General features: G+C 34.0%; 49 protein-coding genes (1 of these 49 running past the window's edge). 7 read left to right on the top strand and 42 right to left on the bottom strand.

What is annotated here, in order from left to right:
* Positions 1-393 carry the 3' portion of a hypothetical protein gene (locus tag ACFSR1_RS02005; RefSeq protein ID WP_378289111.1) on the top strand. Its footprint begins 291 nt before the window's first position, so only the last 393 of its 684 coding nucleotides appear in the window; its start codon lies off the left edge, out of view; it ends in the stop codon at positions 391-393.
* A gap of 553 nt (positions 394-946) precedes the next feature.
* Here the strand turns inward: ACFSR1_RS02005 and ACFSR1_RS02000 are convergent.
* The 6 genes from ACFSR1_RS02000 to ACFSR1_RS01975 all read right to left on the bottom strand — a co-directional run bounded on the left by ACFSR1_RS02000 (position 947) and on the right by ACFSR1_RS01975 (position 9,084).
* Positions 947-1,426 (bottom strand): hypothetical protein, encoded by a 480-nt coding sequence (locus ACFSR1_RS02000; protein ID WP_378289110.1) that lies wholly within the window; start codon positions 1,424-1,426, stop codon positions 947-949.
* Between the two features lie 278 nt (positions 1,427-1,704).
* Positions 1,705-2,274, bottom strand: coding sequence for a cysteine hydrolase family protein (locus ACFSR1_RS01995; RefSeq protein WP_378289108.1), 570 nt, complete (start codon positions 2,272-2,274; stop codon positions 1,705-1,707).
* Positions 2,275-2,401: 127 nt separating this feature from the next.
* Positions 2,402-3,079 (bottom strand): DUF2490 domain-containing protein, encoded by a 678-nt coding sequence (locus ACFSR1_RS01990; protein WP_378289106.1) that lies wholly within the window; start codon positions 3,077-3,079, stop codon positions 2,402-2,404.
* Positions 3,080-3,098: 19 nt separating this feature from the next.
* Positions 3,099-5,048, bottom strand: coding sequence for a S9 family peptidase (locus tag ACFSR1_RS01985; protein ID WP_378289104.1), 1,950 nt, complete (start codon positions 5,046-5,048; stop codon positions 3,099-3,101).
* A gap of 11 nt (positions 5,049-5,059) precedes the next feature.
* A complete protein-coding gene (locus ACFSR1_RS01980; RefSeq protein WP_378289102.1) occupies positions 5,060-8,293 on the bottom strand; it encodes a WD40/YVTN/BNR-like repeat-containing protein in 3,234 nt (1,077 codons plus the stop codon).
* A gap of 17 nt (positions 8,294-8,310) precedes the next feature.
* Positions 8,311-9,084: an MBL fold metallo-hydrolase gene (locus ACFSR1_RS01975; RefSeq protein WP_378289100.1), complete on the bottom strand. Its 774-nt coding sequence runs from the start codon at positions 9,082-9,084 to the stop codon at positions 8,311-8,313.
* 113 nt (positions 9,085-9,197) lie between these two features.
* Here ACFSR1_RS01975 and ACFSR1_RS01970 point away from each other — a divergent pair, with 113 nt between their 5' ends.
* Entirely contained in the window at positions 9,198-9,431 is a 234-nt protein-coding gene (locus ACFSR1_RS01970) for a hypothetical protein (RefSeq protein ID WP_378289099.1), read from the top strand.
* 10 nt (positions 9,432-9,441) lie between these two features.
* Here the strand turns inward: ACFSR1_RS01970 and ACFSR1_RS01965 are convergent, their stop codons facing one another.
* The 3 genes from ACFSR1_RS01965 to ACFSR1_RS01955 form a co-directional block, all read right to left on the bottom strand.
* Complete coding sequence (locus ACFSR1_RS01965) at positions 9,442-9,795, bottom strand: hypothetical protein (protein WP_378289097.1); 354 nt, start codon at positions 9,793-9,795, stop codon at positions 9,442-9,444.
* A 269-nt stretch (positions 9,796-10,064) separates the two neighbouring features.
* A complete protein-coding gene (locus tag ACFSR1_RS01960) occupies positions 10,065-11,210 on the bottom strand; it encodes a serine hydrolase (protein WP_378289095.1) in 1,146 nt (381 codons plus the stop codon).
* A 35-nt stretch (positions 11,211-11,245) separates the two neighbouring features.
* Complete coding sequence (locus tag ACFSR1_RS01955) at positions 11,246-12,712, bottom strand: M28 family peptidase (RefSeq protein ID WP_378289093.1); 1,467 nt, start codon at positions 12,710-12,712, stop codon at positions 11,246-11,248.
* Between the two features lie 218 nt (positions 12,713-12,930).
* Here ACFSR1_RS01955 and ACFSR1_RS01950 point away from each other — a divergent pair, with 218 nt between their 5' ends.
* A complete protein-coding gene (locus ACFSR1_RS01950) occupies positions 12,931-14,061 on the top strand; it encodes a vWA domain-containing protein (protein WP_378289091.1) in 1,131 nt (376 codons plus the stop codon).
* Between the two features lie 40 nt (positions 14,062-14,101).
* Positions 14,102-15,565: a magnesium chelatase gene (locus ACFSR1_RS01945; RefSeq protein WP_378289090.1), complete on the top strand. Its 1,464-nt coding sequence runs from the start codon at positions 14,102-14,104 to the stop codon at positions 15,563-15,565.
* A 106-nt stretch (positions 15,566-15,671) separates the two neighbouring features.
* Here ACFSR1_RS01945 and ACFSR1_RS01940 read toward each other — a convergent pair whose 3' ends face one another.
* From ACFSR1_RS01940 to ACFSR1_RS01865, 16 genes are all read right to left on the bottom strand, one after another.
* Positions 15,672-16,493 carry a DUF1853 family protein gene (locus ACFSR1_RS01940; RefSeq protein ID WP_378289088.1) on the bottom strand — a complete coding sequence of 274 codons (822 nt, stop codon included), beginning with the start codon at positions 16,491-16,493 and terminating at the stop codon, positions 15,672-15,674.
* A gap of 6 nt (positions 16,494-16,499) precedes the next feature.
* Positions 16,500-18,560 carry a response regulator gene (locus ACFSR1_RS01935; RefSeq protein WP_378289086.1) on the bottom strand — a complete coding sequence of 687 codons (2,061 nt, stop codon included), beginning with the start codon at positions 18,558-18,560 and terminating at the stop codon, positions 16,500-16,502.
* Between the two features lie 3 nt (positions 18,561-18,563).
* Complete coding sequence (locus ACFSR1_RS01930) at positions 18,564-20,579, bottom strand: response regulator (protein WP_378289084.1); 2,016 nt, start codon at positions 20,577-20,579, stop codon at positions 18,564-18,566.
* Between the two features lie 202 nt (positions 20,580-20,781).
* Complete coding sequence (locus ACFSR1_RS01925) at positions 20,782-21,798, bottom strand: pirin family protein (protein ID WP_378289082.1); 1,017 nt, start codon at positions 21,796-21,798, stop codon at positions 20,782-20,784.
* A gap of 36 nt (positions 21,799-21,834) precedes the next feature.
* Positions 21,835-23,280 carry an amidohydrolase family protein gene (locus ACFSR1_RS01920; RefSeq protein ID WP_378289081.1) on the bottom strand — a complete coding sequence of 482 codons (1,446 nt, stop codon included), beginning with the start codon at positions 23,278-23,280 and terminating at the stop codon, positions 21,835-21,837.
* The gene (locus ACFSR1_RS01915; protein WP_378289079.1) at positions 23,255-23,713 is read right to left on the bottom strand and encodes a DUF3291 domain-containing protein; all 459 of its coding nucleotides are present in this window, start codon (positions 23,711-23,713) and stop codon (positions 23,255-23,257) included. The genes ACFSR1_RS01920 and ACFSR1_RS01915 overlap by 26 nt, the downstream gene beginning before the upstream one ends.
* A gap of 50 nt (positions 23,714-23,763) precedes the next feature.
* Positions 23,764-24,231 carry a nuclear transport factor 2 family protein gene (locus tag ACFSR1_RS01910; protein ID WP_378289077.1) on the bottom strand — a complete coding sequence of 156 codons (468 nt, stop codon included), beginning with the start codon at positions 24,229-24,231 and terminating at the stop codon, positions 23,764-23,766.
* Positions 24,232-24,282: 51 nt separating this feature from the next.
* Positions 24,283-27,591: an amidohydrolase family protein gene (locus ACFSR1_RS01905; RefSeq protein ID WP_378289075.1), complete on the bottom strand. Its 3,309-nt coding sequence runs from the start codon at positions 27,589-27,591 to the stop codon at positions 24,283-24,285.
* 148 nt (positions 27,592-27,739) lie between these two features.
* Entirely contained in the window at positions 27,740-28,318 is a 579-nt protein-coding gene (locus tag ACFSR1_RS01900; protein ID WP_378289073.1) for a YdeI/OmpD-associated family protein, read from the bottom strand.
* Positions 28,315-29,022 (bottom strand): DUF2490 domain-containing protein, encoded by a 708-nt coding sequence (locus ACFSR1_RS01895; protein ID WP_378289071.1) that lies wholly within the window; start codon positions 29,020-29,022, stop codon positions 28,315-28,317. Before ACFSR1_RS01895 ends, ACFSR1_RS01900 begins: the two co-directional genes overlap by 4 nt.
* A gap of 2 nt (positions 29,023-29,024) precedes the next feature.
* Positions 29,025-29,609, bottom strand: coding sequence for a hypothetical protein (locus tag ACFSR1_RS01890; protein ID WP_378289069.1), 585 nt, complete (start codon positions 29,607-29,609; stop codon positions 29,025-29,027).
* A 167-nt stretch (positions 29,610-29,776) separates the two neighbouring features.
* Positions 29,777-30,646: a hypothetical protein gene (locus ACFSR1_RS01885; protein ID WP_378289067.1), complete on the bottom strand. Its 870-nt coding sequence runs from the start codon at positions 30,644-30,646 to the stop codon at positions 29,777-29,779.
* 335 nt (positions 30,647-30,981) lie between these two features.
* Positions 30,982-31,305 (bottom strand): hypothetical protein, encoded by a 324-nt coding sequence (locus ACFSR1_RS01880; RefSeq protein WP_378289065.1) that lies wholly within the window; start codon positions 31,303-31,305, stop codon positions 30,982-30,984.
* A 32-nt stretch (positions 31,306-31,337) separates the two neighbouring features.
* The gene (locus tag ACFSR1_RS01875; protein WP_378289063.1) at positions 31,338-31,778 is read right to left on the bottom strand and encodes a hypothetical protein; all 441 of its coding nucleotides are present in this window, start codon (positions 31,776-31,778) and stop codon (positions 31,338-31,340) included.
* A gap of 101 nt (positions 31,779-31,879) precedes the next feature.
* The gene (locus ACFSR1_RS01870; protein ID WP_378289062.1) at positions 31,880-32,527 is read right to left on the bottom strand and encodes a class I SAM-dependent methyltransferase; all 648 of its coding nucleotides are present in this window, start codon (positions 32,525-32,527) and stop codon (positions 31,880-31,882) included.
* Between the two features lie 22 nt (positions 32,528-32,549).
* Complete coding sequence (locus ACFSR1_RS01865; protein ID WP_378289060.1) at positions 32,550-33,713, bottom strand: hypothetical protein; 1,164 nt, start codon at positions 33,711-33,713, stop codon at positions 32,550-32,552.
* Between the two features lie 360 nt (positions 33,714-34,073).
* On the opposite strand from ACFSR1_RS01865, the gene ACFSR1_RS01860 reads away from it, so the two are divergent.
* On the top strand, positions 34,074-35,711 hold the full coding sequence (locus tag ACFSR1_RS01860; protein ID WP_378289058.1) for an ABC-F family ATP-binding cassette domain-containing protein: 1,638 nt from the start codon (positions 34,074-34,076) through the stop codon (positions 35,709-35,711).
* A gap of 31 nt (positions 35,712-35,742) precedes the next feature.
* Here ACFSR1_RS01860 and ACFSR1_RS01855 read toward each other — a convergent pair whose 3' ends face one another.
* The 12 genes from ACFSR1_RS01855 to ACFSR1_RS01800 all read right to left on the bottom strand — a co-directional run bounded on the left by ACFSR1_RS01855 (position 35,743) and on the right by ACFSR1_RS01800 (position 47,831).
* Entirely contained in the window at positions 35,743-36,429 is a 687-nt protein-coding gene (locus tag ACFSR1_RS01855) for an FMN-binding protein (protein ID WP_378289056.1), read from the bottom strand.
* Between the two features lie 89 nt (positions 36,430-36,518).
* Positions 36,519-37,013 carry a CIA30 family protein gene (locus ACFSR1_RS01850; protein WP_378289054.1) on the bottom strand — a complete coding sequence of 165 codons (495 nt, stop codon included), beginning with the start codon at positions 37,011-37,013 and terminating at the stop codon, positions 36,519-36,521.
* Positions 37,014-37,074: 61 nt separating this feature from the next.
* The gene (locus ACFSR1_RS01845) at positions 37,075-37,242 is read right to left on the bottom strand and encodes a Lacal_2735 family protein (RefSeq protein ID WP_378172085.1); all 168 of its coding nucleotides are present in this window, start codon (positions 37,240-37,242) and stop codon (positions 37,075-37,077) included.
* 84 nt (positions 37,243-37,326) lie between these two features.
* On the bottom strand, positions 37,327-38,052 hold the full coding sequence (locus tag ACFSR1_RS01840; protein ID WP_378289052.1) for a sulfite exporter TauE/SafE family protein: 726 nt from the start codon (positions 38,050-38,052) through the stop codon (positions 37,327-37,329).
* Positions 38,053-38,127: 75 nt separating this feature from the next.
* Complete coding sequence (locus tag ACFSR1_RS01835; RefSeq protein WP_378289051.1) at positions 38,128-38,421, bottom strand: ankyrin repeat domain-containing protein; 294 nt, start codon at positions 38,419-38,421, stop codon at positions 38,128-38,130.
* 6 nt (positions 38,422-38,427) lie between these two features.
* Entirely contained in the window at positions 38,428-39,255 is an 828-nt protein-coding gene (locus tag ACFSR1_RS01830) for an arginase family protein (RefSeq protein WP_378289049.1), read from the bottom strand.
* 11 nt (positions 39,256-39,266) lie between these two features.
* Positions 39,267-40,907 (bottom strand): M1 family metallopeptidase, encoded by a 1,641-nt coding sequence (locus tag ACFSR1_RS01825; RefSeq protein WP_378289047.1) that lies wholly within the window; start codon positions 40,905-40,907, stop codon positions 39,267-39,269.
* A 15-nt stretch (positions 40,908-40,922) separates the two neighbouring features.
* Complete coding sequence (locus ACFSR1_RS01820) at positions 40,923-41,858, bottom strand: alpha/beta hydrolase (RefSeq protein WP_378289046.1); 936 nt, start codon at positions 41,856-41,858, stop codon at positions 40,923-40,925.
* 131 nt (positions 41,859-41,989) lie between these two features.
* Positions 41,990-44,569: an Ig-like domain-containing protein gene (locus tag ACFSR1_RS01815; protein ID WP_378289044.1), complete on the bottom strand. Its 2,580-nt coding sequence runs from the start codon at positions 44,567-44,569 to the stop codon at positions 41,990-41,992.
* A 418-nt stretch (positions 44,570-44,987) separates the two neighbouring features.
* Positions 44,988-46,325 carry a M28 family peptidase gene (locus tag ACFSR1_RS01810; protein WP_378289042.1) on the bottom strand — a complete coding sequence of 446 codons (1,338 nt, stop codon included), beginning with the start codon at positions 46,323-46,325 and terminating at the stop codon, positions 44,988-44,990.
* Between the two features lie 157 nt (positions 46,326-46,482).
* Complete coding sequence (locus ACFSR1_RS01805) at positions 46,483-47,097, bottom strand: hypothetical protein (RefSeq protein WP_378289040.1); 615 nt, start codon at positions 47,095-47,097, stop codon at positions 46,483-46,485.
* 83 nt (positions 47,098-47,180) lie between these two features.
* Positions 47,181-47,831: a suppressor of fused domain protein gene (locus ACFSR1_RS01800; protein ID WP_378289039.1), complete on the bottom strand. Its 651-nt coding sequence runs from the start codon at positions 47,829-47,831 to the stop codon at positions 47,181-47,183.
* Between the two features lie 396 nt (positions 47,832-48,227).
* Between ACFSR1_RS01800 and ACFSR1_RS01795 the strand changes: the two genes are divergently transcribed.
* The gene (locus tag ACFSR1_RS01795) at positions 48,228-48,554 is read left to right on the top strand and encodes a hypothetical protein (protein WP_378289037.1); all 327 of its coding nucleotides are present in this window, start codon (positions 48,228-48,230) and stop codon (positions 48,552-48,554) included.
* A gap of 280 nt (positions 48,555-48,834) precedes the next feature.
* Here the strand turns inward: ACFSR1_RS01795 and ACFSR1_RS01790 are convergent, their stop codons facing one another.
* From ACFSR1_RS01790 to ACFSR1_RS01770, 5 genes are all read right to left on the bottom strand, one after another.
* Positions 48,835-49,269 (bottom strand): DUF1801 domain-containing protein, encoded by a 435-nt coding sequence (locus tag ACFSR1_RS01790; RefSeq protein ID WP_378289035.1) that lies wholly within the window; start codon positions 49,267-49,269, stop codon positions 48,835-48,837.
* 181 nt (positions 49,270-49,450) lie between these two features.
* Positions 49,451-51,178 carry an amidohydrolase family protein gene (locus tag ACFSR1_RS01785; RefSeq protein ID WP_378289033.1) on the bottom strand — a complete coding sequence of 576 codons (1,728 nt, stop codon included), beginning with the start codon at positions 51,176-51,178 and terminating at the stop codon, positions 49,451-49,453.
* 20 nt (positions 51,179-51,198) lie between these two features.
* Positions 51,199-52,068 (bottom strand): hypothetical protein, encoded by an 870-nt coding sequence (locus tag ACFSR1_RS01780; RefSeq protein ID WP_378289031.1) that lies wholly within the window; start codon positions 52,066-52,068, stop codon positions 51,199-51,201.
* A 219-nt stretch (positions 52,069-52,287) separates the two neighbouring features.
* Positions 52,288-53,409: an MFS transporter gene (locus tag ACFSR1_RS01775; RefSeq protein WP_378289676.1), complete on the bottom strand. Its 1,122-nt coding sequence runs from the start codon at positions 53,407-53,409 to the stop codon at positions 52,288-52,290.
* Between the two features lie 56 nt (positions 53,410-53,465).
* Positions 53,466-55,670 (bottom strand): bifunctional alpha,alpha-trehalose-phosphate synthase (UDP-forming)/trehalose-phosphatase, encoded by a 2,205-nt coding sequence (locus ACFSR1_RS01770; RefSeq protein WP_378289029.1) that lies wholly within the window; start codon positions 55,668-55,670, stop codon positions 53,466-53,468.
* A gap of 92 nt (positions 55,671-55,762) precedes the next feature.
* Here ACFSR1_RS01770 and ACFSR1_RS01765 point away from each other — a divergent pair, with 92 nt between their 5' ends.
* Positions 55,763-57,565: a glycoside hydrolase family 15 protein gene (locus tag ACFSR1_RS01765; protein ID WP_378289027.1), complete on the top strand. Its 1,803-nt coding sequence runs from the start codon at positions 55,763-55,765 to the stop codon at positions 57,563-57,565.
* Positions 57,566-57,671: the final 106 nt, after the last annotated feature.

Raw genomic sequence — 57,671 nt, 5'->3', positions numbered from 1 at the left:
GATGAAGAGGAGACGTTTATCAATTTCTTTGAAGTTTGGGAAGGCAGTGGTTTTCTAAGTAAAAAGAACTTCTATCATTTAAACACAAATGACTATTCTCTTGATCCAGTTGTTGAGACGGAATTTAAAACTATGTTAAATGATGTGAAAAAAAGGTTTAAAATAAAAGACAGTATATATACAAGAACAGGAGAGTTGTATGAGAATTATGCTTTTGATAAGTCCTGTTTTAATAAAAATGGCGAACTACCATTTAAGTTGGTTTTGTTTAATCATGATCAACCAAGCCTTAATAAAGGTTTAGAAGGTTTTAAAACTTTAAATGGAATCTATAAATTTGAAAAGGATGATAATTATATTTTAAAACCTGTATTCATAGACTTGATAGATTAAATGGTAAAAATTGTAAAATCAATATTATTGCTTAGTGCTTTAGCATTTTTATTTTACACAAAGAATAACAACGAAAGCGTTTCTGGAAATCTATGGCAAAATTCTAATAGGAAACAAAGCTTATTAACTAACCTCAATGAATATCAGGTAACTAAAAAATGTTTCAAGGATCATTATAAAATTAGTCTGGATACCATCAAGCAAAATATTCTTATACAAAAGAACGATCAAGACTTTGAAATACCTGCAACCAAGCTCCGCAAAGTCTCCCAACTTCGCGGAAAGCTTTAACTGGATAGACATTACTCAAAGTCAGGAGACTTCGCTGAGCTGGTAGCAGATAAGATTCTAAAAACACACCCAAGAGTTTCTAACATCCGCTTTTCGCGGATATTGAAACACTATCCCTTTCAAGAGGGAAGAATCAGTTATGTTTTTTTTAGGCTTACTCTGGATCTGTTTTTGTGGTTCCTGTCATTCCAGTGTATACCGGAATCTGAAATCCATTGCACGCTTTTTGTTGTGATTTTGGATTTTCGCTATACAGCAGAGTTTATAAATTATCTGATATAGCATTCTGATTTCCGAAAACAAGAATACTTACAATAGCTCCTATTGCGAACCCTACCAGTAGATATGAGTCAAAATCTAAACGCTCTAAACTAACCGAATTATCAATTCCAATTTGTGTATTTAACTTTGACATGACATTTAATCGATAATTAAGTAATACGATTTTACATTGCCAGCTAAGAATACCTCCTCCAATAATAAGAAGGTATGTTAGTATCTTTTGACGAACAATATTTAGATTCGTGAAATATCTAACCCATAAATAAAACAATGGAATAACTCCAAGGGATATCGCAAAATAGAGACGATCCTGAAAAAGTCTACCCATACTATTACTGAAAATTTTGATCTCTCCTTTATTTAAAAGTAAAAAGGAGAGATTAATGAAGTTACCATACAGAACAAATCCAACAATTGTTAACGCAATTACTGCTCCTGAATACACTAGAACTTTTTTCATTTTTACACTATTAGTGGCATTAAATATACAACGCACAGAAAAATATATTGATACTTATGGATAAATGATGAATATAAACTTCTAACTAAAGGAAAAGGAACTCTTACTGTTGAGTTTTTACGTGGATTTTCCTACTGTTTTGTCATTCCAGTGTATACTGGAATCCATTGTGTGTTTCGTGCTATGTTTCTAGATTCCACTATACTGTAGCCTGAGCTGGGTCGAAGGAGCGGAATGACAGTAAAGGAAAGTTTATGAGTTTTTATACACTAGCATTACTACAAGGTGTCGAGTAGTTGTTCTGTCTGTACAATCGTCGCAAACTCATCCTTTAGATTGGCAATTTCGATGTCATGCACCATCTGGGCGCTGTAGTGATCCCCGTTAGCACCTATTTTATCAAAAGCTGCGACACCATCTTCTATTAAAAAGACGCTAAATCCATAGTTAGACGCCATTCTGGTACTGGTAGATACACAATGTTCTGTGGTGAGACCAACAATGACCACGTTTTTGATACCTGCATCTTCTAATTGTGTTCTTAGATCTGTACCAATAAAAGCACTGTTTACATCTTTTTCGATCACAGGTTCGTTAGGTTTCGGTACAATAAAATCCTGGAAGTCATTTCCAGGATTTCCTTTGGCTAAAGGAGATTCAGGATTGGTAGAGCAATGTTTTACATGATAGATGGGTAATCCTTCTGTTCTCCACTTTTTTAGTAATGCCTCTATGTTTTTTTCTGCCGTTGGGTTATTACGCTCCGTACCATAATATCCGGGACTATTAATCCCTTTTTGCACGTCTATCAGCAATAGTGCCGGGTTGTCTTTTTTTGTCAATGTCATTGTTTACTTTACTATTAGGCTTCGCTCTTTTTTAAGGATCACAAATTTCGAACTTTGGGTAATCATAGAAAATTCATAAACTTTTACCGGTACATTGAGCGTAGTCGAAATGTACCGGTGAAATTATTTATCCTTTCTTTCTAAAGTCGGTATTATAGAAAATACCTAACTGCAATCGATCAAAATTGATTCCGGTAAAATGGTTTTTCAGATATCCTAATTGAATACTGAAGTTTGATTTTACATTATATCCAACGGCGCCATACAATCGATTTTGACCAAAAATAGGTTCTTGTAGATTGATAAACACTTCGTCATATACATTCAAGAACCATTTGTCATTAAAAGGGTAGGTGAGTTGTAATCGATATCGTGCCCGATGCTCGGTAAAATCATCTGCTTGCGAACTAATAAAACGCTGTTCCAGCCTGTACCGATGTTCAAATTTTACTTTACCTACAGTGTTTTTAAGAATAAATTGCTCAAATATCCGATGCTCCTGGCTGTTTTCTTCTCCCGGAATATCTTCAAAAGTCCCATCGGTACTGATATAGGCATAACCTGCAGTTGCAATGGCATTTTCATTGAGATGATAGTTGAGCCCTGTACGTAGTAATAATTGATTAAACGAGTCGGCGATTTCATAGAAACGAAATTGTGCTTCAGAATGAATACTAAGTTGATCTGTGATTTGATTGGTGCCAAAATACATATACCAGGCGCCCCATTCATCTTCTCCTGTTTCCTGGCCATAGTTATATAAGGCACTTATACATAGTGCTAGTGCTAATACGGTTTTTTTCATACAATAGTTTACTGCGTTTTTAAGATTCAGTCGCTACCGGTTTATCTTCGGATTTTCCATCATTGATGGTCTCAGATCCAGATCCTTTTAGGTATTTATCCAGGAATTTTAAGATTCTTCCATAGGCTTCAATCTGATTTTCCTTCTTTACAAAACCGTGTCCTTCATCTTCGAATAATACATATTCTACAGGTACTCCATTTTTCTTCACACCTGCTACAATTTCATCCGACTCTACTTTTAGTACTCTTGGGTCTTTAGCTCCTTGCAGTACAATCAAAGGTTTGGTGACTTTTTCTGTATGGAACAGCGGCGAAATCTGGCGTAATCTTACGGAATCTGAAGTATTAGGATCACCCATTTCTGTATATAAAGCTTCTTTAAAAGATTCCCACCAAGGCGGAATGCTTTTTAGAGTTCGAAGCCAGTTGGTTACTCCAAAAATATTCACTCCTACTTTAAATTCTTCTGGTGTGTAAGTAAGTGCAGCCATCGTCATATATCCACCATAAGAACCTCCTATGATTCCGATTTTATCGGCATCGATAATATCTTGTTGTGCCAGCCAATCTTTTCCTGCTACGCAATCTTTTAGATCTTTATCTCCGTGGTTTTGATCGTCCATTTTGTAGAACGTTTTTCCGTAACCACTACTTCCTCTATTATTGACAGCTAAAATTGCATATCCGTGATTGACATAATACTGAATTTGTGAACTGAAACCTTGTCTGGATTGCCCTCCTGGACCACCGTGTACCCACACCAATGCCGGTACTTTATTGTCTGCTGTTGCTTGTTTTGGTTTGTAATAAATAGCAGGGATTTCTAATCCATCAAAGGATTTAAAACGTACCACTTCTGATGCTACCAAATGATCCGGATTGATGTCTTTATTGAGTACATCCGTAAGCTGATGGTATTCTTTTGATGCTACATCATAGGAGTATACGTTTCTTGGAGTACTGGATCCCGAAACATTTAAGAATGCCATAGATTCATCTCTGGAAAAATTAGCACTAGAAATTTCTTTATTTTCGAACGAAGGAAATTCTACTGCCTTCCCAGTAGCAACCTCTTTTACATCCATGACAGTTTTAGCATCCTCATTGGTAAACATTACCTGATATTTTCCATTTCTTGTGAAATAAAATGAATTGATATCCCAGTTTTTTTCTACTACCTTTTCTTTGGTACCATCGGCAAGATTATATTTCATCAAATAACTAAACTCTGCATTATCATCAGTAGTATAATAGAAAGAAGTGTTATCCGGAGAAAAATCCTGAGGTCGATTACCACTTGTATTCTCATTGATTTTAGTTTTTTCTTTGGTTTCTGTATTCATGATATACAGATCGACATCATTGGTAGTGACTGCTTTGGTAAGGGCAATATATTTTCTGTCTTCAGACATTCCGCCAAAATCCATTCCGTCATTATTTTGATAAATCATTTTGGAAGTAAAGTCAGCTATATTCATTTCATAATGATCCATATACTTAGGATCACGTTCATTACTTCCGTAAAAGAAACTCTTTCCATCTTTTGACCAACCTCTAAACAAGGCTCTTACTTTGATCTCAGGAGTTAAACGCTTGATACCGGAACTGTCTTTTAGAAAAATCTTATAGATTTCATCACCATTGCCATCCATTCTAAAGAGGATTCTATCATCTTCGGGGAAATATGAAATTCCGAATATGGAAGAACTATCTGATTGCGTTACAGGAATCATTTCTCCGCCTTTAACTGAAGTTGTATACATATTATAGATACCAGAACGGTTACTAGTCATTAGTACTTTGGACTTGTCAGTAGAAAACCCATTGGCAAATGCATTTTCGTTATCCATAAATTGCTCAATTGAATACTCTTCAATTGCAATCGGTTGAGCAATCTCTTCTTTCTTTTCCTTTTTACAGGAGTGGAGTAGTAGTACTCCAATTCCTAAAATGATAAGTTTTTTCATGTGTGAACGTTTTATTTTATGGTAAAGGTTTTTATTTCTTTAAAAGGAGAAGTTTCTAGCTTCTCTATGGATTCCTGATAAGGTTTCCAGTCATTTGTAAAGAAAGCATTTGTTTTTTCTAAAGCATCTGCCAAAGCATCTTTAGCTTGATTGATCAATGTATTCTCGGTTTTGGTCAATCCATTTTGTCGACTACCGGTATACCATCCTGCTGTACCTAGACGTTGCATTACAGTTACTTCAGGATTACGTGTGATTCCTTGTCGTTTATCTTCTTTGCCAAGATATATTGCCACTGTCGAATCGATTTTTTTAATGATGTCTTTAGAGGCTTTGATCTGATCTTTAAATTTCTTTTTATCCAATTTCTTTAGTTCTTTCTGATATTTTGAAGCTATTTCTTTACTTTCTACCAACTGTTTTACAGCATCTGCTGCGGTTTGTCTCATGGCTTCCAGTTCCTTTGAAGCCGTGTAGACTTCGTTTATATTTTTCTGAGAAACCTGTAGTCTTGGATCTGATTTTACCTGTATGGAGGTTTCAGATTTTTGATCTCCATATTCCATTACTAGTTTGTAAGTTCCAGGTTTTACGCTTACACCGCCAGGTTCTCCTTTACGTTTCTGGATTTCTCTAGACGGTCTATCAACACCTTTCTCATCCATAAACCAACGCATTTTATGAATTCCTGTAGAGTCGGGAGTTTTTTGTTTTAGCGTTCTGATCAAACGATCTCCATCATACACTTTTAGGTGAATAGAATCCCATTTCACCTTTTTTTCTTCTTTTTCGTCGTCAGTAGTATCCTTTTCTTCTTCATCATTCTCATTGTCTTCTTCTTTACCGTCTTTCTCTTTTTTAGACGCATCTTTTTGCTCCACGGTTACAAAATAAGAGATATGCGCTCCGAAATCACGGTTTTCGCCATTAAACAAAGCATCGCCACCAAAACGACTCCCTGTAGGTTGCTGATAGGCCGCTTGGTATCCAACAGGAGGTTCGAATATTTGTAGTTTCTGGCTCAGGATACTTTTGTTTTTTGCTAAAGCGCGCAGTGGTCTGATATCATCCAATATCCAGGCAGCTCTACCAAAGGTTCCTATAACCAAATCGTGTTCTCTGGGTTGGATCACTAAATCTTTTACAGAAACGGTAGGGAAACCGGATGTCCATTTTGTCCATTTGTTTCCTGCATCGAGAGAAATATACAATCCATCATCGGTTCCTAGGAACAATAAATTTCTTTCTACAGGATCTTCTACAATGCTCAATGCATAGCTTTTTACATCACTACCATCTACAATACGTTGCCAGGTTTTACCATAGTCAACCGTTCTATATGCGTACGGCGTATAATTAAATCTTCTGTAATCATTGGCCACTAATAATGCTTCTCCTTTTCTTTTATTAGAAGCTTTGATCTGCACAATCCAACTACCTGCCGGTAAGCCTTTGATGTTTTTAGAAATATCTGTCCAGTTTGCGCCTCCATTTTTAGTAATATGCACACGACCATCATCTGTAGCCGCCCAAAGCATATTTTGTTCTAAAGAAGAAGGTTCAATCACCAATATAGTACAATGATTCTCTGCTCCGGTGGCATCCATCGTTAAACCACCACTTTCTGCTTGTTTTAGTTTTTCGGGATTATTAGTGGATAAATCCGGTGAAATGATTTCCCAGGTCAATCCTTTGTCTTTACTTTTATGTACAAACTGACTTCCGAAATACAGCGTATTATTATCAAAAGGATCAATATTGATTGCAGCATTCCAGTTGAAACGTAACTTAACTTCTGGATCTGGATGTGTGGGTCTAACCGTATAGTTATTACCGGTCATCCAATCATAACGACTTACAAATCCTTGCTGACTCATAGACCATCCATATCTAGAATCATCTTTATCTGGTACCACATCAAATCCATCTCCAAAAGAAATCTCTTGCCAGTATGAATTTCTGATTCCCTGAGCTTTCCAAACATAGGCAGGTCCACGCCAGCTACCGTTATCCTGCATACCTCCGTATACATTATATGGATATTCATTATCTACATTAATATGATAAAACTGAGCAACCGGTAAATTTCCAATAAACCTCCAGGATTTTCCTCCATCACGAGTGATATTTAGTCCACCATCATTACCATCGATCATAAAATTACCATCTTCTGGATGAATCCACCAGGCGTGATGATCCGGGTGTACTCCATTATCCACACCATACGCCGGCATAAGTTGTGTGAAGTTTTTACCACCATCTTCAGATACGTTTACATAGGTAAATACAGAATACACGCGGTTTTCATTCTGTGGATCCACATAAATTTCTGAATAATAGAAAGGACGATTACCAATATCATTCTTGTCGTTTATTTTTTTCCAGTTAAAGCCACCGTCTTCTGACTTATAGAGAGCATTTTTCTTGGCTTCGATCAATGCATATACAATATTGGGTTTATTTCGGGAAATTGCAATTCCGATACGTCCTAAATCTCCCTTTGGTAAACCATCTTTATCCGTTCTTTCTTGCCAGGTTTTTCCGCCATCGTGAGTGATATATAGTCTGGAACCTTCTCCTCCTGATTTGAAAAACCAAGGATCACGTTTATGTTCCCATAAGGCAGCAATCAATTTATTAGGATTAGAAGGATCCATAATCAGATCAGCTGCCCCCGTTTTATTATTTGCAAAAAGTACTTTATTCCATGTCTCTCCACCATCAGTAGTTTTAAAAACTCCTCTCTCAGGATGTTCGCCCCAAGGTGATCCTATAGCTGCTACATAAACGGTGTTCGGATCTGTAGGATCCACAATTACTCTATGAATATGTCGGGTTTTTTCTAAACCCATTAGTTTCCAATTCTTTCCTCCATCTAAAGACTTATAGATTCCATAACCACCGTTCAGACTATTTCTGGGATTTCCTTCACCGGTTCCTACCCATATTACTGAGGGATTAGACTGTTGGATAGCTACAGCTCCGATAGATGCAGTCACTTGCTTATCAAAAACAGGTTCCCATTTGATCCCGCCAGAAGTAGATTTCCAAAGTCCTCCTGAGGCTGTTCCTGCATACATAATATCCGGATCTGAAGTAACCACATCTATAGAGGTGACACGACCACTCATTCCACCGGGGCCTATATTACGTGGATTCATTTTTTTTACATAATCCATCGAAAATTCCTGTGCAGAAATTGTTGAAACCAGGATAATAGAAATTAGAAATAACAGTCTTTTCATTGTATAGCGTGAGTTAATTATAGTTGTATTTGTTGTTCTAGTGTTGTTAAGAAATATATATCGGGATTTTTTTTCTTCATATCCAGTAATTCTTGTTGTTGTATTCTTGGCGATATATGTGTCGCAATAATTTGTTTAGGATTGATATGGTTTTTAATTTGTTGGGATGCGTTATTTTCTAAAAGCATCCAATAAGGTAGTATTGCAATATCTATGTGCTCATTGGTCAGATCCAATTGATTAAATAGATTGATCTCTTCCATCCAATTAGTATCACCCACATGCAAAATTCTATGAGTACCCAAATGGATTATATAGCCTATATTCTCCACCGCTGTATGTCTTTTGCCTGCGTGATTTATTTTTAGTCCGGTAATTTTGAAATCTTTAACCTTAATGGTTTGCTTGTTATAATTGGTGGTGGATATGGTAAACAACCTATCTTTGGAAGTTTTAATTTCTTTAGTAATCTGATTGGACCCAAACAAAACGGAATTTTTGTTAGACGCCAGATACTCATTGGCTAAGGATGCACTAAAATGATCTCCGTGATAATGGGTGAATAGAATAGCATCTGGTTGTAACTCCTTGTTTATTTTATGTATTAAAGAAGAGGTAGGAAAAAGGTAATCCTCACCGTATTTGGTATGCAGGCCGTCAATTAATACAGAAGAATCCCCATTCGATATATAAACCCCCATATTTCCCGTGTAGATTAAAGAAAATTTCTTTTGGGAAAAACCAGAAATACCTAGAGAAATGAGCGTTAAAAGGAAAAATCTTTTTAACATTTTTTGATTGATTACCTAATTGTGAGCCTAAAGTTAAGAAAATGACAATGCTAAACTCTTAAAGGGGTGTTAAGGTGAAAAATGGCTACATTTGAAAGACTAAAACCAACTAGATGAAATTTATAGAACTCACCTTAAAAAACCATATCATTCTTCATGGTTTTGATGCCAGAAATCAGGAAATTACAGAAGAAGTATCGGTAGAAATTGCCTCAAAAAAGTTGATTTCGGTGGATAGAATACTTTCTTTGAGTGAAAAATATATTTTGATTAAATATGCTTATGATAGGATCATATATTGGGAGTATTTAGAAGAATATGAAGAGGTGAAGACTATGTTATCTTAGGCTTTTTAATTTAGGGTGTCATTACTTTTGATTTTTTGCTATTTCTGGCAGAGATTAATTTGAAGTCTTTGTTAACTTTAACGATGATGATGTTTCCTGTATGCAGATTGATCATTTTCCATCTAAATCCATAAGAAGTTTCAAAGATGGCTGACCTAGCCATTTTTCTTAAGTCGATTTCATCAATACGTTCGATAACTTCTGCGGCGAGTATATCAAGTCCTCGTCTTTCAACTTCTTCATCAGAAAGTTTACGATCTATTTGATTTTGGAGAGTGTCTGGAAAATTTTGCTTAGTAATAATACCATGAGGATACACGATACCAAAAGAAAGTATTGCTAAGAATAGTAGATATTGTTTCATATTTGTTGATTATAAGAAACTATATACTACGCCTTTGACATACTATATAGTTACTAAATTATTAATGTTGTAACCATACTGATGTAATTGCTTGTACTAAAATTTGACATTCTTAAAATAAAGGGGGATTCAAAATTAAGTGATTAAAAGCCCTTTTGTGATATAGTTTTGTTAAAAAAGTGTGAATAAATCATAAAATACAGAATTGGAGGTCCTATTTGTTGATTTTTTTTGAAGAATTGTTAAAGAAAATAAGTTTTAGGTATCACTTATTTATTTTGTTGTTTTTCCAGATTATATATGCTCCTTCCTAAAGTTGCCAGAAAAGGAATACCGATATTATCATACTCATAGTGGTCGTCATTAAAAATCCCGTTTTCATTTACGTGTATGGTAGCAGATAATATAAACTCAATATTGTTTTTTGTATCCTTTATATAAGCGCAATCTGTTAGATATCCATAGGCGTATCCTACTTTGTTATAAATTTTTATATGCTCCGGAATATCTTCTTTGGTATCGCCAAACATAAAGAATTTTACGTACCCATCATAGTATTCTTTTTTGTCGTAACCAGCGTCACTTGGTAAGGTTTGCATAGCTTTTAGAACGAAATCTCGATCTTTTTTAGCAATGTCAAAACGCTCTTCTTTTTGACATGTCTCAGGAAACTGAATCCGTTTCATCATTCCGTGTAATGAGCGCAAAGGGAGATAGTTTTTTTCTGAAAAATCTTTTGGTTGTTCTATTAAAGTATCATTATCTATATATCCTTTTCCCTTTGATATTTTTTTCAAAGACAATCTGACAGGAGGTGAGTTTTCTATGCTTTCTTGTTGGTACAGAAAAGTGCTATCTTCTACATTTTTTTTGAAAACAATTGATTGTGTCTTTAAATTATGAGCATTTAATACTGATAATCGATGTGAAATCCTGCCTTGTAAGTTTTTAGATTTCAATTTTTGATCTATATAATCTTGACCCAGAAACTCAAATAATCGATTATATGCCTGGTTGTCACTTACTGCAAAAATTTTAGTAATTTCCTTCTCTATATTGGTATAAAGCGTATCAGATTGAATGATGAACAGTTTTTTTCTGTCAATAGAAATTCTGTTTTTTTGTAATTCGTTCAATTTTTCTAGAGCAATCAGTGCGATGGGAAACTTAACAGAACTTGCAGGATAAAAATAGGTGCTATCAGCAACGTTGAATTCATAATCTGTGAAAATCACTTTTCCATTCTCATCTCGATCAATTTGACTGTACAAAATCTGAACTTCGTGTTTTTCGACACTCTGCATTACACGTTTTATTTGTTCCTTATCAGAATTTAGTATTTCATCCAGAGGATTTTTTTGTGTACAAGAGAACATTAAAAGGCTTACGATAATGATGGATGTAATAGATTTCATATGGTTTAGAAATTAAACGATGAGAAAATGATAATCTACTTTTTATTGTATAATTTTTTACCGGCCTCGTAATATTTATCACCTTCAACCCAAAAAGGAGTTTCAGGATTATTAGCAATATTTCTGCAAGCCAATACATAGGATTGAAAGAATTTTAATAGATAATCATAATCCAATGTATCCGGATTATCAGTCACCTGATGATAGTATTTGGTTATTTCTTCATCAAAAGCTGTAAAACCCATACTAAAAGTTGGTGCAGGAATTCCTTTAGCGGCAAAATGTACATTATCGGATCGATCAAATAAACCTTGCTCGGGAGCAGGATCATCAATAGCTTTTAGTCCAAAAGGAGTAGTTGCTTTTTTAATATCTTCTGCTGCGGTTGTTCGTTCCAGACCTACTATGGTGGCTATGCTCGTATCGTTATAACCTCCATTATCACTATTGAAACAATATACCATTTGGTTTAACGGGATCATAGGATGATTTACATACCATTTACTACCTAGTAACCCTTTTTCTTCTCCAGTGAATAAGATAAATAATGCAGATCTTTTGGTAGGATATTTAGCAATATTTTCTGCAGCAGATAATACAGTTACGGTTCCAACGGCATTATCTCTTGCACCATTATAAATAGAATCATTATCAATAGCTTTTCCTATACCTACGTGATCATAATGAGCAGAGTAAATGATAAACTCATTTTTTAGTTTAGGATCCGTTCCTTCAACCATTCCGACTACATTTTGTGAAACTACAGTACCCTTTTTAATCCCCTGAACTTCTAAAGAGGCGTTAATTTCTTTTTTATCGTCAAAGAATTTACTAATCTCTTCTTTCTGATCATTGATCCATAAATAGGTAAAATTATTGGGCTTTTCTTCTTCAGAAACACTCATTTTTTCTCCGTTAAAGCTATGCTCTAATTGTGACCAGGTTCTGTTATCTATACTATTAACTTCAATAATTCCTACTGCACCTCTTTCTTTGGCTAGTAAAGTCTTCTCTTTAATTTTAGAAAAGGCAAATCTAAGATTACTATTATCTTTTGTGCCAGAATAAGTAACTACTATTTTTCCTTTTACATCAACATTTTTATAATCTTCGGGTAAGCCGTAGTTAAGAAATAGTATTGGTCCGGAAAACGAGATGTTTGTTTTATTTAGTGTTACTATTTTGGAAGTTGTAAAATCCCCAATATTTAATGTGGCGTTCGTGAATGAAGAAGTAGTATTCAGCGTAACTTTTTGAAAATAGTTATTATTTTCTGTTACAGGTCTAACACCATATCCACGTAACATATTAGCTAGGTATTGAGCGGCTATTTTGTTTTCAGGAGTACCAGTCTGTCTTCCTTTTAATTCATCTGAAGCCAAAAAATAAATATGTCCCTCAATTTCACTTTTAGAAACGGTGGATGTTACTTTTTCGATATCGTCTTGCGCAAAATTTATGAATGGTAAGGCTACTAATAATGATAAAAATATATTTTTCATAAGATGATTAAGATGTTTTGTTATTTGATATATGCAATTCCCAGAGTATAGATTAAAAAATATGCCTGACTTCTCAAAGATAAGAATTGTGGTGAGTTTATGGAATGAGAACGGAAAGAGTTGTTATCTGAAGTAAATTCTCCAAAACATTTGTTAATTCTATGGGATTACTAGGTAGTTGAGTCGGTATCTTTTATAAAATGTGGTAAATTTATATGATGAAAGAGAAAAAGGGAATTTTTAAAAAAGGATTTGCTTTTAAGCATTATGAAGCTCCAGAACAATCTCCATTTGATAAACTTTTCGATATTTTTCAGGAGATTATTACACATACTTCGGGAGATCTGGATGAGGCTTTGGATTGGATGCGAGAGCTGGATAAAGAATATGAACTTACTAGTGAAGACTACACACTAGATGATTTTATTGAAGATCTCAAGAAAAAAGGATATATCCGAGAAGAAATCAAACCAGATGGAAAAGGAGGGATGTCTATTACTTCTAAAACCGAACGGGCTATCAGACAGAGAGCGCTGGATCAGATTTTCGGAAATCTCAAACGTAGCGGGTCCGGAAATCACAGAACCAAATATACTGGTAGAGGAGATGAGCACGCAGGTGAGTATAGAAACTATCAATACGGAGATGCGCTGGAACGAATATCCATCACAGAAAGTTTAAAGAACGCTCAGATCAATCATGGAATTGGAGAATTAAATCTTACCGAAGATGATTTGGTTGTAGAGGAGACACAGTTCAAAGCTCAGATGAGTACCGTATTGATGATTGATATCAGTCATAGTATGATTTTGTATGGAGAAGATCGTATTACTCCTGCAAAGAAAGTCGCTATGGCACTGGCTGAGCTTATTACGACAAGATATCCTAAAGATACGTTAGATATTTTGGTGTTTGGTAATGATGCCTGGCCAATAGCTATTAAAGATTTACCATATCTTCAGGTTGGACCTTATCATACAAATACAGTAGCCGGATTACAACTGGCTATGGATATGCTGAGAAGGAAACGTAATACCAATAAGCAGATTTTTATGATTACCGATGGAAAACCTAGTTGTCTTAGGATGCCGGATGGACAGTATTATAAGAACAGTAATGGGTTAGATCGCCAAATTGTAAACAAGTGCTATATGATGGCACAACAAGCCAGAAAATTACATATACCTATTACAACTTTTATGATTGCACAAGACCCCTATCTGATGCAGTTTGTAAGAGAATTTACCTATGCCAATCAAGGAAAGGCTTTTTATACAGGTTTAAAAGGGTTGGGAGAGATGATTTTTGAAGATTACGAAACCAATAGAAAAAAAAGAATTAGAGGATAAAAGATAACCCAAAATATAGAATATACTACGGAAAAGAAATATGGATACTAAAAACATTACGACATTCGGACAATTAAAAAAATCAGGATATAAAAGTAAAAGTATAAAAGATGAACTTAGAGATAACTTAAGAACCAAAATCAGTAATAACGAAGATACTTTTACTGGAATTCATGGATATGAAAACACTGTAATTCCTGAACTGGAGCGAGCAATTTTATCCAGACATAATATCAATCTTTTGGGATTAAGAGGCCAGGCAAAAACACGTTTAGCCAGGCAAATGATCAATTTGTTAGATGAATGGATTCCGATTGTGGAAGGATCAGAGATTAATGATGATCCTTATCGTCCTATATCTAGATATGCGACAAATTTAATTAAAGAAAAAGGTGATGAAACCCCAATTTCCTGGATTCATAGAAATGATCGTTTTGCGGAGAAATTAGCGACGCCGGATGTTACTGTAGCCGATATTATCGGAGATGTGGATCCGATAAAAGCGGCAAATCTAAAATTGAGTTATGCTGATGACAGGGTAATTCATTTTGGGATGATTCCAAGAGCCAATCGCTGTATTTTTGTGATTAATGAATTACCGGATTTACAGGCGCGTATTCAGGTAGCATTATTTAATATTTTGCAAGAAGGTGATATCCAGATAAGAGGGTTTAAACTTCGGTTGCCATTGGATATGCAGTTTGTATTTACTGCTAATCCAGAGGATTATACAAATCGAGGTAGTATCGTTACACCTCTTAAGGATAGGATAGGTTCTCAGATCCTTACGCATTATCCAGAAACTATCGAAATTGCCAAAACCATTACACAGCAAGAGGCACAATTAGATTCTAGACAAAGTAATCTGGTTCACGTACCTGACTTGGCAAAAGATTTATTAGAACAAATTAGTTTTCAGGCTAGAGAAAGCGAGTTCATTGATTCTAAGAGTGGTGTAAGTGCAAGATTGAGCATCACTGCTTATGAAAACCTGTTAAGTACTGCAGAATATAGAGCATTGAAATCCGGAGATGAGAATACTCTATTAAGGTTAAGTGATTTTATGGGAGTAATTCCTGCAATTACTGGTAAGGTAGAATTGGTTTATGAAGGAGAACAAGAAGGTGCAGCTTCTGTTGCACAAACTCTGATTTCTGATTCGATAAAAACATTGTTTCCTGACTATTTTCCTAAAATCGAAAGATTGGAAAAAGAAAGCGAAAGAAGTCCGTATCAGGAATTGGTTGATTGGTTTTTTGAAGAAAGTGGTTTTGAACTTTTGGATGAAATTTCAGAAGCAGAGTATAAAAAGAAGTTAGATGCTATAGAACCTTTACAGAAACTTATTAAACAGTATCACGAAGATCTGAATAAAAACGACAGTTATTTTATGAAAGAATTCTTGCTATGGGGATTGGTGGAGCATAAAAAATTAAGTAAATATCGATTGTCTGAGGGATTTAGATTTAAAGATTTATATGGTAGTTATATTAGTGATTTATAGTAGATACAGTTGATTGTTAATGGTTTTTGTTGATTGGCAGGTTATATGGTAATAACCCTCAGGGTTACATTACATTTCTATAAGCTAACAACTATTAACTTAAAAATCACCACCATACAACAAAGCACTTAGAAAAAGAATCTTCATTACTTTTTATCCAAAGTAATGGGGATTTTTTATTAGAAAGTTGTTTGTTTAACTCTTCTGAAACATGGTCAAAGGTATGCCAGGTAGTATTATATTTAGGATGTACCATCCAATTTTTTTTCTCGGGAATGTGGTATACATTCGATCCGTATTTTTCTGATTTGAATTCCTCTGCTCGTATCCAAAACCCTACAATGCAACCATTATTTATGTGAGGTAATTGTTTATTTTGATATGATAATGGAATAAACAAGTTTCCGAAGAAACATACTTTCTGTATAATAGAATTAGTAGAAATATCAAACTCTTGTAAACGAGCGATAGTTTCAGGTTGGTGGAGTAGTGGCAACTGTTTTTCTTTTAATTTGGTTACTTTCTCTAACAGGCTGTCTTTTCTGTTTGGACCAATCCATCGTTCTAGTGATGCGTCGCTTATATTAGGATCATAGAGGTAAAACTTATAAATCAATTCTATATGTAATACCTGTTTTTGAAGCAAATCTTTTACTAAAAAATCTATTTCTCCAATAGTGATTTTATTTTGAAAAATCTGAAGGTTTTTTAGAAGCGTTTGGTAATCTTTACTGCTATTGAGGAAATAATCAAAAAACTGTTCAATCCTTTTTCCGAGCACTTCATTCTCTGGAATCTTGATCGCTATCTCAGTATTAATAATTTCATGGTTATGCTGAAAATCAAACTGTGGTAAATCAAAAAGCGAAGAATCTTTCCAGAGCAATTTACTGTTCAAAAAACCTGCATATTGATGATTGACAGACATGGGTATTTATTGATTTCCGAAGATGGAAAAATATTTATCTAAGATGGGTCTTAGGATTTTTCGATCAACAGGCTTAGCCAAAAAGTCATCACAACCAGCTGCCAAAGCCTTTTCAATGTCTTCTTCTGTAGAATAAGCTGTTTGTGCTACTACCGGGAGATTAGGTCTCAGCTTTTTAATTCGTTTGGTAGCATCATATCCATCCATTATAGGCATTTTAATATCCATCAAAACTAAATCTATTTTTTCATTCTCATGACAAATCTCTACAGCCTCTTTACCGTTTTTAGCACGATAAATAACAAACTCGAAGTCAGCCATTTTGCTTAAGACCGTCTTTAGAAATAAAAAATTTATTTCCCCATCTTCTGCAATAAGCACGATATGTTTCTTCGGTTTCGTTGTTTCTTGATCATCAGTAGACAGTTCTGCGTTTTTTTGCATTTGGGTATATGGAATTTCTAATAAAAAGGCACTACCTTCACTTTCTTTACTCACAAAGGAAATTTTTCCTCCAATTAAATCTGTGTATTGTTTAGCAATTGCCAAACCTAAACCAAGACCTCCAAAATTTTTAGAAATTTCTTTTTCTGATTGAGAGAAGCTTTTAAAAATAATATCCTGATCTTTTTGTTTAATTCCAATTCCTGTATCCTTAATAGATATGTGGATGAAATCTCCCACAATATAAGAAAAGATTGTTATCGAACCGGCATTAGTGAATTTTATACCATTATGAACTAGATTACTTAGAATTTTATATAGCTTTGATCTATCTGTAAGTATTGTATTTTCTTCTTCCGGAATATCATTTTTCAAGTGGATAGCGAGATTTTTGTCTTTTGCTTTACGCTCATACTCTGATACTAATTCTAAGAGAAGTTCACCTATATTCGTTTCGGTAAATCGTACTTTACTTTGCTTGGTTTCTAAAACAGAAATCTCTAAAATATCATTTACTGAAGTTATCAAATCTTTACCACTATCAATGATAATCTCTGTATATTCTTTTCTTTCTTCGGGGGTTAAAGAATCTGATTTGAGTAATTCAGAAAATCCCATAATTCCGTTCATCGGAGTTCTAATTTCGTGAGATATATTCTGAATGAAATTGGTTTTAATTCTATTGCTTTCTTCTGCGTTATCTTTTGCAATTTGAAGTTCTTTTGTCTTCTGGTTGATCTTAAATTTTAAATAAAAATGAATAAAAATAATACTAGCCAAAGCAGCAAAAAAGATAATAGATGATATGATCCAGAATTTGGCTTTTTTATAAAAAGGTTTGACGGTTTTGAATAACCAATTGTTTAGAATTTCCTGCTTTTCACTGTTGGAAATATTGCGAGTCGCCTTAGAGAAAATAGTATTTAATGTTTTATTCTCTTTACGAACAGCGATACTCGGAATATAATTATAGTTAATTTCTGTAATAACCTTTAAATCCGTGAGTCCTTCAGATTTGATTAAATAATTTACCAAAGCTTTTCCTCCTACAAAAGCATCAGATTCCCCTGATTGCACACTTCGCAAACAGCTAATATCGTCGGGATAATTTTTAATATTCAAATCAGGATAGTTTTTCTTCAGATAATCATCTATAGAATACCCTTCTGGAGCAGAAACCGTCTGATTTTTGAAGTCTTTTAAATCTATTGATGAGTCATATTCTTTTCTAACGACCAGTACAAAAGGTGTTTCAAAAAACTCTGTATAGAAATTCAGATACTTTTGTCTTTCTTTAGTTTCTTGCATTTCTAAGATAATGTCAATCTTTTTATTTTTGGTATCCTCTAATAATTGTGTCCAACTCGTATAGTATTGTTTTTGGAATCTATAATTAATTTTATTTTCTATTAAATTCAAATGATCTACTAAAATTCCATCAATGCTATCATTTTTGTTTAAAAATTGATAAGGAGGATAGTACGGGTATACAGCAACATGAATTGAATCCTGTTCCTGAAGCCATTTTTTTTCGGCCTCGTTTAGAATGGTATCATCCGAACAAGATGTGATGCTTATGAATAGGCATAGGAAAAGAAAAGTATATGTGATTTGGTTTTGCATATATTATTTAAGGTTGGTGCGCTTATTTCTATTTTTAAAAATAGGAAAATATTTATTCAGCATAGGTTTAAGAACTTTTCGATCCACAGGTTTAGATACAAAATCATCACAGCCTGCATCCAGAGCTTTCTGCACATCTTCCTCAATGGAATATGCTGTTTGTGCAATAACGGGTAAATCGGGTCTCATTTTTTTAATATATGAAGTAGCATCATAACCGTTCATTACCGGCATTTTAATATCCATCAAAACCAGATCGATATTTTGGTTTTCCTGACAAATCGTTACGGCTTCCTGACCATTTTTTGCTCTGTAGATAGTGAAATCATAATCGTTCATCTTTGTAAGAATCGTTTTTAAAAACAAGAAATTTGTCTCTCCATCCTCAGCAATTAATATGATATGTTTTTCTTTTTTTGAAAGGTTTTTATCAATCTCTTCATTATTATTTTTTTCATTTTTCGAAACCGGATTATACGGTACTTGTAATGTAAACGTAGTTCCTTTATTTTCTTCACTAACCAGTGTTATTTGTCCTCCTATAAAGTCTGCATTTTTTTTCGCAATAGTCAATCCTAATCCGATACCGTCATATCCTCCGATGGTATTTTCAGCAGTAGATGTTAAATTATTCTTTATTTTGGTTTGATTTTTTTCGCTAATACCAACACCAGTATCCTTTACAGAAATTAATAAAAAATCCTCTTTTATCTTATAGGAAATGGTAATAGAACCATCACTTGTGTATTTGACCGCATTATCCACAAAAACGTTTAAAATTTTGTTCAGCTTTGGGCGGTCCATCAAAACTATATTTTGAGAATTTGTTAAGTTACTCTCAATATAGAAGTTTATGTTTTTTTCTTCCGCCTTAACTTCATAATAGGCTACTAGAGATTTAAACACATTCCTAAGATTAATTTCTACTAATCGAAGTGTGAATCTTTTGGTTTGTAATTGAGATATCTCCAGAATATTGTCAATAATCGATAATAGTTCTTTGCTATTTCCGATAATCATTTGGGTATATTTTTGTCTTTCTTCAGGACTTAGATCTTCTTCGTTTAGATATTCAGACAGCCCAATAATCCCATTCATTGGAGTTCGGATTTCCTGCGGAATATTATTGATAAAATTTGTTTTTAAACGGTTACTTTCCTCAGCTATATCTCTAGCAATGATGAGTTCCTCTTTTTTCTGTTGTATCTTATATTTTAAATATGAATTAAAAAATGCTCCCAGAACAAATGCTAATAAAGAGACCAATGAAACTATGATCCAGAACCTTGAGGTTTGATAAAAAGGAACCACATTTTGGTACAGCCAATTATCTAAAGTAGATTCTCTTTCTTCTTTCGTAATACTTGCAAGAGCCTTAGAAATAATTCCATCGAGAATGACATTACTATTATTGATAGCAATACCAGGTTCGTAATTCAAATTAGTACCCGAACTTATTTTCAGATTGTTTAATTTTTTAGATCTTATATAATGATTGGCTACAGCTCTGGGTCCTATATAAGCATCATATTCGCCAGCATTTAAGGTTGTTAAGCAGTCTAGTTCATTTCTAAGGGTCACGATATTTAAATCAGGGTATTTATCATTCAAGATTTCGCTGATTCCGTAATTTTTTGGAAGTACTAATGTTTTATCAAATAAGCTTTCTATATTACTTCCGAAGGTTGTGTTTTTTCGTGTAACAATAACATGTTGAGATTCAAAAAGAGGAGGATAAAATTTTAAGTAAGCCTTTCTATTTTGTGTTTTTTGAATTTCAAGAATTAGATTGACTTTGTTTTCTTTTACATCTTCAATTAGTTTTGGCCAATCTCTATATTGTTTTCTTTTGAATTTGTGATTTATTTTTCGTTCTATAATTTCAAGATATTCTATAAAAACACCATCAGCTTCACCTTGTTCATTGATGAATTGATAGGGCGGATAATAAGGATATATAGCAACAGTAATACTATCATTTTGTTGAAGCCATTCTTTTTCTAAATCACTTAATTTCAAGGTTTTTGAGCAGGATAATGCTATAGAAAGTAGGAGAAAGAAAGGGAGTGAACATAGTAGCTTTTTTACCATATAAGTATATTATTTAAACACCTACCTTTATTAGTCCCATAAATAAAGATAGTGTTTTAATAGTAGTTTTGAAAGGAGAAAGTTTCAAAACTTATTGATAGGATGGTGTAAAATACTGTTTATTAAAGATTTAAATATCTTTAGAAATTTCAGTGCCATCTGGATATAGAGCAAAACGTCCTTTGTGCTTTTCATGAACGTGATCATAACTAGGCCAAGGCCATCCACCGAATTCTGTTTTCTGATATTCCATAATGGCTTCTCTTATTTCTTGTTGATTATTCATCACAAATGGTCCTTGTTTAGCAACGGGTTCACCTATTGGTTTTCCTTGCAGAAGTAAAAAATGAGACTCAGTATCACCGTTTGTAATGGTTAATTCTTTATGACCATGTGTAATGATTCGGTGATTTACCGGAATTGTATATCCTTCACTTTCGATTTCATTTCCTTTAAAAAAATAAATGGAACGATCAATTCCTTCAGAAGAATTTGGAAATGTATATTCAGAATTTGGAGCCATTTTTATTGTCCAGATATTAATTTCATTTTCCGGATTGGCCGCCCAGGAATCAGGAGCCGGATCGACAGCAGTTTTTCCTTCTAAATCACCAGTAATTATGGTTATTTCTATGAGTTTTCCTTTATTATCTTTTACAATCGCTTTTGGTATATCTTCATTCCAAAGCATTTTAAAATGTGGTGCTACCATTTTCTTATCTCTGGGAAGGTTCAACCAAATCTGAAATAATAAAAACGGATTTTCTTCTTCTGAGTTTAAAAGCGGAAACATTTCTGAATGTTGTACACCTTTTCCGGCTGTCATCCACTGCACATCACCATTGCCAAAACGACCTGCTGCTCCTAATGAATCCGAATGATCTACTAAACCTTTTTGTACAATGGTAACCGTTTCAAAACCGCGATGTGGATGCGCAGGAAAACCGGGCACAGTAGTACCGTGATACATTCTCCATCCGTCTTTTGGAGTAAAATCTTGCCCCATATTTCTTCCTGCCAGTAAAGCATCGGGACCTAATTTCTCATTTCCTTTAGGGTACTGATCTTCGTGATATGCACAAAACAAGAAAGGATCGCTGGTTTCCCATATAAAATCTAGCGGTTTAATTTTTATAATGGCTTTCATAATTTGGCGTTTAGAATTTAATAAATCTGTAGAACATCAGTTTTTGAAAGTAAAGCATTCAGAGCAGTTATATTGTTTTGTAATTTCTTGAGGGTCATAAATTTCATTTCCTTTGATAACTCTATAAATATCACGTGTATATTTAATATTTTGTAATGGATTACTATTTAGAATAACAAGATCTGATACTTTTCCGATTTCAATTGTACCTGTGATTTTATCTTTTTTAAGATATTTAGACCCATTATATGCTGAGGTTTGTAAAGCTTTTAATGGAGATAATCCTGCGTTAACCATTGCTTCTAATTCGTTATGTAACGAAATTCCTGAGTAAGTATATGAATTATAAGCACCACTATCGGATCCAGCCAAGAGCTTAACATCGGCATCTTGTAGAGATTTAGTGAGCCTTATAAAAAAAGTATTGAGGTTTTTTCTTGATTTTTTAGCTTCATCAGATGCTGTGAGTGCCCGTTTGATACGTCCATCATAGGTTTTAATAATTCCTTTTCCAATAATTTTTAGATAAGGGTCGTTGCTATGATCTACTTCATCAAGATAACTTAATATGTTACCAATATGCAAAGTAGGTACAACGTAGGTATTATTATTTTTTAATAATTGAAAGGTTTTTTGGGCAGTTGAATCACTATAGGTGGAAATCAAGCCATCCATGGCATTCCAAAAAGTAAGTTCTTTATTTATAATCGCTTGTGTAATCTCTTTTTCATTATCAGAGCAACCTTTTAGTATATAATACAAATGTTCTATAGCTCCAATTCCTGAGTCTACTGCTTCGTTTAGCTCAACAGTAAAAGGCATGTGGCCAGAGGATATCATTCCTCTTTCTGTTGCCTGTTTTAAAACTTCTAAGTAGTTTTCTCTAGAAATTCTACTGTCATATATTTTTACAAAATCAGAAGGTATTCTTTCTAAAGAGTCCAGAGCTTTTATAATATCTTCAGAAGATTCTACAACTAAAGAGCCAGCCCAAGTTGCATTTGCTCCGTCTAGTTTAGGACCAGATGTGTAGATAGTTGGGCCTATAAGACTGTTATTTTCTATTTCTTTCCTCCACCTTAAAATTTCAGAAGTAAGATCTCCTCCTGCATCTCTTACAGTTGTGATTCCGTTAGCAATGAATAGAGGAAGCAAGTTTTTATTTTCCTTAATTAAAGAATCTCCGCCTCTAAGATGAATATGATTATCCCAAAATCCTGGAAGTAAAAATTTGCCTGTACCATCAATTCTATTCTCAGCGATGTAATGATCAACACTATCTATTGTTTCAAGTTTTACGATCGTTCCATCATTGATGTATACTGTTTTTTTCGTCACGTTACCATCTTCAATTCGGATCAGGTTGATATTAGAAATCACAATATCATATCGTTCCTTTTCCTTTTTGGAACAACTTAAAATACTTAAGAATAGAAAAGTGAGTATTAATATGTTATCACTTTTTGTAATTGATCGCATCATCTATTGTGAATTTACTTTTAAATGAAAAAGCGTAGGGAGTTTCACCATGTTCTTGTAAATAATACAAACGTTCCTTGGCTTCTTCTGGAGTAGGTTTATGACCATTTTCTATATACCAGAAGGCCATATGCATTCGAGGCATTTTATGAAACCATTCTTTTTTACGCTTTAGAATTTCTACGTGATCCGATTTGTACGTAAAATTGAATAGCGTATCCATACTTTTCCAAACAGACATGTTGATGATTAAAAAAAGATTATCGAATACCGTAATAGCTGTTGCATTTCCTTCCTCGTCTTTCAGTCTCCATACAAAACCATCGCTTTGCTCAGCTAATTCATTTATACGATCCAGGTTGTTTACAAAATCTTCCATAATAGGATCATTAATGGGAGCTAACATTTCGGCAATATTTACTTGTGCTAATTGCATATTATTTATAATTAAAGTATCCGATTTCATCAATGAATCAATTATTTATTTTACCAATACTCAAAAATTTTAGAGATTTTACCATTTTTAAATTCGAAGAGGGTCATTTCAGAATTTCCTTCTTGTACGACTCCATCTTTTTTCTCTACAAACCTTTTCTCCACAACCATTCCATTAAGACCAATAATCTTGTTGATAATTTTAATATCAATGATGCTACCATTATACCCGCCGTTTTTCTGGTTTCTTACATATCCATTGTATAATTTTTCTCTGGTATAAGTACCTCCGTATTTTGGATGAACATATATAAAATCCTCTGTAAAAAGCTGAAAGATGTTATCAATATCTACTACTTTAGAATTAGCCTGAAAAACCTTTAGATTTAATGAGTAATAATTTGATACAATAGTTTCAAGTGAGTCCTTATGACTTTCATTAATTTCTTGAGCAATCATCATATTACTTGTAATAAGAAATATGCTAAGAGTAGCTAGTATTTTGATGGGTTTGATCATAAATCGATACTTTTAAAATATACATAACCGTTTTTCTAGTTTTATTAGCTTCTAATTATGTCCTAAATGGCATCCACAGCCAGGTTTCATAAAACTTTGAGATGCTTCGTGCCAAGGAAATGCTGTGTTAGATTTAGAATTTTCCCACCAGAATTTAGTTCTTTCTTTAGAAGTATTACCAATTTCATTCATAGTATCAGTATCATATAACCTACCGTTCACCATCGTATACTTTACAGTTTCAGTATTTCGAATATCGTCTAGCGGATTTTTATCAAGGACAATCAAATCTGCTAATTTTCCTTCTTTTAGGGAACCAATATCATTTCCTGCGCCAATATAATGAGCACCATTAATGGTAGCAGCTTGCAATGCTTGCATATTAGTCATACCGCCTTGTTGAAGCATCCATAATTCCCAATGCGCTCCAAGACCTTGTAATTGTCCGTGTGCACCCAGATTAACTTTAACTCCTTCATTGGTTAACTTTGTTGCTGTTTTCGAAACTAAAATATGTCCATTTTCATATTCCTCATCAGGTACCATTGTTCTATGACGAGATCTGGCATCTACAATCGCTCTTGGTGTATATTTTAGGAGTTTTTCATTTTCCCATACGTTATCTTTTTGGTAGAAGAAATATTCTCCATTCATTCCTCCGTAATTTACAATTAAGGTAGGCGTGTATCCGGTTTTACTTGTCTTCCATAATTCGTGTACATCCTTATAAACCGGTGCTACTGGTATATTATGTTCTATACCTGTGTGACCATCCATTATCATCGTCATGTTATGATAAAAAGTAGAACCACCTTCTGGAACCACGTTAATTCCTAACTCGCGAGCTGCTTGCATCACTTGTTGCCTTTGATCTCTTCGAGGTTGGTTATAGCTTTTTACGGACTTTGCTCCAAAGGCTTTTGTTCGTCTGATAGAAGATCTGGCATCTTCCAGGTTGTTTACAACTGCTTTAAAATCGCCATCAGCACCATATAATATAAAACCGGTAGAGTAGAGGCGTGGTCCGACCATTTTTCCGCTTTTAATCAGTTCTGAAATACTAAATACGGTTTCTGTATTAGCTGATGGATCGTGAGCAGTGGTAACGCCAAAAGCCAGATTTGCGTATAACTGCCAATGTTTTTGGGTGGTTAGTCCATATCTAAATGCTCCAACGTGTGCGTGAGCATCTACAATACCAGGCATAATTGTTTTGCCTTTTGTATCAAATACTTTGGCATTATCAGGAACCTGCACTTCATTTGTTTTACCAATTTTTTCAATTGTATTTCCGTTGATAATAATGGTTCCTTCTTCAATAACTTGATCACCTTCCATAGTAATGATACGAGCATTGGTAAAAGCAATTTTTCCAGATGGTGTATCTGTTTTTGTTACTAAATCAATACTGATACCTTTTGATGTAACTTCTCCTACTTTTTCAGGGGAATTAGGTAAGAAAGTGAATCGATCCTTAATCTCATTAGCAAAATATTCATCACCTAAGGTCCAGAATACTTTTTTACTGTCTTTGGACCAATGTAAGTTGATCCCTGCATCTTTGGATAATTGTGATACAGGTACTGATTTGGATTTGTTATCCAGATCGATTGTTTGGCCATTGATTATTAATGGAGCTACATAGGCTTTATGAAGATGTGTAAAGGCTACCCATTTATTATCCGGACTAGGTACGAGTCTGTTAGCATATTTTGACTTTATGTGTGTCTTTTTATCTTTTCCGTTTAGGTTAACTGATTTTAATTCTTTGGTTAAGTTCCCAAAATAGGTGCCTCCTGTTTGATAGAAAATACGTTTTCCATCTTTAGTGAAAGTTGGGTATTCCCCTTGTTTTAAAATTAGTTTTTGATTCGCTCCAGAAGAAGACATAGTATATATTCCGGTTTTTTTATCAAAACTTCTTCCTTGGTCATTATTTCCTCCTTCTTTTCGATAAGTGATTAAATTACCTGAAGGATTGTATACAGGTGTTCTATAGATTCCTTTTTCTACGGTTAATTTGGTAGGAGTTCCACCTGCAGCAGGTATTTTGCAAACCGACCCAAGTGTTTCATCATTCCAGGTCACATATACTATATATTGACCATCCGGAGAGAAGCTTGGTTCGAATTCAAAATCTGATTTCTGTGATGTTAGACGTTGAGGTTTGCCTTTAGGAAGCTTTTTACTCCAAAGATTTCCAAGAGCACTAAACACTATCGTTTTTCCATCTGGGGAAGTAACTGTATGACGAATTACTTTAGCAGCAAATTCTTTGGGTGCTACCGGAGCATCAAAATGTACGGTCTCTGCTATTTTTAAAGTAGCATCTACAGTAAATGGGATGTTGGTAACGCTAGAATTGTCAGTATTAATTTTATGAATCTTTCCTGCAGACCAGAATATAATTTCTTTATTATTAGGCATCCAACTGAAATTAGGATACACACCAAAAATGGCCCAGGCTTCTTGTTGGTCTTTATTTAATTGGTCGTATACAGGCCATTCTTCTCCTGTTTCCAGGTCATGGATATATAAAACAGTTTTGGTTCGCACTCGTTTTACAAAGGCTAGTTTTTTGCCATCTCTAGATACTTGGGGTCTAGCAGCTCCGCCAGGACCTCCAGTTACCGTTGTGGTTTTTCCTGTTTCAAAATTATATCTCTTGATAACATAGATTTGTTTGTTAGGATCCTTATTGTATTGAAAAAATCCTCCTGAATACATATCCTCGCTATAATACATATATCTTCCATCTGGAGAAATATTAGGCTCGTTTACATCTTGTTGATCATTTTTTCTTTTGGTTAGTTGTATTCCTGAACCTCCGGTGATATGATACTGCCACATTTCTCCAGCTCCTAAAGAACGCTGAGAGGTAAAGTGTTTTCTGGCGATTAGATAATTGCTATCAGGCATCCACACGGCATTGTTTAATAGTCTAAAGGTTTCTTTGGTAATTTGTTTGGCATTACTACCATCAGTATTCATTACCCAAATATTGTCTCCGCCACCAGCATCGCTTGTAAAAGAGATTTTAGTTCCATCCGGACTAAAACGTGGTTGTACTTCAAAAGGAATTCCTGAGCGTAAAACTTTTGCTTTTCCACCAGAAATCGGAATACTGTAAATATCTCCCATAAGATCAAAAACGATGGTTTTTCCGTCTGGACTGACATCTAGATTCATCCAGGTTCCTTCATCGGTTGTGAAAGAGTGGTCTTTATAATTAAATGCTCCTGTTGGATTGGAAACATCCCATTTCTCTTCTTTTTTTTCGTCTTTTTTATCTTTTTGTGCTTGAGCATTGAATACTAGAAATACTCCTAGGAATAGGGTAGTGATGATGTGTTTGTGCATGATATTCGATTTATCTAAATCGAAAATAATGAATTCGATAACAAAATGTCTTAAAGTGTTGTTAAGTGAGTCCTTTAATTGGTGGGTAAGTGAGTTTTTTTAAATCTTAAGAATTTCTCGAGACTTTTCCTTATACTGGTTAGTTATATTATCTCCCGTTATCACGGGTTTTTATATTAGCTTTACAAAGTCTGATAATTTCCAAAATTCTTTTATCTCTTGTTTCCTGGCGTTTTGCCTGGTTAAGCCAGTATAAATAGCTCTTTCTATAACCTCTGCTGAAATTTAAATAATTATCATAAGCAGATTGATTTTTATCAAAAGCTTTTTGCAAGTCATCCGGAACTACTCCGTTTTCAACATCATCCAAAGCTGTCCAGGAATTATTCTTTTTTGCTGCTTCAATTACATCTAATCCGCTTTGATGCATTAAACCATTCTGGATAAGATCAATGATATATGTTTTATTCAGTTTACTCCATACACTTTTTGGTTTACGTGGACAGAAATATTGTCTTCTTCGTTCTTCATCCAATCTTTTTACAGTAGAATCTATCCATCCGTAACAAAGCGCTACTTTAACTGCTTCTTCCCAACGCATGCTGGGTTGTTTGCTTTCAACTTTATAAAAAATCAAATAAACACCATCACTAGATAAGTGGTTTTCATGAAGCCAATGACGCCATTCTTTATCGTTTTTGAAATATAACTCTGGTTTAATTTTCATTTTTTAATAGGTTTTATCCAATCAATTGCATAATAGTAATTGATACTTAGCCAAAGTCGATTTTTGGTTTCAGATTCGAAGAATTGACTGATACGATAATCTGGTCCTATTTCAATTTTACTTTTCGGGTTAAGTTCGTATCCGATAAATGGGATGATCCTTATTTCTAAATCTGTATTAGTGTTTTGGTAGGCTCCTAAGTATTCATTGTTGACTTTGAGATAAAATTCTCCCGGATCTACTCGGTAGCCGTTAAATGGTACTTCTATGGTAAAACGATACCGAAGCCTAAATTCTGGCGATTCTTTTCTGCTAAAAGTTTGATCTGTAACAAAACGATGAGCCACTCTTATAGACTCTAATTGGCGAGCTATGGAATACTGAAATATAGACCGATGAACAAGTTTGTCTTCTTCAAATCGTAATAAATATCCTATATTAAAGACTTTGTCTGATGATATTTTATAAGATAAGATCGTTGTAAGATCAGTTAGTAAGTAATCATAAGAGAAATTTTGATTGGGTTGATGTTCCCACAATTGTTGACGAGACTCAAGACTATTAATTAATTTGATATTATTGGATAATTTATTTGATACGACAATTTTAGGTAATAACCCTGAGGTGAATGATGTTTGTGCTACTAACTGATAGCAAATCATACAGCAAAAGCATGCCAATATAAATCTTCTTTCTTTATTCATTTTTAATAAATAAGATTATCCGTATTAGCACTTACAATTTTCAAAATTTGTAATAGGACACCTTTCTTATTGTATAACAATTCGTAATTGGTGTACTGTTTATCTTTTTTTCCTCTTACAATAAATTCATAATTCAGATCGTAACTTTGGGGTGTGGTTTTTTGATTAATCAAGGATATAAGAGCAGATCGAGAACCAACCCATTGCTTTTGTATTTTTTTAATTTTTGATTTAACAAAAACACTATCCAGAGAACTTTTAATTTGTTTTCTTAAGCTTTCCGGAATAGAAGCGAATGAAACTTTTTGTTCAACATCTTGTGGCTTTCCATTCGTATCAAACTCGATACTGTATTTTATGTTTTTGTAACAGGTTTTTGCTTCAATACTCTTGCCATTCTGACTCTCCTCAGCATACCATTTGATTTTTTTGTCAAAAGGTCCTTGATTCATAAAGTCCAAAGCTAATGTTGGGACATCAGAACTTTTAATTCGGAACTCTCTTTCGAGTTTATTTTGAGAATATCCTGATATACTAAAGCATATCGAAAAACAAAATATCCATATAATTGAATTACTGTAAAACATGTGCTTTGACCTTATTTTTATTGATATGTTACTAAAATAATAAGAATCTATTCTTTGGAGGAGTCAACAGTTATAAATCTTGTTTAAATCTGAAATATATAATATAAATAAACCCATAACATTATCAATAATGTTATGGGTTATATAATTTTGTGTAATATAATCTTCTAGAAGAATCTAGTATAGGCTCTAAAAGAACCACTGTTAGTTGGTCTTGTTCTTCTTACTTCTCTTTCTGTATAATCAGAAGTGTAGTAATATGCATACCAGATTCCATTGGTGAAGTCAACCTGATATTGCAATTGCCAAGAATAACTATTAAATGGCCATATACCACTGCTTTTCCAAGCATAGAACTGAACTCTAGTCAATCCGCATACTACATTGGTCCAAGTGTACACATCGTCACGTTCTCTCCATGATCCTCCATAGTAAGAATTACGAGTATTAGAATACCATAATCCATTATCACAGAATCTAATGTCTGTAGGAGTCGATACTACTGGTGTTCCACCGCAATATGAATTTCTAAACCCTGTAGAACCTACATCATAACAAGCTTTTTGAATCCCAGTATCCGTATAATTTGGATCTAAAATTTCTAGAGGAGCTAAGGATTTATTGATCTGTCTTCCTGAGTTCGCCAATGCTGATTGTTCTGCAGTTTTTGCAATACGTTCAGGTACCGGAAGCTTGGTGTTAGTTAAAGAAACAAAGATATCAAAAGGTGTTAATTCTTCCCCTAAACTGCTATCTTCATTACTTTTTTCTGCAATACCGTATAGTTTCTCGATAACAACCATATCGTCATTTTCTCCGACAGCAATAAAACGATATTCATGACCATCTTTTTGAATTTTTGCTATCTCTAGAGAAGTTTCGCTAACTTCTGTCGGATAGACTGCGTCCTCGGTTGGTGTTTCGTTTACCTTTTGAAGTGTTTCATCTTGTAATTCTTCTTCTTTGTTATCACACGATACCAACGCAATTCCAATGGTAAAGACAACGGCAAGCGTTTTAAAAATTGATTTTTTCATAATTAAAGGTTTTAAAAGTATGTATTTTGTTTACTTAGGTGTTCCGGAATTACCTTTGTGGGAACAAATGTATATCGTAAGTATTTGTAATTCAATAAGTAAAAGACGGTTTGTGTATAGTTGTACAACCGATAATGCTAGGGTGTTTTTCCCTTTTTTAATGGTTTTAGGTAACAAACAGAAGAAAGGATTTTTTTCTATTATGTTTTCGTTAATAGAAAAAGATACAATTATAAGTCGTTAATAATTATTGATTTAGCTTATAGGAAGGTTGCTGAGAAACCTACAAGATGTTGATCTGTATTGTTATCTCTTAGTAGATATCATAAATACAATCATTTTGGCTCCAGAGACATTACATAATCGTAGCTTTCATCTAGATATGTTGCTAAAGTATCCAAATCATCTAACATAGATTCAGGAATTAAAATATATCCTTTCATAACAGCACCGTAAGATTTGTATAAGGTGGAGGGAAATTCTTCGATATATTTCTGTTGTACTTCTTTAGAGAATCTAATTCCGATTTCACTTGCTTTATTAAATAAAGAAAACATATATCCGTTGGCAGAAGTGTATGGCATTGTCTTACCTTTTCGTTCGAATCTGGAACATTTGGCTACTAGTTGATCATAGATTTTTAATTTCTCTTCCCACATGATGGACTTGTATTTATATAGAACGTATAGCTTTATTGTTTCTCTACAAAAAACTTAAAATTTTGCATCCATTTCTCACCTTGTTTTCTATACATACCTGGAAACAAGATGGCCATTAGTTTTGGCATGAACCAATTAATTCTAGTGTATTTTATCTCATATTCATACCTTGTTTTATGCTCATCAAGCGAAATAAAAGAACATTTCATGGTATTGTCCATATGCTTATGATGGTAAAAAGCTTCAAAAGTATCCGGAAGGCCATTTGCGGTAATCGTTTCGGTTAGCTCCATATCATATTTATCGGATTTATAGTACATTTTCGAAATTGCACCATCTTGTCCCTCTGTACCACTAATCAGTTCTTTTCGAACAAAACCCTCTTGGTATTCGCCTAAGTACTTTGGGTTTTTAAACATTTCAACGACTATTGATCTGGGTTTATTGATATCTTTAAATCCTTTGAAATTCATTGTGGTTTGTTTTTAATGATAGTATTCTGAAAATCATTATTTACTATTGGATTACTAATTTACTTATTATTTTATAATCAAGTTACAAGAGTGATTTCCTATTATTTATAAGTATTAGCCAATTTTTTTGCCATAAGTATGGTATGATCTTCAGAAGTTCCATCTTTTTTGAGGTATGGTTTATGAATGGTTTTAATAACTGTAAAATGATGTTCGATTAATTCCTGGTTAATATCATCTAAATTATGGTAATAAAAATATATTTGATCCCCTGTACTACCAGTTTGATAACCGGATTTTTTATAATCACCTTCAACAAAACTGATATATAAAACCCCATTATTGTTTAGTAAACCAGCACAATCATTTATAAAGCTAAAACGATCCGATTTTGACAAATAGGGTAGATAAAAACCACAAATAATACCATCAAACTTAGAAGTCAACGTATTGATTTTTCTTCCATCCATGACTTTAAATTTAGCAGAAGGATTATTCTTTTTTGCCAGTGTTATCATATTAGGGGCAATATCAATTCCCAATATATTGCAGTCTGGTCTTTTGGATACAATATGCTTTGTAATGTTACCCGGTCCACACCCAATTTCCAAAACCGATGGACTTTCCTGAAGTAATTCACTGCAAAAAAATGTGTACGTGTCATTATACAAATCCATATCCATAAACACTTCTTCGTATAAGGAGGCTATTTTATTCCAGGTATCGAATGTTGTTTTGTAGCGGTTCATGAATTGATAGCTCTAATAATCTTTATTTTCCTGTCTTGCTATTTTCTAGGTGTTTAAGATATCTATCCTTAAGAGTTTCATATGCTTCTTTAAAGTCAGTTCTGAACAATTCATTGTATTTTCCAAAGATAGTAGTATCATTCTTAAGCATGTAAGCATAGGCTTCATAGGCAGTAATGGTAGGTAAGTCAATAATATTTTTTATAATATGTTGTATTTCTTTTTTAGTTTGCTCTATTTTTTCAGTGTTGTTTTCGTCTTTTGCTTTTTTATAGATTACTAGATTGAGATATATTTTAATCATTTGTGGAGTCCCATAATTGTCTAATATTTCTATAGAACGATCACAGGCGAGATTTACACTATCAGCATATATTTTGTTATGAGAACCATGGTATAAATTTAGATTAGCCAAGGCAATATCGGACCAGGTGTTTGCGGAGATTTGCAGTTTACTATCATATTCATTAGCTAATGTGTTAACCGAAGAATAATCAAGTTTTTCGTATGCAATTCCGATAATTTTGCCAAAAATATTGGTTCGTTTTTTGGCATCTTTTGTTTGTTCGAGACTTTTATCAAGAATAGATTTCAGATTTTCTTTTGAGTAATCTGATTGCAGTTCATTGATCTCGTCCTGAATATCCTTTGTCTCTTCCAGGGCTGCAATTCTACGTTCGGTATCCATATTTTCCATGAATATACGTTCTAATAGTATTCTACTCCACAGATAGCTAATAAAGAATCCCCCAAAAAAGTAAAAAATCAAGGTTGAGGCTATAATGGTGTATCCTAATGGCGCATTGGCAAATCCAGAAGAGAGTTTGTCAGCTAACCCACCGATTAATTCAAAAACTTCTTTAGATTCTACTAATCCAACCCCAACAATTATTTTTGTTAACCAGTCGGATAGTTGTTCCAGATTACTATTAGATTTTACACCCTCAGTAATATTCTCTTGTAACGTTCGTGGAATTCCAAAAATAAATCCAATAAGAGCTCCCACAGAAAAACTGGCAAGCATAATCATAGATAGGGTGGAGAGCACTGTAGTCCAAAAAGGCTCTGAAGTTATAGAGTAGAGAATTAGTAGTACGAAACCAAAAATGAGCAAGGAACCTGGAATAATAAAACTCCATTTAGCTTCTAGTTTTTTTTGTCCTGTAAGTATGGCTGGTGCTTTCATAGACCCGAATTTTATGTGTAAATACTCTGTATCGAACCTTTCTTACAGTTTTAAAAACTATAAATGCGATAGTGGTAATTACTAATGTTTTAAAAAAAGGGGGATTAATCTATGGGAGCTTAAATATAAGATTTTTTTTTGAAATAAGACAGTTAACTATCTGTAAGTATGTGTGTTGTGTTTTATTTGTCTTAACGAATATATATTGATTTAAAATAAACATATAACAAAGATGGTCGATTGTGAAATGTTTAAAAAGAATTATGATGGTTTGTCTAATAAGTTTTAGATGCTAATATGTGATAATTCCTTTGCCGTGAATTCCTTTTTCATAGTTTTGCATTTTTAAAATAAGATGATATGATTTCTGTAGATGGAATTGCGGTAGAGTTTAGTGGAGAAACATTGTTTAGTAATGTTTCTTTTGTGATTAATGAAAATGACAAAATTGCCCTAATGGGTAAGAATGGAGCTGGTAAATCTACTATGATGAAGATCATTGCCGGAGCACAAAAAGCAACCAGAGGAAATGTGCGTTGTCCAAAAGAAGCGGTGATTGCTTATCTACCACAGCATTTGTTAACTGATGACGATTGTACGGTTTTTGAAGAAGCATCCAAAGCTTTTGGTCAAATTCACGAGATGCAGCAAGAAATGGATCGACTTAACAAAGAGCTCGAAACTCGTACGGATTACGATTCTGAGGAGTACATGAATATCATTCAGAAAGTGACTGACTTAGGAGAAAAGTTTTATGCAATTGAGGAGGTTAATTATGATGCGGAGGTAGAAAAAGCATTACAAGGATTAGGTTTTAAAAGAGAAGATTTTACGAGACCTACAAGCGAATTTAGTGGTGGATGGCGAATGCGTATTGAGCTGGCTAAAATATTATTACAAAAACCAGACCTGATTCTCCTCGATGAGCCAACCAATCACGTGGATATCGAATCAGTAATATGGTTAGAGGACTTCTTGCTGAATAAAGCAAAAGCAGTTATTGTCATTTCTCATGATAAAGCATTTATAGATAATATTACGAATAGAACCATAGAAGTTACTATGGGTAGAATCTATGATTATAAGGCCAATTACACGCATTATTTACAATTAAGAGAGGAAAGACGCTCACATCAGATAAAAGCATATCAGGAACAGCAAAAGTTTATTGCTGATACAAAGCAATTTATAGAAAGATTTAAAGGCACCTATTCTAAGACGAATCAGGTGAATTCTCGTGAGCGTATGTTGGAAAAATTAGATATTATTGAGATTGATGAGGTAGATACTTCTTCTTTAAAGCTTAGGTTTCCTCCCTCAGCTCGTTCTGGTGATTATCCTGTAATAGCCAAAGATTTGTCCAAAAAGTACGATGATCACGTGGTGTTTAAAGATGCTAGTATGTCTATAGCAAGAGGAGAAAAGGTTTCTTTTGTGGGAAGAAATGGTGAAGGAAAATCCACGATGATCAAGGCGATTATGGGAGAAATTGATTTTGAAGGACAATGCGATCTGGGTCACAACGCAAAAGTTGGATACTTCGCCCAAAACCAAGCAGCGTTATTGGATCCTAATCTTACCGTATTCCAAACTGTGGATGAGGTGGCCAAAGGAGATGTAAGAACGCAGATCAAGAACATACTTGGGCAATTTATGTTTAGTGGAGATCATATCGACAAAAAAGTGGGAGTCCTTTCTGGAGGAGAAAGAACACGATTGGCTATGGTCAAATTACTATTGGAACCTGTGAACGTGTTAATTCTGGATGAACCTACGAATCATTTGGATATTAGATCCAAAGATGTTCTAAAAGAAGCTTTGACAGCTTTTGATGGCACCTTGATATTGGTATCTCACGACCGTGATTTTTTGAGAGGATTATCGAATAAAGTTTTTGAGTTTAAGGACAAGCGTGTTATCGAACATTTTGAAACTATCGATGCTTTCTTAGAAAGAAATAGAATGGAAAGTCTTAACGAAATTCATCTTAAGAATTAGTAGAATTTATGTTTTTATCTTATTAAGAATATTAATCGAGTAAATAACTTTGATATTTTTTTAATCTTTCATTTAGCATTTGTATGACAGCGTGGCTGGTGATGGTTGCCCCTGATATTCCGTCGATTTTTTTGTCTCCTTTGATGAGATTTTTACCATTTTGCAGTAGACAGAAAGTGTTTTGCGTTAAGGATATTTTTGTGCCGGTGAACTTATTTTCAAATGAGTCATAGGTTATTTCTGCCCCGTAACCTTCGGATTCTGCTTTGTGATTAAATGCAATTTTACTAATTTCTTGTGAGTTTTTATTGATCAAAATTTTAGCCCATATAGCATCCATATAACCTTTACCAACAGCAAAAAGAATAACTTGATCAGAGTTGGTAATTTCAAAAATTGGTAGTGTCATTTGTTGTTGAGATGTTACTGCCTTTTTGTATAGATCGATACCTTCTGTTATATTCGAAGGAGATATTTTTCCAGTCGAGTCAATGATTTTTACCTGAAATAGTTTATCAATATCAGAACTATCATTTGCTTTTATATTAGCAAATGTGACCAACTCTTTTATAAAAGGAGATGATTGGGTGATTCCTTTATTTTCTTTTTTTTGTTGTGCTGAATTTGACTCGGGAATCTCTTGTTTTTCAGTGGTTATTTGTTTTTTACAAGCCCAGATACCTGAAAGTAAAACCATTAAAAGCAGTAACCGTTTCATAGTTTAGTGTTTAAATCAAAACAAGTATAAAGGTCGAAAAAACTATAACGTTTTTCTATGACTTTTGTCAGGAGGTTGATTTCGGATATTTACTTCAATTCTATTGTATCGATTTCTAACCTAAACTGCTCTGCTTTTTTATTACCAATAAGAAAGGCAATTTCTTGCATTGTTTCCGCAGGATAGTTCGGCAAATCTAGTGTTCTGCCTCTAAACGCTGGATACATTTCTGATAAGGAAATCTCAATAGTTTGCCAATCACCGGTTGTTTCAAAATTGGCGATATATGAAAAGCGGTCATTGGCATTCGTTTTTGTTCTGAATTGATATTTCTTTTTATCTCCTCTCAATCGTACCAACACCTTTGTATATCCTTTGACGTTTTTCGTATCAAAACGATAACGAACCGACGAAAATCCTCCATTATTTTCTAAAGAAACGGTTCCTGAAAAAACTGCATTTCCTTCGTTATTAATTTCAAAATTCCCTTGAGACAAACCTCCCATTACGCCATCATCAACTACATTCCAATTAGAAAGGTTACTATTTTTATCAAAATCAAAAATAAGCAGAGAAGTTGTCATTAAAAATAAATATGTATATGATAGTATCAGGTTCATAACTTTTGGACAGAAACCTTATGTGCTATTCCTGTAGTTGTTCTATTTTTTTAAGGATTAAATCAGCTTCAGCTTGTTTGTCATCACTGGCTTTGCGATTGGTGTGTGACAACTTATAAGACTCTTCCATTAGAGATCGATACTTTTTCTGAAGTACTTCTTTTTCCGATTTTTTCTTAAATAATGTAAACATAGCGTCGTTTTATTATAAAGATAATCTATACGCCTTTAAACATATGAGAAAGTTATCTTAAATAACGTTTTTATAAGATTTTGTTTATCTGAGCAGGATGATGATACCACCGATGGCAGTCATAACTAAAATAAACCTTCGATACTGCTGATCTTTAAAAAGCTTTACCACTTTTAGTCCGATAATAAACCCTAGCAGCACTCCTGGTATTAAATATAAATCAATCAATAAAGATTGTTGTGTTACCGTTTTCCAACTAAAAACGTGAAAGGGTAATTTTACGAGATTAATGATGAAAAACAACCAGGCGGCAGTACCAATAAATTCATTCTTTGGAATCCGCATCGCAAGAAAGAAAATATTAGAAAATGCTCCAGCCAAATTACCTATCATTGTGGTGAATCCCGCTAAAAAACCTGTAGAACCTGCAAACCACATTGCAGTAGGGATATTTTTCTTTTCATATCGTTCCCAAAGAAACATAATGACAACACTGATAATTATGATAATGGCCATTCCTCTTTTAAAAACTTCTTCACTAAGATCCTTACCAACAAAAACAGCAACTAGTACTCCGCCAATCATCCAGGGAAGAAATTTGATAAGATATTTCCATTGCGTATGTCGATTGTAATAGATCACTGCTAAAATATCAGCAAAAATTAAAAGCGGTAAAACGATGCCGGTAGATGCTTTCGCTCCATAAACCAAGGCCATCATAGTTACGATAAGAATTCCCATGCCCTTTAATCCGGATTTTGACATTCCTAGAATCATTGCAGCTATAAATGAGATAATATATGCAGTCATATAGTGATGTTAACATATTGGGATTTATCTCTTCTTTTACTAACGGTTAATACCATTCTGTTGTATTTTGGCTTATTATTTAAGATAAAGATGTAATAAATTTATAGCTTCTTGATTTTGTTTTTCAGTGGCTATGGATAGGGCAGTATCTCCGCTAAAACCTTCTTTGGCATATACATCAGCTCCATTTTCTAGAAGAAATTTTGCAATATCTAAATGTCCAAACCGAAAACTTTCTATAAGTGGAGTTGTCATTGACTCAGGGTGCTGATAATTAATATCTATTCCTGTTCTAACATAATATTTTACTAATTCTAAATCTCCGGTTTGTGATGCTAATAGCATGTCTTTCCAATTGCCTCCTGACATAAATATCTATTTTGTTATTATATTTTGTGTATTCATTAGTAAATGAATGATGTTAGCAATAGGTTGCAATTCTGAAAGTTCAGTTGTGATTGATTCTAAAACACTACTACCAACAATTATAAAGTTTTCTTGTAAAGCCTTGATAGCTTCTTCGGCTTCAGTAATTGTAATACCTTGAGGTACCTGATAATATGTTTTATCATAGTCCTTTGGCTCCAAACAATCAAAATCAAAATGCAAATAGAGATTCGTGATGTTTTTTGATTTTAAAATGTGAATCAATTCAGTAATATTTGTTTTTTTTGGCGCGTAGATTTCATCCTCATTAATTCTGATTTGTTCTAAATCATCTAAATCCCTTACACCGATATAATGGATTTGCGAAGCTTTGATAGTAGAAAACAGTAATGAGTTCATATCTTCAGCACCTTCACCTAGTAATGTTCTTAGCGGCATACCGTGAAAATTACAACTAGGAGACTCACAGGGTTTATTGATATCTGCGTGGGCATCAAACCAAATAATCCCAAGATTAGGGTATTTCTGATTGAGATAGGAAACAGGTACAATTTCTAATCCGCAATCTCCTCCAATCGTTTTAATAGCGTTTGGTTGCTCCTGATCGATGCTTTTTTTCAGGTGTGCTAATTGTTCGGTTATTGCATCGTAATTGTTAATATTATGTTTTTTTTCTCCGTCTTCTCCTGCAGAAATCTTTGACAACGGAATATGAAGAAATTCAGGATCATTTAAGTAGTCCAAAATAGCTTTAGCTCCATTTTCGATAACCTTTCCGGTTCCTGATCCTTGCCATTGTGGGAAGTAAATTTTCAAACGTTCTTTTATTAAATGGATTTAGCTTTTATATAGAAATTGGGGTCAATACCAATTTCATCAGCTTTTACCTTTAATACCTGCCATTCTCTATTAGGTTGCACCCATTGGTCTTTTCCATCAATTATTAACCGCACAGGCATATCAAAATCTTCTACAATATCGATATATCGATATTTTAATCCGTTATCATCAAAACCGTATTCTAAAGTAGGTATTCTGGTATCTCTTAGGTACTGATTAAAAAAAGCTGTTAGATCAATTTTAGTCTTCTCACTAATATAGTCTTCAATTTGTTTTGTGGTAACGGTTTGATGATAAAACTCTTTGTTTAAACCTCTTAAAATAGATCTCCATTTTTCATCATCTTCTATGAGTTGGCGCAAGGTATGCAACATATTTGCTCCTTTATAGTACATATCACTAGAGCCTTCGTGATTTACATCATATTGACCAATAATAGGTTTGTCGTTTCTAATGCCCTGTCGAGTACCAATTACATATTCTGAAGAAGCTTCTTTACTGTAATGATAATCTAGAAATAAGTTCTCTGAATAGGCTGTGAAACTCTCATGAATCCACATGTCTGCTATATCTTTATAGGTGATGTTATTAGCAAACCATTCGTGGCCGGATTCGTGGATGATGATAAAATCAAACTTTAAGCCCCAACCGGTTCCGGATAAATCATTACCCAGATATCCATTTACATATTTATTTCCGTAGGTAACAGAGCTTTGATGTTCCATTCCTAAATAAGGCACTTCTACTAGTTTAAAACTATCCTCATAAAAAGGATATGGCCCAAACCAATATTCAAAGGCTTTCATGGTTCTGGGTGCATCTTTAAATTGTTTTTTAGCTGCTTCGAGATTATCTCTTAAAACATAGTAATCCATATCCAGCTCACCTTTTTCTCCTTCATACTTTTCGCCAAAATGTACATAGTCTCCAATATTAATGTTAACTCCGTAGTTATTGATTGGATTGCTTACAAACCAATGAAATGTATTTGTGTCTGGATCACGTTCTTCTACTTTACGAAGTCTTCCATTGCCTACATTCATCAAACCCTTTGGAACAGTAACGCTTACTAGCATGCTATCCACTTCATCGTACATATGATCCTTGTTTGGCCACCAAACACTGGCTCCTAATCCCTGACAGGAAGATGCTATAAAATGTTTTCCGTTAGCGTCTTTTTTCCAGGAAATACCGCCATCCCAAGGCGCACGAACGGCTTCTCTAGGCTTTCCGCTATAATATACTTCCAAAGAATTAATAGTACCTTTTTTTTGTTTTTTATCGAGCGTAATAAAGTGTGCATTCTCTTCAGAAGTTACTTTTAACTCTTTTCCGTCTTGTACTACTTTTTCTATAACCAAAGGAGGTTGCAAATCTACTTGTAACACATTATGATTTTCCAATACTTTATAATGTATGGTGTTTTTTCCTTCTATAGTTTTTTTATCAGGATCTACAGATATGTCCAGATGGTAATAAGAGAGATCCCACCAAGCTCTTTCTGGAGTAATAGAACCTCTTAGCGTATCTTGCCTGGTAAATTGTTGTTGCTGATCAAAAAGAGATGTTTGTGAGAAAATTGATGATAATCCGCAAACAAAACATATGGTAAAGAAAAACCTAGTCATTTTTTTTGGTTTAATTTATTGTAGTAAAAATTCAAGCGGGATATGTACGCGTTCATTCCAGCTTTTTTCGTGGTGTGCAGCGCCTTCAAACTTCTTGGTAATCCAATTTTTTCCTTCTGTATACCCTTTATCTTTCATCATTTGATCTACCCTTTTTTGAAATGGTTCGTATTGGGCGTCTAATGTTTCAGTTCCAAAATCGAAATAAATTTTGTGAGTTGCCGGATCCGGAAGGGTAGAAGGTAATGTTTGCATATAAGCTTCTCCCAAAACGGGAACCGGCCAATGTGTCGAAACACAACCTGCAGCACCAAAAACTTCAGGATATTTACAGATAGCATATAAAGATATCAATCCCCCCATAGAAGACCCCATGATGGAAGTGTTTTCAATCTTTGTATATACATTATACGTTTTGTCAATAAACGGTTTTAATTCTTCTACTAAGAATTTTAGGTATTCATCAGAATATAAATCATCAAAACCGGTATTTTGTTTTAAAGCAGCTTTTACTTCAGCACTACTGGTAGCTTCAGCTGGAGCTTCAGGCATATACTCAGAAAAACGTTTTTTTTCTGTATTCCAAGGAGCAACAACAATGGTGTTTTTAATCTTTCCGATTTTTATCAAACTATCTACCGTTTCATCAACACCCCAATCAATACCTGTATAGGATGTCTTTGGGTTAAATACGTTTTGCCCATCGTGCATATACAATACGTTGTACTTATCTTTAGAATTAGCGTCATAACCATCAGGAAGAAAAACCTCTACGTTTCTTGGGATTACATATTCTGATTTGAAGTTTTCATGAATGATAACTTTGCCTTTTGTATTATCAGTGATTACTTCAATATTTTCTGCAATTAACTTTTGATCGATTTTTGATTCTTGTTTACAGGACAAGAATAAAATAACACCTATTAGAAAGATAGATTTGTATGAATACATTTGATTTGAATTTTGTTTAAAAGTAAATAAATTATTCCTTTTGGATGTATCAAGAATAGTTAATGATACTGTAAAAAGAAAACCCTCCTGAAAAAAGAGAGTTTTCTTTGATTATTAAAAGTATTTTTAAATTATTGTTTGACTAGTTTTCTTAGTGCTCTTCCTTTTTCTGTTTCTACAGAAACAAAATATATGCCTGACGAAAATTCAGAAATGGAGAAGGAAGCTTCTTTGGTCTCAAAAATTTTGGTTCCCGCTACAGTGTATATCTCAACTCGTTTTAATGGAATTGATATGGTAACATCACCCGAAGTGGGGTTAGGGTAGATTTTAAAATTAACTGATTCGAAATCATCAATTGTCAATAATGGATTATATTGAATGCTAAATTGTGTAGCGGCAGTATTTCCATTTCCGGCGATGTCATTCACAGAATTGGAATTAATATCTATGGTTACTTCTCCAAGAGCAGATGCTGTAATGTCAGCTGTAAAGGATGATCCAGATCCCGAAAGATTAGAGGCTGTTCCATTTCCAACAATTAGATCATTAATATCGAATCCAATGATATCCTCACTAAAAGTTATTGTTATTGAAAATGGTGAATTGTCTGTTGGAGAGGTTTCGGCAGAGGTTATTCCGACATCTGGAGAAGTAATGTCATAGTTAGCGACTGCCTGCGAAGCTGCCGCATTACCATTACCGCCAATATCAGTGGCGACATTAGCATTTACATCAATTGTTACCGGACCACTAGAGGAAGGAGTAATAAGCGCTGTATAAGTGTTTCCGTCTATAACCATAAAATTACTGGTTGTACCATTTCCAACTGTGATATCTGTTTCAATGAAGTCAAAGATATCTTCACTAAATTCAAAGGTTGCAGTAAAGGCTATGTTAGTATTTGCTGGAACATTTTGGATCTGTACTGTTGGAATAATGATATCTTCTACAGTTACAGTTGCATCAGCAGTATCCGTATTACCATTGACATCAGTAACTGTTAACGTTACCATATTAGCACCAATATTAGAGCTATTAAAAGTATCAGGAGTTACTGATAAACTTGCAATACCACAGGTGTCACTGGAACCATTGTCTATTTGTGATGCTACTATAGAAGCATTTCCCATAGCGTCCAGTTGTATAGTTATATTTTGAGTCAGAACAGTTGGTGGCGTATTATCCAGAATAATCACGTTCTGTGTAGCAGAAGATGAATTACCTGCTGTATCAGTAAATGTCCAGGATACTATAGTTGTTCCCTGATCCGTAATAGGAAAAATAGTACTTGTTACTCCTGTTATAGATCCATCACAATTATCAGTTGCAGAAGGCGTTGTTGGTGTCGCCGAGCACTCGGCATTGATATCCGGTAATGTTGTAGGTGATCCATTAGATACTAATATATAAAGTTTACGGGTTGTATAATCAGTTCCATTCTGTTCTAAGGTCCAATCGGGATCTCCTGTTGGGTTATTGCCGATTCCTAAATCAGGTATAGCACCACCATTAAAACCACTAAAGCCAAAAAGCGTCTGGGATGCACCATGATTATGTATCTGAAAAGAACCATATCCATTATTAGTATTAACCGGTGCAGTATCATCAAAATCATAGGTGCCAGAATCTCCTCCAATACTTTGATCGGCAGTTCGGTTATAATTTCCAGGCCATATTTCTACATTTCCGGTTGCAATTCCAGTTCCGGTAGTAATTCCTGCTTTATTTGATGCAATATTCATATTAGAAACAATATTGCTAAAATTTACAGGATTTGCATTCGTACTTGGAATTCCCATTTGAGAAAGGTTACCTCCTGTAAAATCATCCATAGATATCCATATCCATTCTCCATCCAATTCTATATAATATGCTATACGAGAAGGAGCAATACCTGTTACTCCAGAATTATCAATTGTGTAAGGAACGCTTACTGTAAAATTAGGATTTGAAGGAATGTTCAATTCGTACAATAGACCATATTGATCAGCTTCTGATACATTAGATAGTGCGGATTGTGGAGCCTCTGGTAATCCAGAAGGTATAAATGATGTTCCGTTAGGAACAGGAGCAAAATTATCTTCTATGGTTACTGTTGCGGTACAAGTATCGATATTACCACTTGTGTCGGTAGCTGTTAAGGTTACCACATTTGCGCCTAGATTAGTGCAGTTAAAACTAGTAATATCTAAGGATAATGATACTCCACCTCCAGTATCCGCAGAACCTCCATCTATTTGCTCGGGAGTTATCGTAACATTTCCAGAAAGATTAAGCTGTGCTGTAATGTTTTGGCACAAAGCCATTGGAATATCTCTGTCTACTGTATGTATATCTCCAGAGGTAAAAGCGTTAGGAGGGGAGTTACCAAGATCATCTGCAATATCAGTCGCATCATTTAAATCAAGTCGGAAACTTCCTGTACCAGAAATTGATGTAATGGTTATGATAACACTAGTTCCTGAAGATGCACTAACTGATGATATGATTCCTGTAGCCGTTCCTGAAATCGTGGTCAAGGTAAAATCATCGGTGGTAATATTATTAGCATTTTCGTCAAAAATCACTGTAAAAGTTACAGATTCCATATTTGCTGCTGGTGTACCGTCTAATGTAATACTTTGAGTAATGGGTGGAGTTGTATCCTGAGCGTTTCCTATTTGATAGCCTATGAGGTATAGGCACATCATCAGTAATAGTTTTTTCATAATACTAAGGGTTTATTTACGGTTGTTGTATTTCTTAGTGCTATTTACTAAAAAGAAAGTATGCTATATTATGAACCTTAGATATTTTAATAAATCGCTATAACTACTACAAACATTGGTGTATTTTTGTAATTTAATAACAGTGATACAGGATAATTATATCATACAGATTTTATAATAACCGATACTGAAAAAATAGTAAATGCCATACCTTATAATACTAGGTAAGTCCTTAGATGGGTGTAACTAAGATACAAAAAAGGGTTGGGTTCTTTTTATGATAAATATCATAGACTAAAAATTGTGCAAAAGAAAAATCATTAATTATGAATAAACAACACTTGAAAGATTCTAAATAGATGTATCAGGTAAGCTAATTCAATAAAATACTTTTTGTCAATGATTTAAAAGAGTTTTTTTACCTAAAAACTCCAGATGGGAACACAACTGGACTCTCGTGCCCATTTTTTCCTACGGTTGCGATACCAAAAAAGTAATTATCAATCACAATGCCTTCTAAGGTGAAATTATCTACATCACCAACAAAACGACTATGATCCCAGGTTGGAGAAGTGGTGTCTCTCCAATAGATTTTATAGCCCTTTATGTTTGGGTCATTTGTTTTTTTCCATTTGAATTTAGCAGATGGTTCTACGATGCCTCCGATTTTTACTTCTTTAGGAGCAGGCGGTGCCCAGGCAATGCTAGCAAGGTTGATTGCGTTGACAGCTGTTAATTTTGCAGCATAGTCAAAATTAACGTGTTCGACCACATCACCATATTTGATACCGTTTTCTTCTCTAATATCCTGATGTTGTTGTGTATAATTTTCGTGTGCTTCCATAATACGTATTCCGGCAAAACCAGCATCATTAAACGGACGATGATGACCACCACGACCAAAACGATCCAAACGATAGATCATCATCGGATTCATTTCTGGCATGTAAGTTTTGGTAGTTTTATGAACATATCGTGCTAACTGACGCGAAATTCCGTCAACTTCGCCACCATAAAAACGTCTTCTTTCTACCTTTTTTTCATCATCGGTAAGATTTGTTGGTTCAGAGAATATTCTAAAGGTCCTATTATCAATAACTCCATCAACTCCTTTGATATTTCCGATCATATCATTGTTAAGTACACCAATGATCTCCCAATTTTTATTTTTTGCGTAGTTGGCTAGTCCTTTACCACCAAATAACCCTTGTTCTTCTCCGGATAATCCAACATAGATAATACTGTTTTCAAACTTATATTTGGATAAAACTCTGGCTGCTTCAATAGCTCCAGCCATTCCGCTGGCATTATCATTAGCGCCTGGAGCATCATCCGTAAAATTGGTTGGATCTGTGATGCGCGAATCGATATCGCCACTCATTATAATAAAACGATTCGGGTATTTAGTACCTGGTTGTATAGCCACTACATTTACCACCATCACATCTTTAATAATTCGCTGATTGGTTCCTTTTTTTACCAAGTCTTTTTGATAAAACACTTCTAGGCAATTATTACAATCTTTGGAAATATTATCAAATTCTGACTTTATCCATCTTCTTGCAGCACCAATTCCTCTGGTATTAGAAACAGTATCACTAAGTGTGTGACGTGTTCCAAATTCGGCCAATTTTTTTATATCGGTTTCTATTCTTTCTGAAGAGACCGCATCAATAATATCGTATATTCTTTGATCGGTTTGTGAAGTTATAATAATTGAAAAGAAAAAGAGTGTTGAGGTAAGCAGTAGTTTCATTTATATGATTTTGATCGCCTAATTTAAGTAAAAGCGATCATAGGCTGTTGCTCCTTAACAAATTTATAAGACCAGGAACTATGATCATCTTTAATGGATAAAATATAAATTCCCTGTCTGTCACGGTCACATATATTGTCTTACACTTAGCCTTTTTTTATTGTTCATTTGACTTTTTATTCTGCTTTTGTTGATTATTTTGTGTTAAATAATTAATAGCAATTAAAACCTGAATATTATGATCCATCAAATTTAAATCATTTGGGTTTTCGAATATGTGATTTTGGACAGAAGCTCTACTGGGTACATCACCAGAGGCAGAAATTTCTTCGACATATTTAGCAACATAGTTGTTTTTACTTCCTATTTCTTCGAGGTAATTCATATATTTCCCAGATGTATTTATCCCAATTGAGTTGTATTCGACTTCTTTGGTAAGGTTTTGTCTTTTGTGGTAATTCCAAATCTCATTAAAAGTCTCATTTGAGATTGAATTATACATTTCTTTTTGTTTTTCAAAATCAACAATTTCACGGATAGGTTTCCAACCATTTTGTACTAATTCGGGAAGCATTTTTTCAAAACAACTTTTGAAATCAGACTTTTTATTATTCTTGCAAATTTGTTCAGTAAAGAATTCTGTTATTTTATTTACATCTGAAATTTGATTTGATGAGAAGTGTTTTTCCAATTCAGGTGTTCTAATTTCTGATTTACAAGAAATTAAAGCTAACAAAATTCCATATACAAGGATTATAATATTTTTTTTCATAACTATTGATCTTCAATTTCTCTTGTATGATGCGCTTGTTTCGTTATTAAATAAAAGCAATATATGCGTCGATTGCAGTTGTGTTATTTTCTCTTTAAGTCAGTTATTAATAATGGATTTTCTTTTTTTAATCTATCCAGTATTCTTTTAGTTTCGGTTGTTTTGGGATTTTGTTTTAGTTGTGCATATTCGCTCGAAGTAATTCCTACCATTTGTAAAAACTGAATTTCTCCATTGGGCGTATTAATTTTTCCCATCTCCGGGTCTTCAATAAAAGCGATTGCAGTAATATCGGTTTCTGTATTTAATCTAATAGGACCATTTGCAGGAATGAAATGATATTCTTCAAACCATTTTTTGCTATTGAAAACATATTTTGCGAGATTCTGCATTAAGGATATCACCCATTTAGGATCTTCATTATCTTCTTCAAAAGGGATTAGTCTAAATGTAAATTCAAATCCCCATCCACTAAATTCTTCTTCACAGTTTTCCAAATCGTAATATAGACTGGACATTCCATAAGACACAAAATGGTAATGGTCTTTCTGGTTTTTGCTTTCGTAAATGCTTACTCCATCTAGGGGATCTTCTCCGCCGAGCAGATATTTGATAATTGTTCCATAATGTTTAGGCTCTTGGTTTGGATATAATTTCTCTGTCAATTTATCTATACTTAACCAACCAACGGCATCATCTTCTTTAAATTTATTTTTATACTCGTCTTTATTCATTTTCTAGTTTTCATTTTGATTCCTAGCAATATCATATATCTAATATCGCACATATTTAGTTTATATATCCAATCGTAACTATTTTACATTTGTATAATTAGGTGTATGCTGTTACGGGTATTTTGGATGTGGGTTCTAAAAATAGTATAAAAATTCTCCCATAACAAAATGAGAATTTTCTAAGTAAGTGGTAACGAATATTGGCTGATTTCGTCCTTTTTGTTTAAAATCAGGTATTTCTACTCTAAAAAATAAAAAAGTATCATTAGATATTTGTAATGTGATAAAGGAAAACAAGCTATCAAGTAACTAATGATACTTTTTTATTTTTTTATTACAAAGGTGGAATCCGAAAAACCGATTTTAAATAGAGTAGGTTCATAGAAATTTAATAAAATGAGTGTTAAACATATTAGAGTACACGTAGGGAACAACTTAAACGCTATAGTAAAAGACGGAAAGAATGTAGACGCAGTAGTTACTTTTAAGCCTAAAGATGCACTGCCTTATTCCACACCACAAATAGGAGGAGGAGTTGAATATCAGTTGCCTAATGGATTAGGTTATAATTCGCACGAACTTGATTTGACAATTAGTGTTCGTTCCAATACATTAGGGGACGCAGAGACAATGACCGTGATACCTTTGAATGCCAACGATCTTTACGTTAATTTAGAAGGGACCTATAATGGTGCAGTTGATATTCAAACTGCTTTTAAATAAACAATAATTACATTTGTTATAGATAGTTAACCCAAGAAACTGTATCCAGCAGGTTCTTGGGTTTCTTAATTTGAATTAGAAATAGCGGTCTAAGCTACGAGCAGTTATTGGATTATACCCTGTTTTTCTAGACTTACAAGAACTAATTAGCACTAAAAAGGGAATTATACTGAACAAAACCTTTATAATTATTCTCATATTGGTTTTAATTTGGTTGTACCTTTAATGTTCTGTAAAAATTCGTTTTAATGCATTTTTTCATAGTGTTGACTGGTTGTTGTTAATTTCTACAAGCGCATTCATGATGTTCGTTTAAATATGCAATTGTTTCCATGCTCAGTTTTTCTACAATTGGAATATTTATGTCAGCCAGTTTCTTAAAATAAATACAAGCTTTCCCCATTTTGAATTTTCCTAAATCCATCAAAAGATGATCGCTTTTTTCTGTTTTCGAATAAACATAGAGTGAAAACTGTGTTTTTCGTGGTGAGAAACCTAGCAATGGAGCATCACCTTCATGGCCACTAGCATATTTATAGTGATAGCTTCCGAAACCTATTATTGTCGGACCCCACATTTTTGGTTCAAAACCTGACCATTCACTCATTAATTCTATTAATTTATGACTATCAACTTTCTTTTGTTCATTGTCTACATATGATTCAATAAAATCAAAGACGTCTACTTCTGTTTCCGTGGTTTTATTTTTGGCCATTTGTAATTATTTTAAGTTGTTTCGCAATGCCTGTCAACAAAGTTATACACGTAATATTACATATATTTTTCTAATATATCCATATAACCTTTTAGAAACGTACAATAAACGTTTACTACTATAGATATTTAGGATGTTGGCTCAGGAAATAGTCTAAAATTCTCCAGATGGTAAAATCGGTTTATCGCAGAAAAGTAACTTTAGAAATTTTTCCGTTTTCTACTTCATAAATAGCGATTACGTTAGAGTATCTTTCCCCAAATCGCACATATTCACGATCAACCACTTTATTACCCAAAACTATACGGTTTTTAATTTCACAATAAAGATTTGGCACCTTTTCGAACATACTTTGGAAACTATTTCTCATTTCTTCTTTACCGGACATGGAGAGTTCATCCGGGAAATTAAAAATCTTTATGTCATCTGCATAGGTGTTCATAAAGGCATCAATATTCCGAGCATTGTATGCATTTACTTGTCTTTGTACGATTTGCTCGGGAGTCTCTTGTATGAGGTTTCGTACTCCGAGTATTTTACCACTTTTAATTACTTCATCTATGGTATTTAGATTCTGAATATTTTCGATTGGATTACTAGTAAGAATAACCAAATCCGCTAATTTTCCTTCTATTACAGAACCAATTTTTGATTCAAGCCCAAATCCTTTAGCTGCATTAATGGTAGATGCTTTGATGATATCAATATTAGAAATGTTTGATTTTTTCATGGCTTCAATTTCCTGAATATATGAGGAGGCGTGCATGGTTCCAATATTTCCTGCATCTGTTCCAGTGGCGATATTGATTCCTTCTTTTGTGAGTTTTTCTAGGTTCAGCAACATGATACTATCACTTTTCTGATACCTTTCCTCTAACCGTTGACTGTCTTTTCTTAAACCACGAATTCTTTCCGGAACTTCTTCATCAGAAAATCGATTCATATCTGTTAAGGTTCCATAAACAGTGGGGTGTGCAAAAGCAAGATCCTGTGGGTGATTAGCTGGATTGCCCAGATATGCTTTCCCATAGTTTCTGGAAACTATTAGAGTTGGAATGTAGGTGACATCATTATCTTTAAGCATTCTAATAAGCTCATTATCTACAAGTTGGTCTCTAACGCTGTGCACAAGGATATTTGCGCCTGCTTTTATTGCCAGTTTTGCAGTGTTTAAGTTTGTAGCGTGTACAGTTAATTTAAGATTGTTTTTTCGAGCCAATTGTCCGATATGTTCTACAACAGGATAACTCTTTTCTGCAGGGAATGTTTTACCATCGATATACCAAATCTTGATAAAATCCGGTTTAGAGGCCAACATTTTGTCAAATAATGCAGTGGCTTCTTCTTTTGTGGTAATTTCTGCTATCGGTACATCTTTTAGTTTAGAAAAAGCTTTTGGTTGATACGGAGAGAATAACGGACCCGTAAGATACACATTTGGAGAGAGATTTTTTTTAGCGATACTATCTCTTACAGTAAAATTATAAAAAGGACCTCCTACATCCATCACTGATGTTATTCCTAGTCTAAGGTATCTTTTAAAACTATCCGGTATGATATCTTTTGCAAATTGAATCTCATCTTCATAAGAAAAAATGTGTGTCATATCCACCCCATCGGGTCTAGTATATAAACTTCCAGTTTGAAAAAAGTGGATATGAGTGTCAATCATACCAGGCATCAGAAATTTCCCTGTTCCATCAATTACTGTAGGATTTTTTTCATTAGTTTTTATTTTTTCGGAAGAAATTTTCGAGATGTTATCTCCTTCAATTAAAATATACTTTTTTGCTTCTACTTTTCCAGTCTCTACATTAATGAGATTGATATTTTCTATTAAGACAGATTGAGAGTATATCGAGGTGTAGGTACATATTAATAAGCCAAGAAAGGTTAAAATATTCTTCATGTGTATCTTTTGTGTGATTTTTATTTATCGGATTTCTCTGCTACCAGCGCTAATAAATTACTGATACTATTGGTGGTAATTCTAGTGATTTTCTTGATATTAGAGTCAGTCGCAGTATAAAAAACACTCCAATCGGTATCGGTTTTGGGATTGTATTTGTAAATCACGTTATTTTTGGGCATTAATATAGTACCGTTAATCAACCAGCACATATCTTCTGCTTGTGGAATGGTGTTTATGATCTTTTTGGTCGCACCCGTTATTGGATTCAATGATTTTATTTCCCATTGATCGTTTTCCTTGCTGATATAACTGATCAGATTTGTATTTGGAATTTTATGTAATGAGCGCCCTACTTTTTTCTGAAAGGTATAATCGCTTTTATCCTTTAGATTAGAAACTACTAGTGATAAACCTCCATCTTCCAGAACCGAAGAAACTAGTAGATCTTTTGTATACCAGGTATGATATCCAACTACAAGGTCCTTGAGTAGTACTTTGGATTTTCCGGTTTTGAAATCATATTGATATAACAATTGTTTCCCCGTAGTATCTAATCGAATCGCTGATATCGCTTTTTGATTCGGGATTTTGGTAGGGGAGTATTCGCTGCCGATCATCGTTTCAGAAATCCAATCTACTTTGGCATCCCTAATATTATACTTGGCAATATCCGTCTGACCATTTCTGGTACCGGCAAATAACACAATGTTATCATTATAAAAGAAGGGTTGATTATCATAGCCCGGATTGTCAGAAATATTTCGTTGATTTTTTAATGATAATACATCTCCTTTTATAGAGATATCAAACAAATATACTTCGGTTTCGGTCTGGGAAAATAGGAGAGATGTATATGTACAAGCTATCAGTATCAGTAAGTATCGCATACTTTTTGTTTTCTAAAATACATTGAAAAAATTACATAGAAAAAGTTTTAGTGAGTAAGTGTGTATATACTGCTAATATCAGGATCACTTTGATAATACTTCGGTGCCACTTCGACAACACTTCGACAACACTTCGACAAGCTCAGTGTGGCAGCTCAGTGTAAAAGCTTAGTGTAAAAGCTTAGGGTGACAGCTCGGATTGATAATTTATTATTGCAATTACTTTTTTCTCGAACCATACAAACCCAAGATGGGACCGATGGCTAAAAATATAAACAAATAGGTAGCATCCATTTTGGTTGTCAAATAAGAAAGCAACTGGATACTAAGGATTGTAATCGCAAAACCAATACAATTGACGATAGTTAATCCTGTTCCTCTTAGCTCTGGTGGAGCTGCTGCAGCAACTAAAGTTGAAAATTGAGGAGAATCTGATATTACGACCATACCCCAAATGCAAAGTAAAGAGATAAAGATTTCTGCTGGTAGTTGAAAGAGTAGTGGAGAGGAAAGGCAAAACAATCCGGAAATAATTAATGAATATCTTGCTACTTTTCTACTTCCTGTTTTTAAGGATATATAACCACCAAGAATACAAGAAAAAAATCCAACAGCAATCACAATAAAGGACCAAAATGAAATAGGGAGCCCAACCCTGTTTTGTTCTACATATGTTTTTAATAAGACAGGAACAAATCCCCAAAAGGCATACAATTCCCACATATGCCCAAAATATCCCAAAGCAGCCTTCCTAAAACTAACAATCCCAAAAAGCTCGGTTATTACCCCTAACTGAAGTTTTGAAACAGGTTTTCTATAAGGACCATTAGGTACAAATAAGAAAATTAACAAACCACCAATACACGCAAGTAGGCTCGTGGATTGAATCACTACTTTATAATCACTGTTCCAAGAAAGTTCTTTTAATAAATGAGGTAACGCAGTACCCAGCACCAAAGCGCCTACTAAATATCCTAAGGCTTTTCCTAAGCCATCTTTATAATAGTCGGAGGCTATTTTCATACCTACCGGATAGATTCCGGCAAGAAAAAAACCGGTACCAAAACGAGCAGTTAGTACATTTAAGACAGTGATATTTGGTATTAATAAGGCGATATTACAGAGTCCTCCAAGAATAGCTGATATCATAAAAACCCTAGACGGGGGAAATCGGTCTACCAACGTTAATAAAGCAAAGGTTAATGTACCTGCAATAAATCCAAACTGAACTGTGGATAGTAAATATCCAAGAATGTTAAAACCTACATTAAACTGAGCAGCGAAGTCATCAATAACTGCATTTCCTGCAAACCATAACGAAGTACAGAAAAACTGTGCTATAATAATGACCGGAAGTATATAGAATTTATGTTTCAGAGGTACCTGTTTACTAGATGTTAATTAAATTCTTTTAATAATTCGTGTACTTGATCTGTACCTTCTACATAATATTTGGCGACTGTTTTCTTGAGGCCTACTTTAACTGTAAATGCAGAAGCTGGGAGTTCTTTAAACATATACTCGTCTGTCCAATCATCACCAATGGCAAAAATAAAGTCATACTCCTTTTCGACCAGCATTTTACAGGCTGATTTCCCTTTATCAATTCCACTAACCTTAATTTCTAAAACTTTATCACCTTCCAGAATTTCCAAATTATGGTTGGCGATTAGATGTTGAATGGTAGTTTTTAGTTCCATAGACCTTAATTTACCTAAATCTGGATCTACATTTCTAAAATGCCAGGCTAATGAGTAATTTTTTTCTTCTATCAGTGATCCGGGCGTTCTGTCTGTAAAAGATTCTAATACAGGAGCAATTGATTCGAACCAATCGTTGTTTACACGTTCTAAAAGTTCCCAATCTTTATCACTTTCTTTTAGCCACGCACCGTGTTCTGTAATCAGGGTGTAATCTTTATGACCAAACCATTTATTAAAGGTAAATTTATCTCTTCCTGTAATGAGTACCAGTTTGGTATTACTATCTTCTTGCAAAGCATCCAAGATATCAAATATCTTTTGTGTTGGTTTTGCGTTTTCGGGAATTTTCTCAAATGGAGCTAACGTTCCATCATAGTCAATATATAAAATTCTGTTTTGAGCTTTTTGAAAATCAGCAATAATCTCCTTTTTTATTGAAGGAGTTAATTTTTTGAGCGAATATTTTTTTGCAGAATTCTTTTTAGTTTCCAAAGATTCCATAAAATCGTTTGCCCATTTTTCTACATTATATCTTTTTAATCGTTTTTGTAAGGCTGTATTTCTCTTTATTTGCTCTTCTTCCGGCATTTCTAAAGCAAACTTTAGTGTATCGGCAATTTCTTCAAAATTATTGGGATTGATGATGAGGGCTTCGCTCATTTCTTTGGAAGCTCCGGTCATTTCACTCAGAATTAAGACACCTTTTTTATCAACTCTCGAAGCAATGTATTCTTTGGCAACCAGATTCATTCCATCTCTTATGGGAGTTAATAAAGCGACTTCGCTAGAGGTATATAGATCAATTAAATTTTCGAACGGCATCGAACGATAAAAATACCAAATAGGTGTCCAGCTTACTTCAGAGAATTTACCATTTATTCTACCTACCAATTGATCAATCTCATTTTTGAGGAGTTGGTATTGGGGCACGTTTGATCTGGAGGGCACGGCTAGCATTACCAATCTTGCTTTTCCTTTAAATTGCGGGTACTTATCTAAGAAATATTCAAAAGCTCTTAATCGGTTGGCAATTCCTTTGGTATAATCCAATCGATCAATGGAGAGTATGAGTTTTGCTCGATCTCCATTAACTAAATGTTCATCTATTTTTTGTTGTATTTCTGTTTTGTCTTTCTTTTCTTTTTCGTTGTGTATTTTGGCGGCATTATGAAATTTGTCATAATCGATACCCATAGGAAACGAGTCTACTTTAACGATCCTATTTTCTAAAAGAACGTTGTTAAAATTAATCTCAAGTCCCAGAATTCGCTGTGCAGAACTTAAAAAATGACGTTCGTAATCATAGGTATGGAAACCAATGAGATCAGCGCCCAGCAATCCTTTTAATAATTCCTCTCTACAAGGAATCGTTCTAAAAACTTCGTAGGAAGGAAACGGAATATGTAAAAAGAAACCTATGGTAACATTGGGTTTCTTTTTGCGGATCATCTCCGGTAGTAATAACAATTGATAATCGTGTACCCAGATAGTATCATTTTCTCCCAGGTTTTCGATAACTACATCCGCAAACTTTTGATTAACGGATTGATAGGTTTCCCAATTGTCTTTATCAAATTCTGTGTATTCCATAAAGTAGTGGAACAACGGCCATAAGGTATTATTGCTAAAACCATAATAAAACCCATCTATCTCCGACTCTGTTAATGGAACTCCAACACATTGATGTTTTTTTAGTGCTTTTTGGACAAGATTTCTTTTTTCAGGATCTAATTTTTCTTCGGTTAGACCACTCCATCCGATCCAAATACTATCACTTCCGGAGTGAACTGACTTCATTCCGGTTGCTAATCCACCAACACTTGGTATTGTATTGATAGAATTATTATTAATTTCTAATTGTAAGGGTAGTCGATTTGAGATTATGATAGTTTTACTCATAAAGGGTGGTGAAAGTTGGTTGACTAATTTTGATTGATTAAATTTCGGTTCAGTGAATAAAGGTACGTTTATTTAAAAGAACAGGAAATTATATGAACAATTTGGATTACGGAATTATAGGAAATTGTAAAAGTGCGGCGTTAATTTCGAAAAAGGGTTCGATAGATTGGTGTTGTTTACCAAATTTCGATTCTTCTTCTATTTTTGCTAAAATTCTTGATGATAAAAAAGGAGGTTCTTTTGAAATTTTAGTTTCTGATGCATATACCGTTTCTCAAAAGTATATTGCTAAAACTAATATTCTGGTTACCGAATTTAGAAATGGAGAAGATGTTTTTGAAAGTATTGATTTTATGCCTCGTTACCAAGAGGCAGATGGTTCTTATTATGCTCCTTCGGATATCATTCGTTATATAAAACATATTTCGGGTTCACCTATTTTTAAGGTTAAATATGATCCTAAGTTAGAATACGCAAAAGAAGAAACGTATTTTATTGCCAAAGAGAACTATATTAAAAGTATAACGGATAAGGATAAATATGATACTTTATATCTTTATTCAGACCTCAATTCTGAAGCTATTCTCAACGGAGAAGAAATTCAATTAACAAGTCATGCTTATTTTGTGATTAGTTATCATGAAAAATTGTTAGCTCAGTCTTTAGAACGTTGTTATCTGAAGTTGCAGCGTACAAGAGTGTATTGGATGAATTGGAGTGAGAAGACTACTTCTTACAAAGTGTATAACGACCAAATTTTAAGAAGTGCCCTGGTATTAAAGTTATTAAGTTACGAAAAGTCTGGAGCTGTATTGGCAGCTGCTACGACCTCGTTACCAGAGACGATAGGAGAGGTCCGTAACTGGGATTATCGATTTTGTTGGATAAGAGACGCATCTATGGTGATCAAGGTGATTTCTGATTTAGGTCATAAAAGACTAGCACAACGATTTCTTCAGTTTATTATTGATATCATTCCGGATAAAGATGAGAAAATACAAATTATGTATGGAATCAATGGAGAAAAGGACCTTACCGAAAAGACACTGGATCATTTAAGTGGTTACAAAAATTCCAGTCCGGTACGAATCGGAAATGCTGCTTATCATCAAAAACAAAATGATATTTATGGAATTTTGATGAATGTGATCTATCAGCAGTTCGTAAAGTTTGACTGTGACCTGGATAACAGCGAGAGTTTATGGACAATTAGCAAAAGTATTGTACATATTGTGAATGTTAATTGGGAAAAACCAGACAAAGGGATTTGGGAGTTTAGAACCGAAGAAAGGCATTTTACATTTTCAAAACTGTTATGTTGGGTTGCTGTAGACCGAGCAATCAAAATAGGGGAGTTGATTGGTAAAACAGACAATAATCCAAGGTGGATAGCACTTAGGGATAGAATCTATGACGATATTTATAAAAATGCCTGGAATGAGGAAGTTCAGGCGTATACACAGTCTTATGGATCGTCTGATCTGGATGCTTCTACCTTACTAATGGAATCGTATGGTTTTATTGACCCCAAAGATCCCAGATTTATAAGTACCGTAAAAGCAACCGAAAGAGAATTGTGCAACGACGGACTGCTGTATCGTTATAAAAACAAAGATGATTTTGGATTACCTTCTTCTTCTTTTACAATATGCAGTTTCTGGTTTATCAATAGTCTTTATAAAATAGGTGAAAAGGAAAAAGCCAAAAGAATGTTCGATCAGCTATTATCATACAGCAATCATTTAGGATTGTTTAGTGAGGATATCGATTTTAAATCAAAAAGATTATTGGGTAATTTTCCGCAGGCATATTCTCATTTAGCGCTTATAGAAACAGCTGTTAATTTTTCCGGGGGTGTAACTAAAGAGGAAGAGCTTATGGATACCATAGCATAGTGATATGTGATAAATTATATTGATTTTGATATGGGTAGCTATTAATAAACCATTATAATCACAATTAAAACAAAAAATAAAATCTTTGGGAATTTTTATTCCCAAA

Source organism: Aquimarina rubra, from assembly GCF_042684305.1.
Classification (GTDB): domain Bacteria; phylum Bacteroidota; class Bacteroidia; order Flavobacteriales; family Flavobacteriaceae; genus Aquimarina; species Aquimarina rubra.
The sequence above is the reverse complement of the archived record's forward strand: the minus strand, read 5'-3'. Positions and strand labels throughout refer to the sequence as shown.

Bases quoted from the DNA above. Each gene is read 5' to 3' on its own strand.
- ACFSR1_RS01805 (WP_378289040.1), bottom strand. From the start codon at position 47,097: ATGAAAAAAAATATTATAATCCTTGTATATGGAATTTTGTTAGCTTTA.
- ACFSR1_RS01780 (WP_378289031.1), bottom strand. From the start codon at position 52,068: ATGCGATACTTACTGATACTGATAGCTTGTACATATACATCTCTCCTA.
- ACFSR1_RS01980 (WP_378289102.1), bottom strand. From the start codon at position 8,293: ATGAAAAGACTGTTATTTCTAATTTCTATTATCCTGGTTTCAACAATT.
- ACFSR1_RS01770 (WP_378289029.1), bottom strand. From the start codon at position 55,670: ATGAGTAAAACTATCATAATCTCAAATCGACTACCCTTACAATTAGAA.
- ACFSR1_RS01885 (WP_378289067.1), bottom strand. From the start codon at position 30,646: ATGAAAAAATCAATTTTTAAAACGCTTGCCGTTGTCTTTACCATTGGA.
- ACFSR1_RS01880 (WP_378289065.1), bottom strand. From the start codon at position 31,305: ATGTGGGAAGAGAAATTAAAAATCTATGATCAACTAGTAGCCAAATGT.
- ACFSR1_RS01965 (WP_378289097.1), bottom strand. From the start codon at position 9,795: ATGAAACAATATCTACTATTCTTAGCAATACTTTCTTTTGGTATCGTG.
- ACFSR1_RS01810 (WP_378289042.1), bottom strand. From the start codon at position 46,325: ATGAAACTACTGCTTACCTCAACACTCTTTTTCTTTTCAATTATTATA.
- ACFSR1_RS01800 (WP_378289039.1), bottom strand. From the start codon at position 47,831: ATGAATAAAGACGAGTATAAAAATAAATTTAAAGAAGATGATGCCGTT.
- ACFSR1_RS01950 (WP_378289091.1), top strand. From the start codon at position 12,931: ATGAAAGAGAAAAAGGGAATTTTTAAAAAAGGATTTGCTTTTAAGCAT.
- ACFSR1_RS01795 (WP_378289037.1), top strand. From the start codon at position 48,228: ATGAGTGTTAAACATATTAGAGTACACGTAGGGAACAACTTAAACGCT.
- ACFSR1_RS01985 (WP_378289104.1), bottom strand. From the start codon at position 5,048: ATGAAAAAACTTATCATTTTAGGAATTGGAGTACTACTACTCCACTCC.
- ACFSR1_RS01845 (WP_378172085.1), bottom strand. From the start codon at position 37,242: ATGTTTACATTATTTAAGAAAAAATCGGAAAAAGAAGTACTTCAGAAA.
- ACFSR1_RS01945 (WP_378289090.1), top strand. From the start codon at position 14,102: ATGGATACTAAAAACATTACGACATTCGGACAATTAAAAAAATCAGGA.
- ACFSR1_RS01815 (WP_378289044.1), bottom strand. From the start codon at position 44,569: ATGAAAAAACTATTACTGATGATGTGCCTATACCTCATAGGCTATCAA.
- ACFSR1_RS01910 (WP_378289077.1), bottom strand. From the start codon at position 24,231: ATGATCAAACCCATCAAAATACTAGCTACTCTTAGCATATTTCTTATT.
- ACFSR1_RS01785 (WP_378289033.1), bottom strand. From the start codon at position 51,178: ATGAAGAATATTTTAACCTTTCTTGGCTTATTAATATGTACCTACACC.
- ACFSR1_RS01765 (WP_378289027.1), top strand. From the start codon at position 55,763: ATGAACAATTTGGATTACGGAATTATAGGAAATTGTAAAAGTGCGGCG.
- ACFSR1_RS01900 (WP_378289073.1), bottom strand. From the start codon at position 28,318: ATGAAAATTAAACCAGAGTTATATTTCAAAAACGATAAAGAATGGCGT.
- ACFSR1_RS01865 (WP_378289060.1), bottom strand. From the start codon at position 33,713: ATGAAAGCACCAGCCATACTTACAGGACAAAAAAAACTAGAAGCTAAA.
- ACFSR1_RS01955 (WP_378289093.1), bottom strand. From the start codon at position 12,712: ATGAAAAATATATTTTTATCATTATTAGTAGCCTTACCATTCATAAAT.
- ACFSR1_RS01890 (WP_378289069.1), bottom strand. From the start codon at position 29,609: ATGTTTTACAGTAATTCAATTATATGGATATTTTGTTTTTCGATATGC.
- ACFSR1_RS01895 (WP_378289071.1), bottom strand. From the start codon at position 29,022: ATGAATAAAGAAAGAAGATTTATATTGGCATGCTTTTGCTGTATGATT.
- ACFSR1_RS01990 (WP_378289106.1), bottom strand. From the start codon at position 3,079: ATGAAAAAAACCGTATTAGCACTAGCACTATGTATAAGTGCCTTATAT.
- ACFSR1_RS01935 (WP_378289086.1), bottom strand. From the start codon at position 18,560: ATGCAAAACCAAATCACATATACTTTTCTTTTCCTATGCCTATTCATA.
- ACFSR1_RS01925 (WP_378289082.1), bottom strand. From the start codon at position 21,798: ATGAAAGCCATTATAAAAATTAAACCGCTAGATTTTATATGGGAAACC.
- ACFSR1_RS01975 (WP_378289100.1), bottom strand. From the start codon at position 9,084: ATGTTAAAAAGATTTTTCCTTTTAACGCTCATTTCTCTAGGTATTTCT.
- ACFSR1_RS01855 (WP_378289056.1), bottom strand. From the start codon at position 36,429: ATGAAACGGTTACTGCTTTTAATGGTTTTACTTTCAGGTATCTGGGCT.
- ACFSR1_RS01820 (WP_378289046.1), bottom strand. From the start codon at position 41,858: ATGTATTCATACAAATCTATCTTTCTAATAGGTGTTATTTTATTCTTG.
- ACFSR1_RS01870 (WP_378289062.1), bottom strand. From the start codon at position 32,527: ATGAACCGCTACAAAACAACATTCGATACCTGGAATAAAATAGCCTCC.
- ACFSR1_RS01850 (WP_378289054.1), bottom strand. From the start codon at position 37,013: ATGACAACTTCTCTGCTTATTTTTGATTTTGATAAAAATAGTAACCTT.
- ACFSR1_RS01940 (WP_378289088.1), bottom strand. From the start codon at position 16,493: ATGTCTGTCAATCATCAATATGCAGGTTTTTTGAACAGTAAATTGCTC.
- ACFSR1_RS01835 (WP_378289051.1), bottom strand. From the start codon at position 38,421: ATGTCAGGAGGCAATTGGAAAGACATGCTATTAGCATCACAAACCGGA.
- ACFSR1_RS01905 (WP_378289075.1), bottom strand. From the start codon at position 27,591: ATGCACAAACACATCATCACTACCCTATTCCTAGGAGTATTTCTAGTA.
- ACFSR1_RS01970 (WP_378289099.1), top strand. From the start codon at position 9,198: ATGAAATTTATAGAACTCACCTTAAAAAACCATATCATTCTTCATGGT.
- ACFSR1_RS02000 (WP_378289110.1), bottom strand. From the start codon at position 1,426: ATGAAAAAAGTTCTAGTGTATTCAGGAGCAGTAATTGCGTTAACAATT.
- ACFSR1_RS01790 (WP_378289035.1), bottom strand. From the start codon at position 49,269: ATGGCCAAAAATAAAACCACGGAAACAGAAGTAGACGTCTTTGATTTT.
- ACFSR1_RS01960 (WP_378289095.1), bottom strand. From the start codon at position 11,210: ATGAAATCTATTACATCCATCATTATCGTAAGCCTTTTAATGTTCTCT.
- ACFSR1_RS01875 (WP_378289063.1), bottom strand. From the start codon at position 31,778: ATGAATTTCAAAGGATTTAAAGATATCAATAAACCCAGATCAATAGTC.
- ACFSR1_RS01915 (WP_378289079.1), bottom strand. From the start codon at position 23,713: ATGCAATTAGCACAAGTAAATATTGCCGAAATGTTAGCTCCCATTAAT.
- ACFSR1_RS01860 (WP_378289058.1), top strand. From the start codon at position 34,074: ATGATTTCTGTAGATGGAATTGCGGTAGAGTTTAGTGGAGAAACATTG.
- ACFSR1_RS01920 (WP_378289081.1), bottom strand. From the start codon at position 23,280: ATGATGCGATCAATTACAAAAAGTGATAACATATTAATACTCACTTTT.
- ACFSR1_RS01840 (WP_378289052.1), bottom strand. From the start codon at position 38,052: ATGACTGCATATATTATCTCATTTATAGCTGCAATGATTCTAGGAATG.
- ACFSR1_RS01825 (WP_378289047.1), bottom strand. From the start codon at position 40,907: ATGACTAGGTTTTTCTTTACCATATGTTTTGTTTGCGGATTATCATCA.
- ACFSR1_RS01995 (WP_378289108.1), bottom strand. From the start codon at position 2,274: ATGACATTGACAAAAAAAGACAACCCGGCACTATTGCTGATAGACGTG.